Origin of the sequence: Roseateles sp., assembly GCF_039595295.1 — a bacterium.
Classification (GTDB): domain Bacteria; phylum Pseudomonadota; class Gammaproteobacteria; order Burkholderiales; family Burkholderiaceae_C; genus Roseateles.
The window spans coordinates 1-48,690 of record NZ_JBCNLU010000035.1 but is presented as its reverse complement, the minus strand read 5'-3'; the positions used below and the strand labels follow the sequence as shown (position 1 = coordinate 48,690).

Sequence of the window (48,690 nt, the reverse complement as noted above, 5' to 3'; positions counted from 1 at the left end):
GCCGCATCGGCGCGCGCGATCAGCGGTCGCACCTTCGGTTCCGGATTGATCGCCGCGATGCCCGCCGCCGCCGACAGCGCCTTGGGCTGATCGACGCGGTCCAGGCTGTGGGCGATCTGGCGCTGAAGATTGGTCAGATCGACGCGGTCGTGATCGACCAGCGTGATGCGGCCGACCCCGGCGGTGCCCAGGAACAGCGCGGCCGGTGATCCCAGGCCGCCTGCGCCGATGACCAGCGCATGTGCGGCCAGCAGCCGTTGTTGTCCCTCGACGCCGATGTCGTCCAGCAGGATGTGGCGCGAGTAGCGCAGCAGTTGCTCGTCATCCATAGGAGGGCAAGCATAAAAGAGAAAGGCCCCGAGGACATGGTCCAGGGAGCCTTGCGGGCGAGGGCGAGGGCGCGCTTTACTGCGTCTTGGCCTCGGCCTTGCGCTCCTGCGCGACCTTGGACACCGCCACGGGCTTGCCCTTGAGCTGGTTCAGCGCCTGCTGCAGCGGGAAGTCCTCGGTGCTGCCGAACTCGGGCAGCGGCTTGGGCGGCTCGGCGCGCTTGGCGTAGTCGGCCTCCAGCTTCTGGCGACGTTCCTCACGCAGCTTCTCCAGCTCCTTGGAGCGGGCTTCCTCCGACTTCTCGTCGGCGCTGGTCAGGTGCTTCTCCAGATCGGCCTCGCGCATGCGCAGCTCGGCGAAGACGTTGCCCTCGGCGGTCTCGTCCAGCGGGATGTCGGGGACGATGCCCTTGGCCTGGATCGAACGGCCGCTGGGCGTGTAATAGCGCGCGGTGGTCAGCTTGACCGCCGTGTCCGGGCCGAGTTGGCGCACCGTCTGCACCGAGCCCTTGCCGAAGGTCTGCAGACCCATCACGGTCGCCCGCTTGTGGTCCTGCAGCGCGCCGGCCACGATCTCGCTGGCGGAGGCGGAGCCCTCGTTCACCAGCACGACCAGCGGGACGTTCTTGATCGAGTCCGGCAGACGGCGCAGCGGATCGCCGGAGCCGCGGCGGGCATAGAAGTCGGGGTCGGCGCGGTAGCTGGCCTTGGATTCGGACAGCTGGCCGTTGGTCGAGACGACCTCGACGCCCTTGGGCAGGAAGGCGGCGGAGATCGCCACCGCGCCCTCGAGCAGGCCGCCCGGGTCATTGCGCAGGTCCAGCACCACGCCCTTGATCTTGGGGTCCTGCTTGTACAGGTCGGCCAGCTTCTGGCTGAAGTCCTCGACGGTGCGGTCCTGGAACTGGCTCACGCGGACCCAGGCGTAGCCGGGCTCGACCATCTTGGCGCGCACCGACTGGACCTTGATTTCCTCGCGATTGATGGTCACGGGGAAGGTGCGGCTCTCCGACTTGCGATAGATGGACAGCGTCACCTTCGTGTTGGGTTCGCCGCGCATCTTCTTGACCGCCTGATCCAGGGTCAGGCCGCGCACCGCCGTGTCGTCGATCTTGCTGATCAGGTCGCCGCTCTTGAGGCCGGCGCGGAAGGCGGGGCTGCCTTCGATGGGAGAGACGATCTTGACCAGGCCGTCTTCCATGCCGATCTCGATGCCCACGCCAACGAAGCGGCCGGTGGTGCTCTCGCGGAATTCCTTGAAGCTCTTCTTGTCGAAGAACTGCGAATGGGGGTCCAGGCCGCTGACCATGCCGGAGATGGCGTCGTTGATCAGCTTCTTTTCGTCGACGGGCTCGACGTAATCGGACTTGACGATCCCGAACACGGCGGCGAGCTGTTGCAGCTCTTCCAATGGGAGCGGGGACGTCGTGCTGCTGCGCGCATTGGCCTGCAGCTGCATCGTGGTCAACACGCCGGTCATCGCTCCCAACGCGACCCAGCCCGCGACTTTCAGTTTGGCGCCCATGATGAAAAAAATCCTGAAACGGTACAGCCTGGCTGCTTGGCGCCGCTTGCCCCGATGCGCCGGACAAGGCCGATCGTGACGGAGCAAAGGCGTTCCCAGTATATGTCCGAGGCAAAAATCCGGCCCGGCATGAGACGGTGGTTTACCCCTCATTTACGGCCCCCGCGTGCGGTGGTCCGCATCCCCGACGAAAGCACGGGGTCGGAGCGTGCGCCCCAGCCCCGTCGGTGCCATGATCGACGGATCGTCAGGCCAAGTCGCCAGCCTCAGAGGAGCAGTTCCATGGCCCTCCCGCACGCCGCCCCCGCCCAGCCCGTCGACGTCGCCCCGCTGGGCGCGGCGCTCACGTCGACGCAGTCGTCGGCGCTGTTCAAGTCCCCCGGGCTGGAAGTCATGCGCCTGGTGCTGCCGGCGGGCAAGGTCTTCCCGCCGCACAAGGTCGACGGGGAGATCACCCTGCATTGCCTGGAAGGGGAACTCGAACTGAGCGTCCTGACCGACGGCGCCGAGCAGCGCCAGCGCCTGCGCGCGGGGCAGCTCTGTTATCTCGAGGGGGGCGTCACGCACGCGGTGACGGGCATCTCGGATGCGTCCGCGCTGGTGACCATCGTGCTGGGGCGCTAGGGACCGGGTGGTCCCTCCGACAGGAATCGAACCTGTATTTGCCGCTTAGGAGGCGGCCGTTCTATCCATTGAACTACGGAGAGGATCTGCGGGCCTAGTGGCTGCCGCGGGCGACCCGGCATGCCTGGGCCGCGAGAGGGGCGGATTCTCGCATGCCTACTCCCACTTCCACTGCCAGATCACATCCAGGCCCTGCTGGACTTCGCTGGCCCGCGCCCGCAGCGTGAAGCGCTGGGCCAGCTTGTAGATCAGCTGCCAGGAGCCCGTCGTCGCGTTCAGCCCGCGCTCGTAGGCGACGAAGACGTTGCGGCTGACCTGCTTGCCCAGCCGCACCACGGTGCCGCGCGCGTCGTCGCCCTCGCCGCTGAAGGACAGCTCGTCCAGGCCGATGTTGTGGATCAGCTTGTCGCTGGCGCTCTCGCCGTCGCCGCTGATCAGGGCCATGGCGGCGCGCTGCATCAGTGCGGTGTCGGTGCGGCCCAGGTTGTCCGGCGCGCGGCCCAGCACCAGCCAGGACAGCTTGTTGGTCTCGCTCATGTCCGGGTCGGAGTACAACCGGATGCGCGGGCTGCTGGCCGTGCCGGTCACCGTCACGCCCACCCGCACGGCGTCGTTCTCCAGGTCCGGCCGGATCGCGAGCACGTCCAGCCGCGGGTTGTCCAGCGGTCCGACGAAGCTGAACACGCCTTGCTCCACGACCAGCTTCTGACCGTAGGCGTTGAAGGTGCCGCCTTCGCTGCGCACCTCGCCGGTCATCTGCGGACGCGCCTGGCCGTCCTGCGCCACATGCAGCTGACCGCGCAGTTTCGTGTCGATGCCGTAGCCCTTGAGCTGCAAACGCCGACCCAGGTCCAGGTCCAGATCGAGCTTGAGCCGCATCGGCTTGCCGCTGCCGTCCACCGCCTTGGGCGGGCTGTTGGCGCGCACGACCTGCACATCGCCGTCGAGTTGCGGCGCGTCGCCGCGCGAGAAGTCGAACAGCCCTTCGACGACGACGAACTGGCCCTTCAGATCCAGCAGCTGCGCGCTGGCCTTGAGTTGCGCGCCGCCGGTGGCGACCACGCGCCGGTCCACGCGCTGGAGCAGGGCGAAGGTCTCGGCCTTGAGCGAGAGCTCGGCATGCGGATCCGCGCCGAAGTGCAGGTTGCCGTCCAGGCTGACGCTGCCGTTGCCGGCCTTGGCGGTGAACTTCTCCAGCTTGGCCTCGCGGCCGCTCATGGTCAGCGCGAGCTCGCCCTGCTGCATGTCCACGCCCATCAGCGCGTTGCGCAGCGACAGCTTCTGACCGCCGGCTTGGCCGCGGATCTCCGGCGCGCCCAGCGTGCCGCCCAGTTGCAGCGTCGCGTAGAGGCTGCCGCCCAGACGCCAGCCCGCCGGCACCCACGGACCCCAGTTGCCGAGGTTGTCGACCTTGGCCTCGATGCCGCCTTCCAGCCGCGCGTCGGTCGTGGGCAGCGCATGCGGATTGGCGCTGCGGAAGGTCACCGCGCCGCCGACCGCGCCCATGTTCTCGCCCGCCACGCCCTGCACCAGGTGCCACACGCCCTGGTCGGCCAGCACGCCCAGCCGCAGATCGGTCAGCGCCAGCCGTTGCGTGCTGACTTCGTCGGTGACGGTCAGGTCGCCGCGGGTGCGCTCCAGCATGAAGTCCAGGGTCAGCCCGCGCGCGTCGCTGCGCGTCTTGAGCCGGCCCTCGATCAGCAGATCGCCGCCCCAGCCGAAGTCCGGCTGCAGCTTGGACAGCACCGGCGCCGCGGCCAGCGGCTCCAGCACGGCCTGCACATCCCAGTCGCGCGGCGACTGCCAGTTCATGCGGTCCCAGCGCACGCCGGCGCCCAGCACTTCCATCCGGCCCGGGGCCAGCGTCGCCTGACGCGGATCCAGTCCTGGATCCAGCCGCAGCGAGCCCGACAGTCCCTCGGTCTTGAACAGCGGCAGCGACTGCTGGCCGCCCTCCAACTGCAGGGACAGCGCGCGCGCCTGCCACAGCCCGCCTTGACGCCAGGCCTGCAACGGATCGGCTTCCAGCGCGCCTTCCAGCGACAGCTGCGCGCGCGCGCCCTGCGGATCCAGCGGCACCGGCTGCGCGCCGGTGCCGCTGGCTGCCTGCGCGCGGGCCACGACCTTGGTGGGCGCGGGCTGCGTGAGCACCGGCGGCAGCGGCACCTGGCCGCGCGTGCTCAGCGTGAGCTTGTGCTGCGCCCAGCTGCCGGACAGGTCCAGGCGGACCTCGTCCAGTCGGGTGCTTTGCTGCGGCAGGCGCAGCGTGCGCAGCTCGGTGGTCCAGGAGAGCTTGGCGTCCTTCAGGCTGGACAAGGACCACTGGCCGGTGGCCGTGTCCATCTGCAGCGCCGGACGGCTGCCGGAATTGGCTGGCAGGCCCGGCACGCCGGACAGCGCGAAGCCCTGAACCTGCCACTTGCCGTCGCTGCCGTACTGCGCCTGACGCGCACCCGGTTGAACCAGGAGCACACTGGCTTGCGCCTGCGCACTGCCCACGATCGTCGCCTGGGGGAAGCGAGCGCGCAGCATCGGTTGAAGGTTGGCCAGCTTGGGCGCGTTCAGGTCCAGCGAGAGATCCACCTGCTCCCGCTTGGCGGCGGCGTTGATGCGGCTGCGCGCGCTGAGGGTCGCGTCGGCCAGCCGCAGATCGGCGGCGAGATCGGGCGGAGCCGATCCGCTGCGGCTGTAGCGCACCTGTCCTTGCAGGGGCAGGCCCTGCCACTGGCTGGGTTGCAGGTCGACCTCGGCCTTGCCTTGCGGCCACAAGCTGCCGCGCACCGATTGCAGCGCCGCCTGCACGCGCGCGTTCAGCGCCTGCGGCACGGCGCCGTCAGGCAGCGGCTCCGGGCTGAGACGACGCGGATCCAAGCCCTGTACCGAGGCCTCGACCCGAGCCTTCCAGCCCTCGGCCAGCGACAGTGTCTCGTTCAATCCGAGCTCGCCTTCCGCCTGCAGCGTGGCGGGGCCCGAGCGGGCGCGCAGCCGCTGCAGCACGATCGCCTGGGTGCGCAACTCGGCAGCCAGCGAGACCTCCATCGGCGCCTGCAAGCGGCCTTGGCCCAGCAGACCGGACAGATCGCCCTCGACGTGCAGCGCCTGGTCCGCGCCGGCCTTGTCCAGACTCGCCGTCGTCTTCAGACGCAGCTCGCCGCGGGCCTGGACCAGCGGCCAGCTCAAGTTGATGCGGCGGCTGTCCAGCCCGTCCAGTCGCAGCGTGAGCACGCTGCCGTCCTTGCCGCTGGTCTGACCGGTCGCAAGCAGACGGCCGCCGCCGGCGATCTGGGCGTCCAGCGTAGGCAGGCGCAGCCGCGTCCAGTTGGACGGGTCGAGCAGCAGATCCAGCTTCAGCGTGCTCAGCGGCAACCGATCCTGATCCAGCCGGCCGGCGGCGTCGTTGGCCAGATCCGCCGTCACGGTGAGCGACTTGTCCGCATTCGGCGTCAGCGACAGCTTGCCCGTCAGGCCGGTGCGGGGCACGCCGTCCGTGCCCGGCAGCAGCGCGGCCAGGTCCACGCCCTGGGCTTGCGCTTGCAGCTGCGCGACGGGGAAGGGCGCGAAGGGCTGCAGCCGCGCCTGGAGCTGCAGCTTCTGCCTGGCGGCCTCCAGCGCCCCTTGCAGCGCGAGTTCCTTCAGCGGTCCGTCCAGCCGGAAGGGCGCGGTCCACGGGAGCTCGCCCTGCGGCTGCGCCAGCGTCCATTGGCTGGCGAGCGTCAGATCCTCGCGCGTGGCGATCTCGGCCTTGCCGGCGAGGGTCAGGCCTTGCCAGGCCAGCGACTTCACCTCGACGCGGTGCTTCTCGCCGCCGTCGGCGCCCAGCGCCGCGCTGCCGCGCAGGCCGCGCAAGGGCTGCGTCAGACCGGGCGCGAAGAGCTCGTCGATCTGCAGATCCTTGATCGAGATCGCCACCGGCGACAGCAAGCTGGTCGGCGCCTGGGTCGGCTCGCCCGAGGGGGCCATCTGCACCCGCAGCCGCTGGACCGCGAGCCGGTCGGCCAGCACCTCGCCCCACAGCAGCGGGGAGCGGTTCCAGCCCAGCCGCACGCCGCGCCATTGCAGCTGCTCCAGCACGATGCGGTCCTCGGTGCCGGGCAGGAGGAGCTCGGCGCGGTCGACATCGAAATTGCCCAGCAGGCTGCCACGAGCGTTGTTCAGGCTCAGGCCGGGGACCTTGGCCAGCACGTAGGCGGTGCCGCCTTCGGTCTTCAGCGCCCAGGTCAGGGCCAGCAGCAGCGCGCCGGCGATCAGCGGAATCAGCAGCAGCGCCCACAGCAGGCCGCGCGCGCGGCGGCGGCGCCTCGACGGTGCGGCGGCGGGCGCAGCGGCGGAGGGGACGGGCGTGCCGTCCGTCGGCGGGGTGGGGGCGTCGTCGCGCGGGTCGCTCATGGCATCACGTCACAGGCTGATGGCGAGGCTGAAATGCATGCGCCACTTGTCGACCTGGTTGCCCTTGGCGAAGTCGAAGCGCAGCACGCCCACGGGGCTGCGGTAGCGCAGGCCGGTGCCGTAGGCCCAGGCGGGACGATAGTCGCCCCAGTTCTGCGCGGCATTGCCGGCGTCCAGGAACAGCGCGCCCATCAGCTGCGGGATGCGCGGCGTGAGCGGATGCGAGAACTCCACGCTGCCGTCGAGCAGCACGCGGCCGCCGGTCAGGTTGCCCGCGGAGTCCACCGGCGCCAGCGTCTCGAAAGCGTAGCCGCGGATGGTGTCGTCGCCGCCGGTGCGGAAGCGCAGCGCCTCGGGCAGGCCGACGTTTGTCTTGGCCAGGATCTGGCCGGCCTCGACCCGGGTCGAGAACAGCCACTTGCCGGGCAGCGGGTGATACCAGTAGGCCTTGCCGATCGCCCGCGCGAACGGCCCCTTGGATTGCGTCGTGCTGTCGGCCCAGCCGCCGCCGACGGTGGCCGTGGCGCTCCAGCCCTTGGTCGGCAGCACGCGCGAGTCCAGCCGGCGCCAGGTCATCTGCTGGTTCAGCGAGACGGCGCCCGCGACCGTGGTCTGCACGTCCTGCTTGTGCTCCCAGGAGCGCAGCAGCTCGACGTAGGTCAGCCGGTCCTCGGGCTCGGTCTCCTTGGCGTAACCCAGCCGGGTGCTCAGGTTGGTGTTGACCTGGTTGTTGTCGTCGATGCGCTCCAGCCGCACCGAGGCCAGGCTGCGCTGCATGTTGGGCTGCGGATGCGAGCTGACTTCGGTTTCCAGCACCTGGCGCGTCTTGGCCAGTTCGAGCTTGGTGCGCTCGCGGATGTTCAGGCCGAAGGGCTTGCGGTGCGTGTACTCGACGCTGGCGCTGGGGCCGTCGACGGTCTGATAGCCCAGACCCAGCGTGACTTGCTGGCGGGCGGCCTCGCGGACCTTCACCGTCACCGGCACCTCGACCGATTCCGCGCCGGGCGGCGGCGTCACGCTCTCGGGCTGGATCTCGACGCTGGCGCTGTCGAAAAGCTGCGTGCCGACCAGCCGTTCCTGGAAGTCCAGCAGCAGCTTCTCGTTGTAGGGCTGATGCAGCTGATAACCGGCCAGCCGCCGCACGCTTTCTTCCGGCTGATGCTTCAGGCCCTCGACCGTCAGCTCGCCCAGCGTGAACAGCGGTCCGCTTTCCAGCGTCACCGCGATGTCGACCTGGTTGTCGTCGGCCTGCACCACGGCTTCGCTGTGGGTCATGCGGGCGAGCGGATAGCCCTGCGCGCGGGCCCGCGTCAGCAGCGCGTTCTTCGACGCCGACCAGTCGCCCTGGCTGAAGCCGGATTGCACAGGGAGCTGCCAGCTTTGCATCAGCGTGCGCTCCAGCGCGGTGGCCAGCTTGTCGCCGCGCTCGGCCGCGGTCTTGAGCGGGCCCTCGATGCGCAGGTCCATCTGCCGCACCAGGGCGCGCGGGCCGGTGTCCACGACCAGACGCAGATTGCGCACGCCGTCGGACAGGTCGCCGATCTCCTCGGTCTTGACCTTGGCGTTGAAGTAGCCGGCGGTCTCCAGCAGCTTGGTCGCCTGCTCCGGCGCGACGGCGGCCAGACGGCGCAACTCGGCCGCGGTCAGGCGCATGTCGTCCGGCGTGTCGCGGAAGCGCGCCAGGTCCAGGTGTTCCATCAGCAGCGCGCGCAGCTCGGGCGGGGCCTCGATGGTCAGCTCGTAGGCCGAGATGCGGCGCGTGGTGACGTTGGGGTTGTCGGTGTCGGCCTCGGCCGGCTGGGCGACCTTGAGCTGCGTGGTCTTGGTGTTGGCGGGCAGCAGCGAGCAGCCGCTCAAACCCGCGCCGCCGGCGCCGACCATCAGGATCAGCAGCCAGCCGCGCAGCAGTCGACCGAGCAGAGCGTCCGCGCGCGTCGCCGTCATCGGTTGAGCACGCGCATCGCCTGCTCGAGGCCGCTCATGGTGAGCGGCATCATGCGCTGCTGCATCAACTGCTGGATCAGCGCGATGCTCTGGCGGTACTGCCAGACGCCCGCGGGCTCGGGGTTGATCCAGACGTGTTTGGTGAAGTGGCTGGTCAGACGTTGCAGCCATTCGGCGCCGGCTTCCTCGTTGTTGTATTCCACGCTGCCGCCGGGCTGCAGGATCTCGTAGGGACTCATCGTGGCGTCGCCGACGAAGATCAGCTTGTAGTCGCGGTTGTACTTGTGGATCAGGTCCCAGGTCGAGGTCTTCTCGCTGAAGCGGCGCTGGTTCTGCTTCCACACGAAGTCGTAGACGCAATTGTGGAAGTAATAGAACTCCATGTGCTTGAACTCGCTCTTCACCGCGGAGAAGAGCTCCTCGACACGGTGCACGTGCTCGTCCATCGTGCCGCCGACATCCATCAGCAGCAGCAGCTTCACCTTGTTGTGCCGCTCGGGGACCATGCGGATGTCCAGCATGCCGGCGTTGGCCGCCGTCTTGTGGATGGTGTCGTCCAGGTCGAGCTCCAGCTCCGAGCCCTCGCGCGCGAAGCGGCGCAGCCGTCGCAGGGCGACCTTGATGTTGCGGGTGCCCAGTTCGATGCCGTCGTCGTAGTCGCGGTACGAGCGCTGATCCCAGACCTTGACCGCGCTGCGCTGGCCGCCGGGGCCGCCGATGCGCACGCCGCGCGGGTTCTGCCCGCCGTTGCCGAAGGGGCTGGTGCCGCCGGTGCCGATCCAGCGGCTCCCGCCCTCGTGACGTTCCTTCTGTTCTTCCAGCCGTTGGCGCAGGGTGTCCATGAGCTCGTCCCAATCGAGCGCCTTGAGTTGCGCCAGCTGCTCGGGCGTGAGCTCACGTTCGAGCTGCTTGGTGAGCCAGTCCTGCGGGAGCGCCTTGAAGAGCTCGCCGGTCAACTCAACCCCCTTGAAGTAGGCCCCGAACGCGCGGTCGAACTTGTCGAACAGCGCCTCGTCCTTGACCAGCGCGGTGCGGGCCAGCGCGTAGAACTTGTCGAGGGTCGGGCCGCCATCGTCGTCCAGGACGCCGGATTTCATGGCGTCGAGCAGCGTCAGGTACTCCTTCACGGAGACCGGGAGCTTGGCGGCGCGGAGCGTGTAGAAGAACTGGATCAGCATGGGCATCCCCCCTGAACCGCAGGGCGTCGGGGCATTATCCACGGCGGACAAGGGCGTAGCATCGGCTCCACGCCGGTGCACGCGTGGCGCGTAGCCTGGCGATCGACAACAGTTGGGATCGGGCGGCGCATGGACGGCTACAAGGGCGACGGGCAAGGCGTGGACCTGGCGGTCAACGTCGAGGTCGAGGCGATGCTTCAGGCGCTTTACGGCGCCATCACCGAGGAGCGCGGTCGCTGGGTCGCGCAGCACGGGAGCCACCGGCTCACGAGCGCCTTCCAACCCATCTACAGCTTCCCCCACCGGCGACCCGTCGGCTACGAGGCGCTGGTGCGGGTCGAGGACGAGCGCGGCCGGCCCATCCCGCCGGTGGCGGCGTTCGAGGGCGTGGGCAATTTCGACGAACAGGTCTGGCTGGACCGGCTGTGCCGGCTGCTGCACGTGCACAACTTCGTGTCGCAGCGGCAGACCGATTGCTGGCTGTTCCTGAACATCCATCCGGCGGTCTTCGTCCATGCGGCGATGCAGGTGCGGATGCTGGCGCGCGCGGTGGAGGTGGTCCACGACCTGGGCCTGCCCACGCACCGCCTGGTCTTCGAGGTCACTGAGGACGTGATGGCCCGCGACGACAGCTTCGAGGACGCGGTCGAGGCGGCCCGGGCCACGGGCTGCCTGCTGGCGCTGGACGACTTCGGCGTGGGGCATTCCAACTTCGACCGCATCTGGCGCATCCGGCCGGAGGTCGTGAAGCTGGACCGCTCGCTGCTCAAGCGCACCCGGGGCTCGCGCAAGATGGCGAGGGTGCTGGCGCAGATGGTGGCGCTGCTGCACGAGTGCGGCGCGCTGGTGCTGCTCGAGGGGATCGAGACGCCCGAGGACGCGCAGATGGCGATGGACGCCGACGTGGACCTGGTACAGGGCTTCGCCTTCGGCCACCCGGCGCCGCAGCTGCGCGACGAGCAGGGCGTGTCGCCGGAGCTCGAGGGCGTATGGAGCCTGTTCAACGACCGCCAGGCCCAGTTGCGCCGCGACCACCTGGACCGGCTGACGCCGTTCCGCACCGCGATCGCGCTGGCGCTGCAGCCGCTGCAGCAGGGCCGGCCGTTGGCCGAGGCCTGCGCGGTGTTTCTCAAGCTGGCGGGCGCGCAGATGTGCGTGCTGCTGGACGAGGACGGCCGCGAGATCGGCCCGCGCGCGGTCCCGGCGGACACGCCGCTGGACCTGGATCCGCGCTTCCTGCCCATGGAGCGCGCCGGCGATGCGCGCTGGGCGCGCCGGCCGTACTTCCGCCGCGCGGTGGAGGCGGTGGGCGAGGTGCAGGTCACGCGTCCGTATCTGAGCCTGCACGGGGCCAGGATGTGCGTGACGGTCTCTGTCGCCTATTGGCAGGACGGCCGGCTGCGCGTGTTGTGCGGCGACCTGGACTGGGACGAGACCTGACCCCCACGGGGCCGCCGGTGGCGGTGCTGCGACCGCCGCCGCTGCACCCGTTGCCGCCGCGCGTGGACGCGCCGCCCGCGGCATGGGCCGCGCGGATCAGGCGCCGCGGGGCGGCTTCGCGCTCGTCTTGACGGCCGTCTTGGCCTTGGCCTTCGCCTTGGCGCCCGCCGTGTCGTAACGCTTGAGCCAATCGAAGAACTCGCGGTACCAGAGCTTGCTGTTGCGCGGCTTCAGGATCCAGTGGTTCTCGTCCGGGAACCACACGAGCTTGGCGTCCACGTTCTGCGCCTTGAGCGTGTTGTAGTAGGCCAGGCCCTGCGCGTCGGGCACGCGGTAGTCGAGTTGTCCGTGGATGACCAGCGTCGGGGTGTTGAAGTGCTGCGCGTAGGCGATCGGGCTTTGCGCCGCGACGCGCGCGGGGTCGTCCCAGTACCAGGCGGCCAGCTCCTTCGCGTGCCAGTGGTACGCGTCGTTGGCGAACATGGCCTGCCAGTCGAAGCAGCCCGCATGGCAGACGTAGGCCTGGTAGCGGCCCTGGGCCAGATGGCCGTTCATCCACGCGACCATGTAGCCGCCGTAGCTGCCGCCGGTGGCGAACAGCCGCTTGGGATCGGCCCAGGGCTGCTTGAGCAGCAGATCGGTGGCGATCTCGATGTCCTCGCACTCCAGCGTGCCCCAGCGGCCGGTGATGGCGTCGGCGAAGCGGTTGCCGAAGCTGGACGAGCCGTGATAGTTCACGCAGGCCACGACGAAGCCCTCGGCCGCCATCAGCTGATGGTTCCAGCGCCAGTGCCAGCTGTCGCCCATGGCCGTGTGCGGGCCGCCGTGGATGAGCTGCATCAGCGGCGCCTTGGTCTTCTTCTTGGGATCGAAGCCGGGCGGGTAGTAGAGCCACATCTGCACCAGCTCGCCCAGCGCGCCCTCGTACCAGAGTTCCTCGACCGCGCCCATGCGGCGCGTGCCCAGCACCTCGTCGTTGAAGGACTCCAGGCGGCGCAGCACCTGCTCGTCGGCTTCGCCTTCGCGCTCGACCAGCGAGAGCCGCGGCGGGAACGAGGCGCTGTCATGCAGGACCACCAGCGTCCCGGCCGACAGCGCGAACGAGCCGATGTGGCCCCCCTCGCAGAGCGCGAAGGGGTGCAGGGTCTTGACGTCGAAGCGGTAGAGGTGGCGACGGCCGCGGTCCTCGGCGCAGAAGATGACGCCCAGGTCGTCTTCGTCCCAGCGCAGCGGCGCGGCGACGTCATGGTCCCACTCCTCCGACAGCACCGCCCAGTGGCCGTGGGTGTCCAGCACCGCGAGCTGCGCGGGCATCGTGTGCTTCAGCCCCTGATGGCTGGCGATGAAGGCGATGTGCTGACCCGCATGGCTGTAGACCGGCGCGCTGAAGTCCCAGTCGGGATCGACCAGCAGCGGCTGCGCGCGGCCGGAGCGCACGTCGATCTCGGCCAGGCCGTTGCGGTACTCCAGCACCTTCTTCTCGGCCGGGTCGAAGCTGAAGACGATGCGGCGGCCGTCGGGCGAGATGTCGAAGGTGTCGGCGTCGGGCTCTGCGCGGCTGAGCTCATAGGGCGTGCCCTCGAAGAGGTCGCGGACCTCTCCGGTCTCGATGTCGACGACATGCAGGTGAGGGACGCGGCCCATGGGCAGCGAGTGGTCCCAGAAGCGGTAGAAGCCCTCTTCGGTGACGTAGGCGGTCTCCTTGCGATCCTTCTCGGCCTGACGGGCCTTGGCCTGCGCGTCCTGGCCCTTGAGCGTCGGATCGACCCAGGAGACGAAGGCCAGCCGGCGACCGTCCGGGAACCACTTGAAGGCGTCGACGCCGAAGGGGGCGCGGGTGACGCGGCGGGCCTCGCCGCCGTCGGGCGGGATCACGTAGAGCTGCGGCGCCTCGTCCTTGTGGCCTTCCTGCTCGCGCCGGGCGACGAAGGCGACCAGGCCGCCTTCGGGGCTCCAGCGCGGCTGGCCGTCCTTCTCGCCGGCCTGCGTCAGCGCGCGCGGCGCGCCGCCCAGCGTCGACAGCAGCCACAGCGTGGTGCGACCCTGGTTCTTCTCCATGTCGAAGCGCGTCACCGGCAGCACGGCCTGCGCGCCGTCGGGCGACAGCGTCGGCGCGCCCAGGCGGTCCATCGCCCAGAGCGCATCGACGTCCATCACGGCGGCGTCGGACCTATTGACCGGCTTGCTCTTGCCGCTCTTGTCGCCCTTGCTGCTCTTGTCGCTCTTGTTCTTCGCTGCGGCCATCAGGCGCTCCGGGGTTTGTCCAGCTGCCACTGGAGATGATTCTGGATGGTTGGCCACTCGGCCGAGGTGATGCTGTAGACGCAGGTGTCGCGCAGCGTGCCGTCGGGCATGCGCTGGTGCGAGCGCAGCACCCCGTCCAGTTGCGCGCCCAGGCGCTCGATGGCCTTGCGGCTCTGCTGGTTCAGGCGGTGGGTGCGGAACTCGACGGCGATGCAGCCCAGCGACTCAAACGCGTGGCGCAGCAACAGCAGCTTGCACTGCGTGTTGAGCGCGCTGCGCTGACACGAAGCGCGGGTCCAGGTCGAGCCGATCTCGACACGGCGATTGGCCGCGTCGATGTTCATGTAGGTCGTCATGCCGGCCGCGCGGCCCGCGGCGTCGAAGACGGTGAAGGGGTTCATCGTCCCGGCCTCGCGCAGCGCCAGGCGCCGGTCGATCTCGGCGGCCAGCCGGTCCGGCGCCGGCACGGCCGTGTACCAGAGCTTCCACAGCTCGCCGTCCTTGACGGCCTCCAGCAACGGGTCGTGGTGCGCGCGGGACAGCGGCTCCAGCCGGGCATGCGGGCCGGTCAGCGTGACCGGGGCGGCGAGCGACAGCGAGGCGGCGTTCAACGGTTGCGGCTCTGCATGTAGACGAGCTTCTCGAACAGGGTCAGGTCTTGCTCGTTCTTGAGCAGCGCCCCCACCAGCGGCGGGATGGCGACCTTCTCGTCCTGGGTCTGCAGCGCTTCCAGCGGGATGTCCTCGGCCAGCAGCAGCTTGAGCCAGTCGATCAGCTCCGAGGTGGAGGGCTTCTTCTTGAGTCCGGGGAGCTTGCGCACGTCGTAGAAGGTCTTGAGCGCCGCGGCCAGCAGCTCCTTCTTCAGGCCGGGGAAGTGCACGTCCACGATGGCCTGCATGGTGTCGGCCTCGGGGAACTTGATGTAGTGGAAGAAGCAGCGGCGCAGGAAGGCGTCGGGCAGCTCCTTCTCGTTGTTGGAGGTGATGAACACCAACGGGCGGTGCTTGGCCCGGACCCATTCGCGCGTCTCGTAGACGTAGAACTCCATGCGGTCGAGCTCGCGCAGCAGGTCGTTGGGGAACTCGATGTCGGCCTTGTCGATCTCGTCGATCAGCAGCGCCACCGGGGTCTCCGACGCGAAGGCCTGCCACAGCGTGCCCTGGACGATGTAGTTCTTGATGTCCCGGACCTTGTCGTCCCCGAGCTGGCTGTCGCGCAGGCGGGAGACGGCGTCGTACTCGTACAGCCCCTGCTGGGCCTTGGTCGTGCTCTTGACGTGCCATTGCAGCAGCGGCAGGTCCAGCGCCTTGGCGACTTCCTCGGCCAGCAGCGTCTTGCCGGTGCCGGGTTCGCCCTTGACCAGCAGCGGCCGCTTGAGCGTGATGGCGGCGTTGACGGCCAGCATCAGGTCGGGGGTGGCGACGTAGTCTTGCGTGCCTTGGAATTTCATGAGCGGTTTCTCTAGCGCAGCGGTGAAAACCAGTATATAGGGCCCCCCCTATAATCGCGCCGCCCCAAATCCTTGATGATCGGGACCATGAGAAGACAACTGCAGATCTCCCTCGCGTTGATGCTGGCTGGTAGTGCTTTTGTTGTATCGGCTCAGTCCAACGCATCCTCCCAACCGGCGCCGGGACAAGCGCCGGCGGCAACCCCGGCAAGTCCTGGCACCGCGTCGCCCGGTGCCCAGGCGCCCGTGCAGGCCAAGGTGGCCATGTGCATCGGCTGCCATGGCATTCCCGGATATCAGGCGACCTTCCCGGAAGTGCACAAGGTCCCGATGATCGCGGGCCAGAACGCCAAGTACATCGCGGCGGCGCTGGCGGCCTATGCCAAGGGCGACCGCAAGCACCCGACCATGCGCGGCATCGCCGTGCCGCTCAAGGACGAGGACATCGCCCAGATCTCCGAGTACTACGCCACCCAGGCCAAGGTCGAGCCGGTGCCCGCGACCGTCGAGCCGCCCGCCGACGTGCGCAAGCTGCTGGACAAGGGCGCCTGCGCGAGCTGCCATGGTGCCAACTTCAGCAAGCCCATCGACGGCACGTATCCCAAGATCGCCGGCCAGCACGCCGACTATCTGTACGTGGCGCTGAAGTCCTACCAGACCGAGGGCAAGAACTACGTCGGCCGCACCAACGCGGTGATGGCGGGTCAGGTCAAGCAGTTCACGCATGCGGAACTCAAGACCTTGTCCCAATATTTGGCGAGTCTCCCGTCGGAACTCCGTACAGTCCCGCAATCGCGATTCCGCTGACTCGTGGCAGGCTACCGGCGTAGCCTGGATCGCAGCAAAGCCGCCCGGTCCCGGGCGGCTCTTGTTTTTTGCGTGGACGACTGTGCGGGCGCCGAGGAGGGCGCCATACTGTGTCGTCCTGGAGGAGAGCGCCGGTCATGCTGAAGAAGATTGCCACCTCGCAAGTTCGGTTGGGCATGTACCTGCATGGGATGGAGGGCTCGTGGCTCTCGCATCCGTTCTGGAAGACCAAGTTCGTCCTGACCGATCCGGCCGATCTCCGCGCGCTGCAGGCGAGCGGCGTCCCGTTCTGCTGGATCGATTCGTCGCTGGGCCTGGACGTGGACGGGGCGAAGCCCGCCGCGTCGGCGCCGGCATCGGCTTCGGCTCAGCCGGAGGCGGTCGTCGCCGTCGTGCCCGAGGCGCCGGCCGTCGTGGCCGGGCGGCCGCGGCCCGACTTGAGCACCACGCCCGCGTCGATGGGCGAGGAGCTCGAGCGCGCCACGCAAGTGATGCAGCGCTCCAAGCGCGCGGTGATGACGCTGTTCGGCGAGGCGCGTCTGGGCAAGGCGGTCGACGCCGAGCAATGCCTGCCCCTGGTGGCGGAGGTGGCGAGCTCCGTGGTGCGCAACCCCTCGGCGCTGATCAGCCTGGCGAGGCTCAAGACCAAGGACGACTACACCTACATGCACTCGGTGGCGGTGTGCGCGCTGATGGTGTCGCTGGCCCGGCAGATGGGCCTGGACGAGGCGCAGACCCTCGACGCCGGCCTGGCCGGGCTGCTGCACGACATCGGCAAGATGGCGATGCCGCTGGACGTGCTCAACAAGCCGGGCTCGCTGACCGACGACGAGTTCGCCATCATGCGCGACCACCCCACCCGCGGCTTCGAGATGCTGAAGGAAGGGGCGGCGGTGTCGGAGGGGGCGCTGGACGTGGCGCTGCGGCATCACGAGAAGATGGACGGCACGGGCTATCCGGGCAAGCTCAAGGGCGAGGAGATCAGCCTGCTGGCGCGCATGGGCGCGGTGTGCGACGTCTACGACGCGATCACCTCGAACCGGCCCTACAAGACCGCCTGGGATCCGGCGGCCTCGCTGGCGCGAATGGCGCAGTGGGCGGGGCATTTCGATCCGCGGGTGTTCCAGGCCTTCGTGAAGTGCGTGGGCATCTACCCGGTGGGGACGCTGGTGAAGCTGCAGTCGGGCAAGCTGGCGGTGGTGCTGGAACAGAACGCCACGGCGTTGACCGCGCCGCGGGTGCGGGCCTTCTACTCGACGAAGTCGCAGATGCCGATCCCGACGCAGGTGCTGGACCTGTCCTCGCCGGGCGCGTCGGACCGCATCATCGGCCGCGAGGATCCGGCCACCTGGGGCTTCCAGAAGCTCGACGAGCTGTGGCAGGCGCCGGCGGGCTGAGGCTGTCTCACTTGCTTCGGTAGTCTGCCATCGCACGAGTCGGTAGGCCTGCCCGATGTTCAGGGCAACTCTCTCCTAGTTCAGGCAATGGCGCGTGGGAACCTCACGCCGGAAGATGCGGGCTTCGCGTCGATGTCTGGCGCAGGAGGATTTCCGATGGCAGTACTTTGGAAAGAGGCGGCTCGGCCTGAGCGCGTGGCAGACGATGCGGCGGAAACGGAGCCGCTCGAGGCGCCCTTCGACGTGATCACCTACGCGGGGCCGATCACCATGGCCGGCTACGAGCGCTTGAGCGAGCTACTCGAAACGCGCAAGACCCACGCGAGGGCGCTGGTCGTGCTGGAGACGCCCGGCGGCGATCCGCACGCGGCGTTCAGGATCGCGCGAGCGATTGGCTGTCATTACGAGGAGTTCCACGCGCTCGTGCCGCGCTACTGCAAGAGCGCGGGCACGCTCATCGTCGTCGGGGCGGCGGTGCTCCACATGGATGACCGGGCGGAGTTGGGGCCGTTGGACATGCAGGTGCCGCGGCCGGATGTGATCAACGGCCGTAGCTCGGCGCTGGAATTCTGCGGCGTGTTGGACTCGCTACGTCCGCATCAGCTGGGCGCATTCGTCGAATCGCTGCAGGACCTCGCAGACGAAGGGCTGACTGCCGAGGGCGCCTTCAGCGCCGTCGCGAAACTGGTGGGCGGCTTGTATCGACCGATCGCAGAGCAGATTGATCCGCACCGCTTGGTCGAGATGGAGCGAGCCATGGCCATTGCGATGGCCTACGGAGCTCGACTCGCGGCAACGGGAGAGAACATCGACCACCTCGGCCTGAGACGGCTCGCGACCGAGTACCCATCGCACGCCTTCGTGATCGATCGTCGCGAAGCTCGCAGCTCGTTCCAGGACGTCCGAGCGCCAGAAGGCGAGGTGTCCGCCATCGCCCGGTCGCTGCCCTTCTGGATGAAGGACGCGATGTCCCTGGGCGTGCCCGTCATTGATCTTCAACCCTATCCCATCACCAACCATGAGGTGTGCCATGCGAAAGACTGTTCCGAAGTTCGACCCCATTCGGGAGGGCAAGCGGATCGCTTACGAGAACGTGCTGAAACGCTATCCCGGTCTCTTCGACCTGGATCGAAAGCCGACCAGGGATTGGCCGGTCATGGACGAGCCACCCCAGAGGCGGCACCCCTCTCGGAATCCCAGTCCACCCCACCCGACGTCCATTGACACGGACTGACCCCGCCCCGGCAATCCCCGCACCGTCCGTAAAGACCCCGAGCATCCGCTCGGGTCCGGCTCCCTAAACTCGTCGCCACGACATGGGACGTCGGGAGATCGGGATGACACGGATGCTCATGCTGCTGGCGCTGTGCGCCGGCGCGGTCGCCGGGGGACCGGACGAGCTGCTCTCGGCTCAGGCGCAAACCCTGCGCTGGGCCAGCCAGGGGGATCCGCAGACCATGGACCCCCACTCGCAGAACGAGAGCCAGACCAACGGGATGAATTCGCAGGTCTACGAGCGGCTCACCTCTCGCGACAAGCAGCTCAACATCGTCCCCGGCCTCGCCACCGAGTGGATGCAGATCAGCCCCACCGTCTGGCGCTTCAAGCTGCGCCCCAACGTCAAGTTCCACGACGGCTCGGCCTTCACCGCCGACGACGTCGTCTTCTCGCTGCAGCGCGCCAAGGCGCCCAGCTCCCAGATCGCGGTTTACGCCAACGCGGTGGGCACCGCGCGCAAGATCGACGATCTCACCGTCGAGATCACCCAGCCGCGCTTCAACCCCATCTTTCTCCAGCACCTGGACCTGCTCTTCATCATGAGCAAATCCTGGTCCGAGCAGCACAAGGTCACCCGGCCGCTCAGCTTCAAGGACAACGAGGAGAGCTTCGCCAGTTTCAACGCGAACGGCACCGGCCCCTTCATGCTGGTGCGGCGCCAGCCCGGCATCCGCACCAGCTACAAGCGCAACCCCAACTGGTGGGGCCGCTTCGAGGGCAATGTGCAGGAAGTCCAGTTCACGCCCATCGCCAACGACGCGACGCGGCTCGCGGCGCTGATCTCCGGCGAGGTCGACCTGCTGCTCGACCCGTCGCCGCGCGACGTGCCGCGACTGCGCTCGACGCCGGGCGTGCAGATCATCGAGGGCGTCGAGAACCGGCTGGTCTTCGTCGGCATGGATCAGGCGCGGGACTCGCTGGTCTACGGCAAGACGTCCAATGGCAAGAATCCGTTCCAGGACCTGCGCGTGCGTCAGGCCATGTACCAGGCCATCGACATCGAGGCCATCCGCAAGCGCCTCATGAACGGCCTGTCCGAGCCGACCGGCGGCCTCACGCCGTCGCCGCTGGGCGCCTACGGGGACCCGGCGCTGGAGACGCGACTGCCCTTGGACCTCGCCGCCGCCCGCAAGCTCATGAGCGACGCCGGCTATGCCGACGGCTTCGAGGTCAGCTTCGACTGCCCCAACAACCGCTACGTCAACGACGAGGGGATCTGCCTGGCGCTGGCCTCGATGTGGGCGCAGATCAAGATCAAGGTGCGGGTCAACGCGATGCCGCGCGTCCTCTACTTCCCCAAGCTGGAGCGCTACGAGACCTCGCTGTATCTGCTGGGCTGGGGCGGCGCGATCACCGATGCCGAAACCATCTTCACCCCCGTCTATCGCAATGAGGACCGGGCCTCGGGTGCGGGCTTCTACAACTACGGGCGCTCGCGCAACGCCAAGTTCGATCAGCTGGCCGCGGCCTCGTCCAGCGAAGCCGATCCCGCCAAGCGCGAGCAGCTGATCAAGGCCGCGCTCGTCGAGTACCGGACGCAGCTGAACGTGCTGCCGCTGCACCGGCAAGTGATCCCGTGGGCGACGCGGCAAGGCGTGAAGGTCGTGCATCGCGCCGACAACTGGCTGGAGTACGCCTGGATCACGCTGCCCAAGTGACGCTGGGCGAAAGCGGAATCGGCAGCCGCGATCGGTCGGGTGGCGAGCTCAGGGGCGCGGAGCCTCTAACATCCGCGGCCATGAGCGAATCGCCCCCGTCGTCCGTCGAAAAGTCCGTCGAGAAACACTGGCTCGCGCGCCTGCGCGCCGACTACCGGCGCGAGGGCGCGCGCTGCGTGGTGCGCCACGATCATGAGGGCCCGCTGCGCCTGCTCAAGAGTCTCTATCCCGAGGGCGATGCGATCTGCCACAGCGTGCTGGTGCATCCGCCCAGCGGCCTGGTCGGCGGCGACACGCTGGACATCGGGATCACGCTGGATGAGTGCGCTCACGCGCTGATCACCACGCCCGGCGCGACGCGCTTCTATCGCAGCCCAACCGGCGCGTTGGCCGCTCAGCGATTGCATGCGCGGCTGGGCGAGGGCGCCCGGCTCGAGTGGCTGCCGCTGGAGGCCATCGCCTATCCCGGCTGCGAGGCGCTGAATGAAGTCCGCTTCGAGCTCGCGCCCGGCGCGGAGCTGCTCGCCTGGGACATCACCGCGCTGGGCCTGCCCGGCGCCGACCAGCCCTACGCGACCGGCCGCTTCCAGCAGCATCTGGAGATTCCCGGCGTGTGGCTGGAGCGCGGTCTGCTTGACGCGACCGATGCCTTGCTGATGGACGGCGACCTGGGCCTGGCGGGGCATCGCTGCCTCGGGACGCTGGTCTTCGCCAGCGGCGCCGCGATCCTGCGCGAGCGCCGCGAGCAGGCGCTCGACGCGGTGCGCGCGCTCATCGAGGCCGACCCGCTGCGTGCCACCGCCGGCGCGACGGCGGCCCAGGACGGCGTGCTGGTCGTGCGCGCGCTGGGGCCGGTGGTCGAGCCGGTGTCCCTGCTGCTGCGTCGCTGCTGGGCGGCCTGGCGTCGGGTGTTGTGGGGACTCGACGGCACGACGCCGCGGCTCTGGGCGCTCTGAGCGCCCCGCGTTTGCGGGGGAAGCCTCCCTTTTCCGAAGGATGTCTCACGGGCAAGGATGTGTCGCCCGTGTAGCCAAGGCCTCCGACGCCGCATAGCATCGGTGCTCCATGCACGATCTCCAGGGAGGTGTCGATGGCTTCACGAACAGCGTCCTGCGCTTGCGGTCAGTTGAGGATCGTCGTGCAGGGGGAGCCGCTGGGGACCGGCCTCTGCCACTGCCTGGCCTGCCAGCGCCGCACCGGCAGCGTCTTCGCCGCGCTGGCCGCGTTCCGGGAACCCTATGAGGTGGTCGGCGTCGCGAATGAATTCGTGCGCACGGGCGACCAGGGGGCGCGCTTTCGCTTCCGCTTCTGCCCGGCCTGCGGCAGCAATCTCTTCCACACCGAGGAGGGCGTCGAGGGCACGGTCGGCGTCGCCGTCGGCGGCTTCGGCGATCCGGATTTCCCGGCCCCGCGGGACTCGGTCTACACCTGCCGCATGCATGCATGGGTGCAACTGCCAGAGGGCGTCACGCGCCACGTCCGCGATCCGGTTTGAGCGGCCAAGCAGCCACGAGGCCGCCCCGAAGCGAGGGCCGGAAAGACCGACGCCGGGCGCCGGAGAGACCGCCATGACTCGGTCTGTCCAACGCCCGGCGCGGCGCTCGGGATCGTGATGAGGGAGGACGATCAGGCGGCCAGGCGGAGTTCCTGTTGGCCGGCGGCCTGCCGATGCGGCTGGGCCAGACGGACCAGGTGGGCCGGCTCGCTCAGGAAGCGCATGCGCTCTGCATTGGTCAGCGCTTCCAGCGCGCCGGGCTGAGCGGCCAGCTCGACGAGGCGACGATCGCGAACCCGCGCCCGCACGCCGTGGCCGATCTCGCGGCGGCCCATCGCCTCGGCCGCCAGCGCGGTCAGGCGACGGCTGGCCACCAGCTCCGTCCAGCCGGGAAGGTGGCGCTCCTGGCGGCCATAGGCCCAGGCGTTGCTCAGCACGGTCGGGGTGCGGCTCTCTTCCGGAATCACCATCAGGCCGGCGGCGCGCAGACGCTCGCCCAGTCGGGCGCGGCTGGACAGCACGGTGATGGGCGCGGCCAGCAGCAGCGGCAGCGCGATCGGGGCCATCCACATCAGCGTCGACGGGCTCATCCATCCCACCACCGCGGCGAACACCGCGGTGGCGGCGCTCACGCGGCCGAAGGCGGCGAAGGCCTCGCGCCAGGACACGTCCTCGGCGGCCCGCGGGGGCGACTTCCATTCCAGCGAAATGCCGGTCAGCGCCACCACGCAGAAGATCGAGTGCGCCACCATGCGCAGCGGTGCCTGCAGCAGCGACATCAGCGCTTCCATCGCGCTGCTGGCCAGCAGCTTGAGCGCGCCGCCGTACTGGCCGTGCTCGCCGCGCAGGATGACCGCGGCCACCGACAGCAGGCGCGGCAGCGTCAGCATGCCGATGGTGCCCAGCCACAGCCCGGCCACGCCGGGGGCGAGCGAGCCGTCGCTCATGAAGGGACGGAAGCTCTCGCTGCCGCCGACGTTCCAGAGCAGCACGCCCAGGCCCACGTACAGCAGCCACAGCGGGGCCGCGAGATAGGACAGCGCGCCGGTGACCAGCATCGCGCGGTGCACGCCGTGCAGGCCGGGCTCGGCGATCAGGCCGGCGTTCTGGATGTTGCCCTGGCACCAGCGGCGGTCGCGCTGCAGCTCGGCCAGCAGGTGCGGGGGCTGCTGCTCGTAGGAGCCCGGCAGGTCCGCCACCAGCCACACCTGGTAGCCGGCGCGGCGCATCAGCGCGGCCTCGACGAAGTCATGCGACATGATCTCCTTGCCGTTCAGCGGGGCCAGGGCGCAATGCTTCATGAAGGGCTCGACGCGAATGATCGCGTTGTGGCCCCAGTAATGGGCCTCGCCCAGCTGCCAGAACTGCATGCCGGCGGCGAAGAGTCGACCGGTCACGCGGCTCGCGAACTGCTGCGCGCGGGCGTGCGGCGTGTCGTGGCCGCAGACCTGGTTGGCGGCCTGCAGGATGCCGGCGCGCGGATGCTTCTCCATCAGACGGACCAGGCCCAGCAGGCAGTCGCCGCTCATGACGCTGTCGGCGTCCAGCACCACCATGTAGCGGTAGTTGCGGCCCCAGCGGCGGCAGAAGTCGGCCACGTTGCCGGCCTTCTTTTTCACGCGGCGCTGGCGCCAGCGGTAATGGATGCGGCCGCGGCCGGCGAACTGGGCGCGCAGCTCGGCCCAGGCGGCCAGCTCCTGCGTGCGGCATTCCGGGTCGCTGGAGTCGGACAGGATGTAGACGTCGAACAGCCGCAGCGCGCCGGCGGCGGCCAGCGATTCGCAGCTGGCGCGCAGGCCGGCGAAGACGGTGGTGACGTCCTCGTTGCAGATGGGCATGACCAGCGCGGTACGGGCGTCGGCGCCCAGCGCGTCGTGGCCGGCGTCCTTGATGGAGATGGCGTGGCGGTCGCCGCGCAGCATCACCCAGAAGCCCATCACCGCCGTCACGCAGCCCGCGCTGACCCAGGCGAACAGCAGCGCGAACAGCGCCAGATGCACGCACTGCAGCGCGAAGGCCCAGGGGTTGTCGGCCCAGCCGTTGTGGGTGGTCCAGAGCACGCCGGTGGCCAGCGCGGTGGCGCCGGCGATGGCCAGCTTCAGCGCGTTGCGGCGATGTCGGGCGGCGGTCTCCCAGGCCTGCGGCGGCTCGGCGCCGGGCAGCGCCTCCACCGGCGGGGTGCGCAGGCCCCAGGGGCGCGGCACCATCGAGCCGCGCTTCATCGGCGGGGCGCTCGGGCCGACCGGGCCGGGAGCGGCGGCGGCCTGCAGGGGCGCGCCGGCGTGGGCGGGTTGACGGAAGGATTCGGTCATGTCGTGCTCCTTCACTGGGGAGGAAGAATCAGGCTCCAGGTCTCGGTCAGCACTTGCTGCTTGGACTGGAGGAATGCGCGCAGCTCGGTCGACTGCCCGGGCTTGATCTGCTTGACGCGGACGGCCATGCGCCAGCCGCCGGTGACGGGGTTGGGATAGGCGTTGACCTCGGTCACCTGGCCGTTGGCGTTGGTGCTGGCGACGGCCTTGACCTCGGCGCCGGCGGGCAGCGCGGCGAGGGACGGGCCCTCGAAATCGACGATGAACTGCTGCTCGTTCTGATCGAGCTTGGCGTAGCTGTAGCCGGTGCGGGTCTGCACCGCCCAGGCGCCCGGCGGACGCTGCTGCTGCTCGCCCTGCAGGTGCAGGCGATACGCGTAGTCCAGCGGCTGGCCCGGGGCCGGCGCCTTGGCCGGCACCCAGTAGGCGACGATGTTGTCGTGGGTCTCGTCGGGCGTGTGCAGCGCCATCAGCTCCACGCGGCCGGGGCCCCAGTCACTGGTGGGCTCGACCCAGGCGGAGGGCCGCATCTCATAGCGCGCCTCCACGTCCTCGTAGCTCGAGAAGCGGCGATCGCGTTGCATCAGGCCGAAGCCCTTCACCCCGGGCAGCGTGAACGAGGTGGTTAGCGTGCCATTCGGATTGATCAGCGGACGCCAGATCCATTCGCCGCTCGCGCTCGCGACCATCAGGCCGTCGCTGTCGTGGACCTCGGGCCGGAAGTCGCCCTTCTGCGGCTGGTTCTCGCCGAACAGATACATGCTGGTCAGCGGCGCCAAGGCCAGCGTCGCCACCGGCGCGCGCATGAACAGCCGCACGCGGGTCTCGACCACGGTCTCGCTGCCGGGCTTGACCACGAAGGTGTAGGCGCCGCTGGCGCGCGCCGAATCGAGCAGCGCATGGATGGTCAGGGTCTTGGCGTCGGGCGCGGGGCGCTCGATCCAGAACTCGCTGAAGCGGGGGAATTCCTCGCCCTTGCCGCCGACCGTGTCCAGGGCCAGGCCGCGGGCCGACAGGCCGTAATGCTGGTTGGCGCCGAGCACGCGGAAGTAGCTCGCGCCCAGGAAGACGGCCAGCTCGTCCTTGTACTTGTCGTTGTTGAGCGCGTAATGCGCGCGGAAGCCCGCGTAGCCCACATCGCCCCACTTCTGCGGCGAGAGCTGGCTGTTCTTCCCGTAATCGAAGTCCTCGCGCTTGAAGGGGACAGGTCTTGCCTGGCCGCCGACGATCTCGTTGATGCGCACGGCCTGGGTCTGGTAATGGCCCAGGTGGAAGAACATCAGCTCGAAGGGCAGCTTCTCTTCACGCCACAGCGCGCGCGCCGGCTTGAACCGGATGTCGCGCATCTGGTCGTAGTTCAGCTGCTTGAGCTCGGCGGGCAGCGTGTCCGGCGGCGCGACGTAGGGCTTGGCCGCGAGCGCCTTGGCGCGCTCGGCCACCTCGTCGAAGCCGAAGGCATGAGCCGCGGAGCCGGCCGCCAGCAGAGCCGCGCCGACGGCCACGGCCATGAACGATCCGATCCACCGACGCTGGTCGGCCAGGAGGCGAACGCTGGTCGCCTGGATGCGGGTCCGAGAGGAGGGGGTGTGAATAGTTCGCATGTGACGGGTCTAGCGCAAGACCCGTGCCACACACGATTTCTCTTTCAGATCAAGGACTTACGGCATTTGTGCGGTGCCGCACCCTGGGATTCCTGTCGCCGGACGGCGACGCGGGGGAGGGGTGAAAATTCAAGTCCTTGATTTCAAAGGACTTTTCTTGTCGCTATTCGGCGACAGGCCCGTCCGCCCGGAACATCGAGGGCTCCAGCCCGTTGCGCTGCAGCAAGCGGTAGAACTCGGTCCGGTTGCGATCGGGCAAGCGCAACGCGGGCTGCTGCGCTCAGTGCGGTGCAGTCAGCGGTGAAGGCGTGAACTCCCGTGGCGGCAGATGGAGGCTGTCTTGCCCAGACGGGAGTTTCGTCGCCGGGCTGCCTGCGATCAGCTCGGAGAGCATCGCGGCTTTCAGGGTGAATGAGGCGCTGCCTACCGCAGGGGTTGACTGTCCGATTTCGAAGCGCTTGACGCGGACCTGTTCACTCTCCTCGGCGCCGAAGCCACCCGTCCATCGTACCGGCGTGCCCTCGCGAAGCTGTTCCCACATCATCTCCAACAGCCGACCGTTGCGGAGGGGACCCACACGCAGCGATCCGTCCTTGTCGGGCAGTCTGAGCAGCAGGGCCAGGTCTGCCGGCGAGCCCTCGCCATATGCCGTCGGGGCATCGGGATCGAAGAACTTGTCCAGCCGCTGTTCGTCCCACCCGTCGGCGCTGCGCACCACCAAGTCCCCGCCGTCCCGGGTGAGCGTCATGCCGCGACCGGGCAGGGTCAGCAGCGGCGCGACGAGCTGTCTGTCCGCAGAAGGCAGCGTCGGCGCCACGCCGCCGAACTCGATGTGCAGTCGGGGATCGGGGATCAAAGCGTGACCCGACGCCGCGTCCCCGACGGACATCGCGTCACGGACCCGGACCACCACCGGCGCGGCGAGGTTGGACCGGCCATCGAAGATCAGCAGATCCAGTCCGTCATAGGCGAATGTGGGCGTCCATCCGGCCTCGAACTTCAGGTGACGCTCCACCAGATCGGCTTCGGGCAGGATCACGACTTCCTCCAGGTCGGCACCCACCAGCAGGCTTGCCGGGTCGAGGGGACGCGCGTTGCCCTGGATCTGGACGCGACGGATCGGTGTCGAGAAGATGGCTTCCCGCAGCAGCGGCTGGTCCAGCATCTTGAAGGTCGGGGGGGGCTCTCCGGAGGCGGATGCGCCATTCAGGACGATGCTCAGGATCGTGTCGCTCACCTCGAACCGATCGCCGCTCTCGGCGACGACGCTGAAGCCCTCTCGATCCAGGGCCAGCGACCGATATGGGGTGACGCCGACGGCCTGCCGCCAGTGGGGGGCCGGATCCTTCTCGCTATCGAACCGCAGCGAGGCGGTTCTCGTGAAGGTGAAGGCATCGAGCCCGAGGGGAACCTGACTCGGGCCGGAGAGATCGAGACCCTGTGTGACCTCGCTGGCCGACATGGCAGCCAGCAATTGATCGGAACGCCAGTCGCCGGCGGTCGACAGCCAATGACGCACCCATGCGTCGCCGCGCTCGGTCAGCGCCAACGGTGCACGCTCGAATCGACGAGAGGACCAATCCCAAGTGAATCGAACGGACTCGACATGGGTGTTGCCCGGCAGCGTGAGCACCGGGTCGCCGGCTGCGTTCATCGTGAGTGCGCCGGCGGGAATGGTGTGCTGGATCCATGGCGTGTTTCCGGCCTCTGCGTTGCTCGGCGACGTGCCGCGCAGCCACAGTTCCCGATCACGGCGGAGCACCACGCGACCCTGGGCGAGATCCATGTGGCCCGACAAGGAGGCGCCGCTGTCGGTCGACGACCGGGCCTGGATCAGGACGAAGCCACCCGCCTCGGGGCTCTGGATCGCGGCGGCGAGGCTGCCGGGGGCGGGCTTGACGAACAACTGGCCGATGAGGCGCCGTGCGTTCGACAGCGGGTCGATCGCATCGACCGCGGAGCCGATGTCGACAGACAGGCTGGCGGTGCGGCGGGCCGGATCCAGCAGGACGGCAAGCTTGGGCTGCGAAGGGTCGATGACGGCGATGAGGAGGGGAGATCCCGCCGGCGGGACCTTGCATCGGATCTGCTGGCCATTGAGTTCGAAGGCGACCATGCCGTGCTCCGGCGGGTCGAGGAATCGCAGCGGCTTCCCCCCCGACCCCAGCGCGCCGTCCAGGCTGATCGTCCAGCTCTCGCCAGGCTTTCCGGAGGGCTCGATGAGGACGGTGCCGCGCCTGGTCCCGTCGGCGGGCAACGCGAGCGAACAGTGCCCGCCGCCGCCGACGAGCCGATAGTCGACGAGCGACTGGTCCATGGGTCGGATCTCGCGGTTGCGCTCGCCGTCATGGTTGACGAAGGTGAAGGAGGCCGACTCCAGGTCATTGCGGCCCGGGAGCGCCAGCATCCGCGTCTGGTGGTCCAGGACCACGCTGAAGGTGGTCGGCCGGTAGGCATATCGCCAGACGTCGGCCGACTTGGCCATGCTGGATGAGCTGACGTAGTCGCCAACGAAGTCGAGGTTGCTGTTGCGCTCGATGCGATCAAGCAACGGGTCGTTCAGCAGGGACAGGTCGCCGCCGGCTCGACTGTTGGAGTAGGCCTCGAAGTCGATGTCCAGCGCCGGGCTGGTGGAGAGGATCAGGATCCTGTCGGCAGATCGCTGCTCCGCGGTCAGGGCGAGCGTGGGCGTCGTCGCTCGTCCGGCTACGTGCAGCATGTCCCACAGATCCAGGTTCTTGCCCGTGAACGAGACCGTGCGCTGATGATCGGATCCGTCCAGGATGTGCCAATCGTGGAGGTTGCCATACATCCTGGTCAGCCCGGAGCGATGCACGGAGGACTCGCCGATCGTCGACCTGGCGAAGCCGAGCTCGCCCGCGACGAAGTCGATGCGGTCGACGCTGGCCCAGGGGGACACGGAGAGGTAGCTGGGGGCGGGGCCTGTCGGCACTGGCAAGTCGTGCTCGTCGAAGGCCAGTGGCTGCGGGAAGCGCTTCTTGCCGATGGACATCGGCAAGCGCTCCTGGTCGGAAGGCCAGAGGATTTCGGCGGTCTGCACCGGACCGTGGGGCACCTCGCCCGTGGCGATATGCAACGGCGAGTCAAGCGCCTTATCGATCTCGTGCAGCGGCTTGAGGTTGTATTCCAGACGGTGGATCTCGCTCACGATGGCGCCGGCCAGTCCGGTCACGCCGACCGCGAGACCGGCCAGGAGGACGAGTGGTCCTCCCACCACGGGCGCCCAGGTCGGCGCCGCCAGGAACGCGACATTCATGGCCAGCAAGGCGGCGTCGAACCCCAGCGTCATGCCCGCCAGGGCGACGTCATGCGAATCGCCGGACTCAAGGGCACCGACAAGGTTCTTGATGTCCAGGCCCACCATGCCCAGTTGAATCAGCGTGCCGATGACCGGCAGCGCCTTGGTCAGCACGCCGGAGGCGGCGGCCACGCCGGACACGACGGAGGACTCGGTGCTTTGCATCGCCGCGCGCAGGGCCTGCACCGTCGCGAACACGTCGCCGGCGAGGAACACGGCGCCCTGGCTGACGCCCAACCACATCGAAGCCGCCTGGTAGGGCGACATGGTCGCCCCGCGGCTCAAGTGCGTCAGGGCAAGGGCGAGCAGCCCGATGTTGAGGAAGTCCGGCGCGTGGGCGTCCGTCGGCGTCGTGGAGAGCGTGCGGATCGTGTTCGGGCTGCTGGAATCCAAGAGCTCGCCCAGCACATGGAAGTAGCTCTCGACAGCCCGCCGGTCCGACGGCTGGGTGATGTCGACGGATGTGGTGCTGTTGCTGCGCTCATCGTGGAACCACAGCTTCGGATTGCCGTCGTCGGTCGGCGGCCAGTGGGGTACCAGCACCGCGTCGGCGGACGGGCGCAGCCGGTCGATCACGGCGCCGCCATGGGACAAGGTGTCCAGTCTCTCCGTCAGGTCGGCGCGCGCTGTCGCTCTCTCGGTGGCAGATGTCGATGCGACGTCGGCGGAGTCTCGCATTGGATACTTGTCGCGAACGAGTACCTCGCCGGTGTGCTTGTCCTTGCTGAAGACGAGCGTGGTGTCAGGCTCATGGCGCAGGGGCATCCCGTGTCGGGTGCGCAGGATTTGCCGCCCCTGCCCGTCCTGCGGAATGTGGACGAAACCCGCGTAGGCAGTGACCTCGCCAGACGGTGCCAACACGTTGCGCGAGATCGCGATGTCCAGGAAGTCCTTCGAGAAGCTGCCGAGGACGGCTCTCGTTTCGAGCATGCAACTCACGAGCACGATCCGTGAGGCGGCCTGGCGGATTCCCGCGATGTCCAGGATCAGACGCAGGCGGTCGGCTAACGCGAGGGGAGTCAACTGTTCCAGGAGGACCCGGGGTGGATCGCCCGGCTGGACGTTGCCGTGGCCGACGATGCTGAGCTTGACGGGGGTGTTGGCGGCGAGGGACGCGAGCAACGAGTCACCTTGCACGATCCGGCTCTTGATCGCGGCATCCACCTGGATCCATACGCTCCGAGACGGGTCCTTGTGGAACAGCGCCGCCGCGGCGTCATGGCCGATGCGTTCCCCGGCGAGTTGAATGACCACGTGGACGCGCTCGGGTTCGGCTGCCTCGAGGACAAGGTCCGTGTGGTGCGGCATCGGCCATTTGTCGAGCGGAGGATACGTGCGCCCGCCTTGCGTGGTGGAGTCGATGGCTTCCTGAATCGCAAGGGCATCGAAACGCCAGGACTTGCCGGAGCGATGCGCCACTGGCAACTTCCCGATGAAGACCACGCCGTTCCGGAGATGGACGCCGTCGGGCATTGTCAGGAGTCCGTTGAAGTGGGCGAAGCAGAACTCCTCCAGCAGACGTATCTCCCGATCCTGTGTTGCTCGCATCAGGTCGTCATGGACCTCCGGAAGGGCCTTGAACCTGACGATCGTCCGGCGGACGGGTCGGCCCGGCCATGGCTCGTACTCCAGTTGGAGTGTTCCGGCCATGCGATCGAGTTGCTGGCGTCCATTGACGATCGTCCATGGGCGGCGATCGTCGATCGACGGGGGCGAAGCCTTGCTGGTCGACCCCATTGAGGTGGACCACAGATCCTCGTCACTCCAACGCCATGAGCTGTCGGGCTCCTTGTGCCAACTGGCCTCGATATCTGAGCCCGAATCCGTGACGAAGACCGGACCGGGCAGCGCAGCGTTGTCCGCCAGTCCCCGCAGTACCGCATAGACATTGGAGAGCTGGGTGGAGAACGCCTGGTGTTCAGATGCCGTCGATCGACCGAGTTCCGCGGGACGTTCGACATCTACGAGGAATGGCCTGCCCGTGACCGCGCTTTCCATCGCCTCGCCCCTCAACCGGGCGAGCAAGCCAGTGGCACGCCAAGTCGGATCCAGGCCTGCATGTTTCAAGATGGCCGAGCTTGTCGCTGCCAGAGATTCGAGAAACAAGGCATCGGCCCGCGTCACTATCGTCGAGGGGAAATAGCGCGAGCTCATCGACACCGGCATGTCCCTCACCACGCCGACCGGATAGCTGGGGAGCCGAATGGTTTCGGCACGGCGGGCACCGAGCACGCCGTTGAGCAACCAGTGAACATCCGCGAGCGCATTTGGGTCGCGGCCTGTCAAACCCGATAGCAGTCCCCGCGAAATCCGGTGGATGGTCTCAGGCGCGGGTTTGGGAAGCCCGAGTTGGTCAAGCGACCGTTCAAGCCATTGTCGAACGGTCTCCGTCAATGGTTCTGGCGGCGGCGGGTGATTTTTCGGGGATTGGGTAGAGGCGTCCCGCAGACGGAGAGCAAGCAGCCGTATGAAGCCATCGCGGTTCCACAACTTTCCATCCAGCAGGGGTTCCCGGTCTGTATATCTGCGGGGAGACGTATCGGGAAACAGGTGGGAAAGCTTTAATGGCGTTGTTTCGTCGGAAGGTTCGGTGAGATGGGGGCCAGGCATGACGACTCCGGTAACGAGTCGATCTGAGTAGTCGGATCTGGCTCCGCGTCTCTGCCGTCTGCATGTCCGCGTTGTCCCGCCGCGCGATGGCGTTGCCGTGTTCGAGCACGAGGAACTCGTCGGCCAGGTCCGCTGCGGAGTCGTCGGTTCGACTAATCAGCGACAGGCCCGTCCGCCCGGAACATCGATGGCTCCAGCCCGTTGCGCTGCAGCAAGCGGTAGAACTCCGTCCGGTTGCGATCGGCCAGGCGCGCGGCGTCGGCCACGTTGCCATCGGTGAGCTTGAGCAGACCGACCAGATACTCGCGCTCGAAGCGCTGTCGCGCCTCGGCGTAAGGCAGGACTTCGATGCTGGGCGAGCGCAGCGCGCGCTGCACCAGCGCCAGCGGAATCAGGGGCGAGGTCGCCAGCGCGCTGACCTGTTCGACCACGTTGTGAAGCTGTCGCACATTGCCCGGCCAGGCGGCCATGGTCAGCGCCTTGAGCGCGTCCGGCGCGAAGCCGTTCAGGCGCTTGTCGTACTTGAGGGCCAGCCGTTGCAGGAAGTGCTGGGCCAGCAGCGGGATGTCCTCGCGGCGCTGGTCCAGGCCGGGCAGGGTCAGGCTGACGACGTTGAGCCGGTAATAGAGGTCCTCGCGAAACTGGCCCTCGGCCAGCGCGGCCTCCAGGTCGCGATGGGTGGCCGACAGGATGCGCACGTCGACGGGGACGGACTGGCTGGAGCCGACCGGGCGCACCTGGTGTTCCTGCAGCACGCGCAGCAGCTTGACCTGCAGCGCCAGCGGCATGTCGCCGATCTCGTCGAGCAGCAGGGTCCCGCCGTCAGCCGCCTGGAACAGGCCGCGGTGATTCGCCAGCGCCCCGGTGAAGGCGCCCTTGACGTGGCCGAACAGCTCCGACTCCAGCAGCGGCTCCGGGATCGCGCCGCAGTTGACGGCGATGAAGGGCCGGCCGGCCCGCGGGCTGGCCGCGTGGATTGCTCGGGCCAGCAGTTCCTTGCCGGTGCCGCTCTCGCCGCGGATCAGCACGGGCGCCTGCGAGGCCGCGACCAGGCGCGCCTCCGCCAGCACCTCGGCCATCACATTGGAGCGGCTGACGATGGATTCGCGCCAGGCGCCGTCGCTGTCGTCGTCGTGACGGACGGCGGTGAGGGTCAGGGCTTGCGCGATGGTGTCCAGCAGCGCCCGGCCGTCGAAGGGCTTGGTCAGGTAGGTGTAGACGCCTTGCGCGGTCGCCGCGACGGCGTCGGGAATCGTGCCGTGCGCGGTGAGCAGGATCACGGGCAGGGCGGGGTGGCGCTCGCGGATCAGGTTGAACAGCGCCAGGCCGTCCATGCCGGGGAGCTGCACGTCGCTGAGCACCAGCGCGGGGCGCTGCACTTCCAGCTGCGCGAGCGCGGCCTCGGCGCTGCCGACGGCAGTGACCTCATAGCCGGCCGCGTCCAGCCGCATCGACAGCAGCTTCAGCAGATCGGCGTCGTCATCGACGATGAGCAGCCGCGCGCCCTTGGGGCCGGTGGAGCCGGTCGTTCCCTTCGTTCCGCTCATGGCTTGTCCAGCGCCGATCGCGGCCCGCCCAGGCTGCGCTCGATGGCTTTGAGCGCCTCGATCTTGCGGTTGGCCTCGTCCAGGCGGCGCTGCAGGTCGTCGCGGGCCTGGCGGGTCTTGTCGAGCTCCGTCTCCATGCGGCGCTGCTCGGCGACGCGGTCGGCGAGGAACTGGGCCACGGGGCGCCAGTCGTTGGCCTCGGGCCGGGTGTCGCGCAGCACCTGGTCGAGCAGGGTCTGGGCGCGGAAGGTCTCGCCGTTGCTGTGGCTGACCATCAGCGCCAGCGCCAACTGGACCGCGTGGCCGGGCGCGAGCGCACCGTCGTCGCGCGGCGCGACTTCCTGGGCCAGCTCCAAAGGGCTGAGCTGGCGCAGTCGGTCATTGGCGTTGAGCACGATGCGGGCGGCGTTGTCGGTCGGGGCGACGACGGGCACTTGCACCGGGACTTCGACGCGCACCTCCTTGACCACGGTCCTGGGCGGCTGCTGGGCGCAGCCGGCGGCGAGCAGCGCGAGCGCGCTCAGGCCCAGCGCGGCGCGCGCGCGTGCGGGCGCGGACGCTCGCGGGCTCAAGCTTGGGAGGACTTCAGGGACCGGGGCGTGTGGGCGCATGGCAGCGTGATTCTGAAATGGGCCCCCGTGGCGGAGGGCAGCAGATCGATGTGGCCGCCGTGGGCGGCGATGTATTCCTGGACGATGGACAGGCCGATGCCGGTGCCCTTGAGGGCGTCCTCGGGCTGTCGCTCGCCGCGATAGAAGGGCTCGAAGATGCGGGCCTGGTCCGCCGGCGCGACGCCCGGGCCGTCGTCGCGCAAATCAATGGTGAGCTGACCGTCCTGGCGCGCCAGGACGATGTCCACGTGGCCGTCGGGCGGGGCGAAGCGTATCGCATTGGAGAGCAGGTTGCCGACCGCGGCGCTGAACTTGGCCGGGTCGACGTCCGCCTCCAGCGGACCGCCAGAGACGGTGACGTGCAATCCGCGTGCCTGCCATTGCAGGCGTTGATCGGTGACCGTGCCCTGGATGAGGGACATCAGCTCGGTGCGCTGCGGCTTGAGGTCGCGCGCTTCGAAGGCCGCCGCGTTGAAGCGCAGCAGATCCTCGATCTGGCGCTGCAGCACGGCGGTGTTGTCGCGCAGGATGCGGGCGACTTCCTTCTGCTTGTCGTTGAGCGGCCCGGCCACTTCGTCCTCCAGCAGCGCCGTGCCCTCGCGCAGCGCGGCCAGCGGGGTCTTGAGTTCGTGTGAGACGTGCCGCAGGAAACGCGCCTTGTCGGCATCGAGTTCCGCCAGCCGCAGCCGCAGCCAGTCCAGGCGCTGGCCGATGGAGCGCAGGTCGGAGGGGCCGGGGATCTCGATGCGGTCGTCCAGACGGTTCTCGCCCAGGCCGGCGATGGCACGCTCCAGCCGCTTGAGCGGCCGTGTCAGGACGATGCCGAAGACCAGGGACAGCAGCGCCGCGATCGCGATCGCGCCCAGCACCTGCTGGCCCAGCAGCACGCGGCCGTTCTCGAGCTTGTCCTGCAGCATGCGGTTGTTGACCTCGGCGTGGCGGCGCACGTCCTCGGAGAGCCCCGCGGTCAGGCTGCCCAGATCGCGGAACTTGGCGGTGAGGTCGAGCTCGCGCTTGCGGGGCGGGGCGGCGCGCGGGCCGGCGTCGAGCAGGGCGCGGATCTCGCCCAGCCGCGCGGCCCAGGCGTCCAGCGGTGCCGGGGTCAGGCCTTGCGTGCGCAGCAGCTGCAGCAGGTGCTCGGCGTCGGCGGCGTCGTCCTCGAAGCGCTGACGCAGGGCGCGGTCCTCCAGCACCATGAACTGGCGCGCGGCGCGTTCCATGCTGACGCTGCGATCGCCCAGCTGCTGGACCTCGCCGCTCATGCGCGCGCCGCGCAGCACGGCCTCGCGGCTCTGCATGGTCAGGCGCTCCAGCGTGAGCAGGCCGCCCAGCGACGCGCCCGCGAGCAGGCCGGCGATCGACAGGAAGCCGATCAGCAGCATCTGGCGGAAGGAGATTCGGTTCAGCATCGGAGGCGGATGTTACCCAGCGCCCTTCGCGCGCGGCCGTTGAACGGGCGCTGTGGATACGGATGGATACTGCGCCAACCATGAACCTGCACCGCGTCGATCTCGTCTCGCTGTCCCTGTTCAGCCTGGTGGCGCGCACCGGCAGCATCAGCAAGGGCGCCGAGCTGGCCGCGCTGGCCGTCGGCGCCGCGAGCAAGCGCCTGAGCGATCTGGAGCGCTCGCTGGGCACGCCGCTGCTGGAGCGGCATTCGCGCGGCGTGACGCTGACCGAGGCCGGTCTGGCGCTGCAGAAGCATGCGCAGCGCATCCTCAGCGACGTCGACCAGATGACGGCGGATCTGTCGGACTACGCCTCGGGGCTGACGGGGGTGGTGCGTCTGTGGGCCAATACCTCGGCGGTGACGCAGTTCCTGCCGGCGCAGATCTCCGGGTTCGTGCAGGAGAACCCGCGCATCCGGATCGAGCTCGAGGAGGCCGACAGCCACGAGATCGTGGTCGCGGTGCTCGACGGCCGCGCGGATCTGGGGATCTTTGCGGACCGGACGCCGGCGTTGGGCCTGCACGTGTTGACTTACCGTCACGACCGGCTCGCGCTGGTGGTGCCGGCGGGGCACCGGCTGGCGCGGCGCAAGGCGGTCCGCTGGGAGGACGCGGTGGAGGACGACTTCGTGACCCTGGCGAAGGCGACCTCGCTGGCCAAGCGGCTGGAGATGGAGACCGAGAAGCTGGGGCGCCGGCTCAAGAACCGGATCCAGGTGCGCAGCTTCGACGCGATGTGCCGGATGGTGGCGGCGGGCATGGGCATCGCGGTGCTGCCGGACGAGGCGGTGGAGCCGCTGCTCAAGCCGCTGAACCTGCGCCGCATCGCGCTCGACGAGCCCTGGGCGGATCGGACGCTGCTGATCGGGGTGCGTGATCTGGATGCGCTGCCCAGACATGTGAGGGCGTTCATCGACCATCTGTGCGACTGACGCGTCCAATCCCATGCTCGCTCGAGGCCCCTCGCCCGCTTGCGGGAGAGGGGTTGGGGTGAGGGCCGCCGCACACCAGAGCCTCCCCATCCGGGTCAACCCGCCCCCGCTTTCGCCATCCGTGAAAGCAGGCGCCGCCACTCGGTCATTCCGCTGATCCGCCGTCCTTCCCAGAATCCGCTCCCACGACAGGAGACAACGGAGACACCGTCATGGAAGGACTGCAGGCCCTGCACGGGCTGCGCGTGGTCGAGATGGGCCAGCTCATCGCCGGGCCCTTCGCCGGCAAGACGCTGGGCGACTTCGGCGCCGACGTGGTGAAGATCGAGGCGCCTGGCGCCGGCGATCCGCTGCGCAACTGGCGCCTCATCCAGGACGGCACCTCCGTCTGGTGGCAGGTCCAATCCCGCAACAAGCGCTCCATCGCGCTGGACCTGCGCCAGCCCGACGGCCAGGACATCGCCCGAAAGCTGATCGCCGAGGCCGACGTCCTGATCGAAAACTTCCGCCCCGGCACGCTCGAGGGCTGGGGCATGTCTTATGAAGCGCTGGCTGCCGCCAACCCCGGCCTGATCATGCTGCGCATCAGCGGCTACGGTCAGAGCGGCCCGTATCGCGATCTGCCCGGCTTCGGCGTGATCGGCGAGGCCATGGGCGGACTGCGCCATCTGACCGGCGAGCCCGAACGCGTGCCCGTGCGCTGCGGCATCTCCATCGGCGACACGCTCGCGGCGCTGCACGGCACCATCGGCGTGCTGACCGCGCTCTATCACCGCAAGGTCAACGGCGGCCGCGGTCAGGTCATCGACGTGGCGCTCAGCGAGGCGGTGCTCAATGTGATGGAGAGCCTCATCCCCGAGTACAGCGCCTTCGGCGCCGTACGCGGCCCGGCCGGCTCCGCGCTGCCGGGCATCGCGCCCTCCAATGCCTATCGCTGCATCGACGGCGTGGTGCTGGTGGCGGGCAACGGCGACTCCATCTTCAAGCGGCTGATGCAGGTCATCGGCCGCGACGACCTCGCCGACGATCCGACCCTGGCCAACAACGCCGGCCGCGTGGTCCGGGTCGAGGAGATCGACGCGGCCATCGGGGCCTGGACCGCTTCGCGCAGCGTGGACGAGGTGCTCGCGCAACTGGCTCCGGCCAGCGTGCCGGCCGGCCGCGTGTATACGGCCAAGGACATCGTCGAGGACCCGCATTTCCGCGCCCGCGACATGATCCTGCGCCAGCAAACCCGTGACGGCCACGAGCTCGACGTGCCGGGCATCGTGCCCAAGCTGCTGGGCACGCCCGGCGCCGTGCGCCGCAGCGCGCCGCGACTGGGCGACGACACCGACGCCGTGCTGCGCGAGATCGGCCTGAGCGCCGAGCAGATCGCCGCGCTGCGCGACCGCAAGATCGTTTCCTGAGGACGCCGCGATGACCGCTTCCATCGATCCCACCGCTTCCGGCGCCTCCAACGCTTCCGCTGCCCCTGCCCGTCGGCCTTCCGAGGGCTGGACCGGCGCGGGCCGTCGCCTCTTCATGCAGGACGTCGGCACCCGCGACGGCCTGCAGGCCGAGACCGTGTTCGTCCCCACCGAGGCCAAGATCGCGTTGGTCGACGCGCTGTCCGAGGCCGGGCTGGCCAAGATCGAAGTCACCGCCTTCGTCTCGCCCAAGGCGATCCCGGTGCTGGCCGATGCGTCCGAGGTGATGCACGGCATCCGCCGCCGGCCCGGCGTGATCTACACCGTGCTGGTGCCCAACGTGCGCGGCGCCGAACGGGCCATCGACGCGCGCGCCGACGAGCTCAACCTGGTCATGTCCGCCAGCGAGAGCCACAACCTGTCCAACCTGCGCATGACGCGCGCCCAATCCTTCGCCGGCCTGTCCGAGGTCGCCGCGATGGCGCACGGCGCGGGCACGGCGGTGAACGTGTCGCTGTCATGCGCCTTCGGCTGCCCGATGGAGGGCGAGGTGCCGACCGCGACCGTGCTCGCGTGGTGCGGCCGCTTCGTCGACGAGCTGGGTGCGCGCGGCGTGACGCTGTGCGACACCACCGGCATGGCCTATCCGACGCAGGTCGTCGCGCTGGTGCGCGCCTTCCGCGAGCGGTGGCCCGGGTCCGAGCTGACGCTGCACTTCCACAACACGCGCGGCATGGGCCTGGCCAACGTGATCGCGGCGATCGACGCGGGTGCCGATCGCTTCGACGCCTCGCTGGGCGGATTGGGCGGCTGTCCGTACGCGCCCGGTGCGACGGGCAACGTCTGCACCGAGGAGATCGTCCACGCGCTGCAATGCATGGGCTTCGACACCGGCGTGGACCTGGAGCGCCTGATCGCCGCCGCGCGTCGTCTGCCCGATCTGATCGGCCATGCGGTGCCGAGTCAGATCCTCAGCGCCGGGCGCCGCCTGGACCTGCATCCCAAGCCGCGCGACTTCGACGCGATCCGCGAGCGCGCCTTGGCGCGCGCCGCCTGAGGTCCGAGCGGCACGGCCGAGCACGCCGACCGCGACGTGCAGGCCGACCGCGCCGATCGCCCCGACCCTTCACGACAACAACGCCGCCATGAGCGGCACCTTTTGGAGACACGCATGAACCCCATCCGCCGCCGCCTTGCCGGCGCCGCAGCGTTGACGCTGCTCGCCACCACCGCCGCGTCCGTCGGCACATCCGCCTTCGCGCAGGGCGGCTATCCCGACAAGCCGATCACGATGCTGGTGGGCGCCGCGCCGGGCGGCACGACCGACATCGCGGCGCGCATGCTCGCGGAGCCGCTGGGCAAGGCACTCGGCCAGACCGTGGTGGTGGACAACCGTGCGGGCGCCAGCGGCGCGTTGGCTGCGATCGCGGTCAAGCGCGCGGAGGCGGACGGCTACACCATCCTGATGCAGTACTCCGGCTATCACGTGATCACGCCGCACATCCAGAAGGCGCAATGGGAACTGAAGGACCTGCGCCCGGTGGCCAACGTGCTGACCGCGCCGCAGCTGATCGTGGTGCGCGAGGGCGTGCCCATCAAGTCCACCGCCGAGCTGATCGCCTATGCGAAGAAGAACCCCGGCAAGCTGTCCTTCGCGTCCTCGGGCAACGGCTCGCTGCAGCACGTCACCGGCGTGATGCTGGAGCAGCAGACCGGCATCCAGATGATCCACGTGCCCTACAAGGGGACCGGTCCCGCGCTGCAGGATCTGTTGGGCGGGCAGGTGGATCTGACCTTCGGGACGCCGCCGCCGTTCATGCCCTTCATCGCGTCGGGCAAGCTGCGCGCGGTCGCGGTGACGGGCAAGGAGCGCCTGCCGTCGTTGCCCGAGGTGCCGACCGCGGCGCAGGCCGGACTGCCGAATCTGGACGCGGGCTCGTGGTTCGCGGTGTTCGCGCCGGCGAGGACGCCGCAGGCGGTCGTTGATCGGCTGACCACGACCATCGCCAAGATCATGGCCACGCCCGAGTTCAAGAAGAAGGCCGCCGAGCTCGGCGCGGTTGCGGACTACATGAATCCGCAGCAGTTGCAGGCGCACAGCGACGCCGAGTTCCAGCGCTGGGGCAAGGTGATCTCGGCGGCGAAGATTCAGGCGGATTGAGACCCCGAAGACCCTCTCCCCAGCCCTCTCCCGCAAGCGGGCGAGGGGGTGATCCGCGCCAAGGCACTCGGTGCCTCTGGCTCCCTCTCCCGCAAGCGGGCGAGGGAGAACGCCGAACTGGCCGGGGTGACTTCCGATACGCCTCTTGATCGCCGATGTCGGCCTCCCCATTCGGTGTGTGCGCCGACCGCTCCCGTTGCTCCCATAATCCGCCGCACCGCGCGGCGGGTCCCCCTCGGGACCGGCGTGGATCAGGGAGCTGAAGAGATGCGTATCGCCGCCGTCGTGCTGGCCATCGGAGGCCTGGCCTCGTTCTGCAACGCCACCGCGATCGCCGCGGCCCGCGAAGTGCCCGTCGCGCCGGCGGGGACGCCGGCCTCCGGCGCCGCTTCCGCTCCCGCCGAAGAACAAGTCCTGCCCGCCCCCTCCGGCAACATCGACAAGCCCAACGTCGTCGCGGTGATGGCGGCGGTGGGCGACCGTCTGTCGATGAGCCGTCAGCAGATGTCGACCGGCACCCACATCGATCCGACGCGCCGCAAGACCATCCGCGTGCCGGATCAGATCCTGAACGCGTCGGTGCTGCGTGGCCTGGACCGCGGCATCAGCCAGGAGTACCCCGACGCCGCGCGCGTGCTGCTGGCCTGGACGCCGCCCGAGGCGCTGCAGCAGCAGCTCGACGACATCAAGGGCCTGGACCGCGACAAGCTGCTGCTGGACGCGGTGATCGAGCACCTGCGCGCCGTGCCCTTGCGGGCGCAATGGGACCGCATCGAGCTCATCATCCCCAAGTACCGCCGCTTCGAGGCCAACGGCATGGGCAACAAGCTGCAGGGCATCGGCGTCTTCGTCCAGCCGCTGGCCAGCAACAAGGACCTGCTGGACGAGTCCATGCCGCCCGGCGACTCCGACGGCGACCAGCGCGTGGTCAATCCCAACACCGGCGAGGTGGTGCGCAAGTCGACGTTTGTGGCGCCCTACATGTTCTTCGAGCGCGTCACGCTGGATCCGCGCACGCTGGCGGTGGTCAAGCGTCAGGCGCAGTACGAGGCGACCAAGTACCACGATCCGATGTCGGAGAGCATCGACGTGGCCGGCCATCTGCCGCCGTCGTTGCTGGCCCAGAAGATCGACGAGCTGGCCGAGCGCGCGGCCTACCAGTCCATCCGCGGCAAGTCCTCGGTGGAGGTGAGTGCGCCCAAGGCGGTCTCGGGCATGCCGCCCGCGCAGCCGGCGAGCGGCGCGTCGCGCTGAGCGGCGAAGGCGCGCTGGATGAAGGGCCGGCGAGCGATCGTCAAATCGCCACCAGCCCCCGGATCTCCGCCCGCTGCATGTCCGCGTTGTCCCCGCGCGCGATGACGCTGCCGCGTTCCAGCACGAGAAATTCGTCCGCCAGCTCGGCGGCGAAGTCGTAGTACTGCTCGCACAGCAGGATGGCGACCGGGTGGCCGTCCAACCCCTCATCGGCCAGACGCCGGATCACGCGGCCGATGTCTTTGATGATGCTGGGCTGGATGCCCTCGGTGGGTTCGTCCAGGATCAGCAGCCGCGGGGACGCCGCGAGCGCCCGTGCGATCGCGAGCTGCTGCTGCTGACCGCCGGAGAGGTCGCCGCCGCGGCGCTTGAGCATCTGCTTCAGCACCGGGAAGAGCTCGTAGAGAGACTCCGGCACCGGCGTGCCGCCGGGCTTGCTCGCCAGGCCCATGTGCAGGTTCTCCTCGACGGTGAGGCGCGCGAAGATTTCGCGTCCCTGCGGCACGTAGCCGATGCCGGCGCGCGCGCGTTGATACGGCGTCGCGCGGGTGATGTCCTTGCCCGCCAGCGTGACGCTGCCCGCGCGGATCGGCACCAGGCCCATCAGGCTCTTGAGCAGACTGGTCTTGCCCACGCCGTTGCGGCCCAGCAGCACGGTGACGCGGCCGGGCGCGGCGCTCACCGACACGTCCCGCAGGATGTGCGAGCCGCCGTAGTACTGATGAATGCCGACGGCTTCCAGCATCGGCAGGGCCACGGGGACCGTGGAGGTCCGGTCCTGAAGTTCAACGTCCAAGGTACACCTCGATCACGCGTTCATCGGCTTGCACCTGCGCCAGCGTTCCCTCGGCCAGCACCGAGCCCTCCGCCAGCACGGTGACCTTCTCCGCGATGCGGTCGACGAAGCCCATGTCGTGCTCCACGACGATGATGCTGTGCCGGCCCTTGAGCGTCAGGATCAGCTCGGCGGTGCGCTCGGTCTCCTGGTCGGTCATGCCGGCGACCGGCTCGTCCAGCAGCAGCAGCTTGGGGTCCTGCACCAGCAGCATGCCGATCTCCAGCCACTGCTTCTGGCCGTGGCTCAGCAGACCCGCCGGGCGCGTCATGCGGTCCTGCAGGCGGATCAGCGTCAGCACCTCGGCCAGCCGGTCCTTCTGCGCGCCGCTCAGCACGCCCCACAGCGAGGCCCGCAGCGCGCGCGAGCCCTGCAGCGCCAGCTCCAGGTTCTCGTAGACGCTGAGCGCCTCGAAGACGGTGGGCCGCTGGAACTTGCGGCCGATGCCCAGCTGCGCGATCTCCGCCTCGCTGTGGCGCAGCAGATCGATGGTTCCGCCGAAGAAGACCGTGCCGCTCTGGGGCCGGGTCTTGCCCGTGATGATGTCCATCATCGTGGTCTTGCCCGCGCCGTTGGGACCGATGATGCAGCGCAGCTCGCCGGGCGCGATGTCGATGGACAGCTGGTTGATCGCGCGGAAGCCGTCGAAGCTGACGCTGACGTCCTCCAGATACAGGATGCGGCCGTGCGCCAGATCCAGCTGGCCCGGCAGCACGACCCGGCCGTAGCCGGGGCCGCTGGCCACGCGCAGGCGCTCGGCACCTAGCTCCATCAGGTCGGGGCTCATGGCGTGACCTCCGCTTCATGCTCCGGGGATGAGGCCTTGCGACCGAGCTTGCGCTTGACCAGTCCCGCGATCCCGTCGGGCATGAACAGCGTGACCGCGACGAACAGTCCGCCCAGCAGATACAGCCAGTACTCCGGCGCGACCTGCGTCAGCCAGCTCTTCGCGCCGTTGACCGCGAAGGCGCCGGCGATCGGACCGATCAGCGTGCCGCGGCCGCCGACCGCAGCCCAGACCGCGATCTCGATGGAGTTGGCGACGCTCATCTCGCCGGGATTGATGATGCCGACCTGCGGCACGTAGAGCGCGCCCGCCAGCCCGCAGATCAGCGCCGACAGCACCCAGGCCGCGAGCTTGTAGGGCAGCGGCGAGTAGCCGCAGAACATCAGCCGCGATTCGGCATCGCGCACCGCGCTCAGCACGCGGCCGAACTTGGCGCGCGTCAGCCAGCGCAGGCCCAGATAGCAGCCGATCAGGGCGACGGCGCTCAGCATGAACAGCGCCATGCGCATGCCGGCGGTGGTGATGGGCAGGCCCAGCAGGCGCTTGAAATCGGTGAAGCCGTTGTTGCCGCCGAAGCCGGTCTCATTGCGAAAAAACAGCAGCATGGCGGCGTAGGTCATCGCCTGCGTGATGATCGAGAAGTACACGCCCTTGATGCGGGAGCGGAAGGCGAAGAAGCCGAAGACGAAGGCGATGCCACCCGGCACCAGCAACACCAGCAGCGCGGTGGCCAGGAAGCTGTCGCTCAGGGTCCAGTGCCAGGGCAGCTCCTTCCAGTCGAGAAAGACCATGAAGTCCGGCAGCGCGCTGCGGTACTGGCCGTCGGTGCCGATCTGGCGCATCAGGTACATGCCCATCGCATAGCCGCCCAGCGCGAAGTACAGGCCGTGACCCAGCGACAGGATGCCGGCGAAGCCCCAGATCAGGTCCATCGCCAGCGCGCACATCGCGTAGCAGCAGAACTTGCCCAGCAGGCTGATCCAGTAGCCGTCCAGGTGCAGCGGGCTGTCGGCCGGGACCAGCAGGTTGAGCGCAGGGATGGCCACACACGAGACCGCCAGCGCGATGAGCACCGCGACCCAGCCGGCGCGGGTCAGCAGCGCGGGACGCTGGGGCAGCAGCAGGGCCGCGGCAGGGGCAGTGGGGGCGGCGAGGGAGGAACGGGCGGTCATGGGGTCAGGTCTCCTGGGCGCGGCCCTTGACCGCGAAGAGGCCTTGGGGCCGTTTCTGGATGAAGACGATGATGAAGAGCAGCACGGCGATCTTGGCCAGCACCGCGCCGACCACGCCCTCCAAGGCCTTGTTGGCCAACCCCAGCCCCAGGGCCGCCAGCACCGTGCCCGCCAACTGGCCGACGCCGCCCAGCACAACCACCATGAAGGCGTCGACGATGTAGCCCTGGCCGAGGTCGGGGCCGACGTTGCCGACCTGGCTGAGCGCGCAGCCGGCCAGACCGGCAAGTCCTGACCCCAGGGCGAAGGCGTAGGTGTCGACGCGGGCGGTCGGCACGCCCATGCAGGAGGCGATGGGGCGGTTCTGCGTCACGGCGCGGACGAACAGGCCCAGGCGGGTGCGCGCGATCAGCAGCGCCATGCCGCCGAGCACCGCCAGCGCGAAGACGATGATCACGAGGCGGTTGGTCGGCAGCGCCAGGCCGGGCAGCAAGGCGAGCGCGCCGCCCATCCAGGAGGGGCTCTCGACGGCGACGTTCTGCGCGCCGAAGAGCGAGCGCACCGCCTGCATCAGCGCCAGGCTCAGGCCCCAGGTGGCGAGCAGGGTCTCCAGCGGGCGGCCGTAGAGCCAGCGGATCACGCTGCGCTCCAGGGCCGCGCCGACCAGGGCCGAGGCGAGGAAGGACACGGGGACCGCGACGACCAGGTAGAAATCGAAGCCGGCGGGCAGCCACTGGCGGAAGGCGACCTGGACCAGGTAGGTGGCGTAGGCGCCGATCATCATCAGCTCGCCGTGGGCCATGTTGATGACGCCCATCAGGCCGTAGGTGATGGCCAGGCCCAGGGCGACCAGCAGCAGGATGCTGCCCAGGCTCACGCCGGTGAAGACCGCGCCCAGGCGCTCGCCCCAGGCCAGCGTGTCCTCGACGGCGCGCAGCGAGTGCTGCAGCGCGCGTTTGACGTCGGGGTCCTGTTCTTCGGCGAGGCGTTGGTTGAGCAGCAGGCGGGTCTCGGGGCTGTGGGAGTCGCCGAGTTGCTCGGCCGCGGCGAGGCGCTTGGCGGTATCGGGACTGGCGGCAAGGGCGGCGGCGCGGGCCAGCTTGAGCGCGGCGAGGACGGCGGCGTCCTTCTCCTTGGCGATCGCGCTGTCGATGAGGGCGACGCGGGCGTCGTCGCCGCCGGCGTCGAGCAGGGACTTGGCGGCGGCGAGGCGCTCGGACTTGTCGGGGCTGGAGAGATGCAGGGCGGCGAGCGCGCCGTCGAGCTCGCCGCGCAGGCGGTTGTTGAGCATGACGTCCTCGAGGGAGGACTGGGCGTCAGGCGGCAGCGTCACCGCGGCGCCGGTGGCGGCGTCGAGCAGGGCGGTGTCGGTGGCGATGAGGACGCGGTGGTCCGGGGCGAGCTTGAGGCGCTCGTCGGCCATGGCTTGCAGCAGGGCCGCGGTGCGGTCGTCCGGCGCGGCGACGAGTTTGCCGAGCGCGGCGATGCGATCGTCGGTCTCGCCCTGCGCCACGGACAGCGCCTGCGGCTGCGTGAGCGCGTGAGCCGTCGGCGCGAGCGCCGACGTGAGCAGCGCGAATCCGAGGAGCAGGGCGGACTTCATCACTTCTTCGCAGGCTCGTCCGGCTTGCCCTCATTGCCCGCGATATACGGGCTCCAGGGCTTGGCCTTGACCGGCGCCGGCGTCTTCCAAACCACGTTGAACTGCCCGTCCGCCCGGATCTCCCCGATGAACACGGACTTGTGCAGGTGATGGTTCTTCTCGTCCATCTTGGACGTGATGCCCGACGGCGCGCTGAAGGTCTGGCCGGCCATCGCCGCGATCACCTTGTCGACGTCCGTCGACTTGGCCTTCTCCACCGCCTGCTTCCACATGTTGATGCCGATGTAGGTCGCCTCCATCGGATCGTTGGTCAGCGGCTTGTCCTTGTGGCCCGGAATGTTCTTGGCCTTGGCATACGCGCTCCACTTCTTGATGAACGCGTCGTTGGTCGGGTTCTTGATGGACATGAAGTAATTCCACGCCGCCAGATGGCCGACCAGCGGCTTGGTGTCGACGCCGCGCAGCTCCTCCTCGCCGACCGAGAAGGCCACCACCGGCACGTCCTTGGCCTTCAGGCCGGCATTGCCCAGTTCCTTGTAGAAGGGCACGTTGGAGTCGCCGTTGATCGTCGACACCACCGCCGTCTTGCCGCCGGCCGAGAACTTCTTGATGTCGGCGACGATGGTCTGGTAATCGCTGTGGCCGAAGGGGGTGTACTTCTCGTCGATGTCGCTGTCCTTCACGCCCTTGCTCTTCAGGTAGGCGCGCAGGATCTTGTTGGTGGTGCGGGGGTAGACGTAGTCCGTGCCCAGCAGGACCCAGCGCTTGGCGCCGCCGCCGTCCTTGGACATCAGGTAGTCGACCGCCGGAATCGCCTGCTGGTTGGGCGCGGCGCCGGTGTAGAAGACGTTCTTGCTGAGCTCCTCGCCCTCGTACTGCACGGGGTAGAAGAGCAGGCCGTTGAGCTCCTCGACCACGGGCAGCACCGACTTGCGCGACACCGAGGTCCAGCAGCCGAAGATCACGGCGACCTTGTCCTGGGTCAGCAGCTGACGGGTCTTCTCGGCGAAGAGCGGCCAGTTGGAGGCCGGGTCGACGACGACGGGCTCGAGCTTCTTGCCGAGCACGCCGCCCTTGGCGTTGATCTCGTCGATGGCCATCAGGACGGTGTCCTTGAGCACGGTCTCGGAGATGGCCATGGTGCCCGACAGGCTGTGCAGCACGCCGACCTTGATGGTGTCGGCGGCGAAGGCGGGCAGGGCGGCGAGGTTCAGGCCGGCCAGGGCGCTGGCGACGGCCAGGGTCTTGAGCGTGCGGCGGCGGGGGGCGTTCGAGGACATGGGGTCGGCTCCGGTGGGGGTGGGTCTCGACGGGGTCGAGCGGATCGGGGACTCCGCCTGGGACTTCGGGCAGTGAGGGGATGCTAGGAATCCGCCCTCCCGGCGGATATACGGCACATGGCGTATGCGATTCGGGCGTGACCTGTCGTAACACCTGCCGCCCGGCGTGGTGCACCGGAGCCGAGCACGCGGCGTTGAGGCTACATTCGCCCCCTTCCGCGCGGCTCCAGGGGCCCGCGGGGCGATAGCGACAGACCAACAACATCGACGTACCAGGAGGCCCGAATGTCCTCGATGACTCTTTCCCTGCCGACCCCCGACCGGAGCACGGCGCTGCGCACGGCGGTGCGCTGGCTGCTGGCGGCGCTGGCGTTGCTGAGCGCGCTGATGGCGGGCTCGTCCGCCTGGGCGCGCGACGACGGCGACTGGCAGATCCTGCAGGCGCGCTACGGCACCTCGTCGCGCAACATCGACGTCACCGAGCGGCTGCGCGAGGTGGCCCGATCGGACCGCCGGGTGCGCGTGACCAACGAGCTCTTCGGCAACGACCCCGCGCCGCGCGACATGAAGACGCTGCGCATCTATGCCCGCAGCCGCGGCGGCGAGACCCGCACCTTCGAGTTCCGCGAGGGCAGCACCATCGACGGCGACGATTTCACCGGCTGGGGCCGCGGGGACTGGGGCCACGGTGGCTGGAACGGCGGCTGGGACGGCGGCTGGGACGGCGATCGCGGCAACGACCGGCATGACGACGGTGCGTATCAGATCCTGGGCGCGCGCTACGGCCTCCCGGGCGCCAACATCGACGTCACCGACCGGCTGAAGCAGTTGGCGCGCCGCGACCTGAAGGTGCAGATCACCAACGACCTGTTCCGCGACGATCCTGCACCGCGTCGCCTGAAGACGCTGCGCATCTACGCGCGCGGCCGCGACGGCGACGTGCGGACCTTCGAGTACCGCGAGGGCTCGTGGATCGACGGCGGTCAGTTCACCGGCTGGGGGCGCGGCGACTGGGGCGACCGCAACTGGAACGGCAACTGGGAAGGGCGCCCGGGCGGCTCGGGCGGGATGGGCGGCGCCTTCCAGGGCGCGTTCAATCCGGACGGCATGGGACCGGGCGTGGACGGCCGCGTCTACATCGTGCGCGCGACCTATGGCGCCAATGGTCGCGACATCGACGTCACGGATAGGCTGCGCAACATCAGCCGCGGCGGTCCGGTGGACCTGCGGGTGGACAACGACCTCTTCGACCGTGATCCGGCGGAAGGCCGCCGCAAGACGCTGCGCGTGGTCTACGCGGTGGGCCGCGGTCAGGAGCAGGTCGCCGAAGCCCGCGAGGGAAGCCGGCTGAGCTTCCCGTGATCGGCCGGCGCCGAGGCGCCGATCACTGCGACCTGCTTTGAGCATTGAAGGCCCCGTGAGGGGCCTTCGGCGTTTCAAGGGCAGATGTTTGCAGGTGGTGTGGCAATATGCAGCAATCTGCATACAGATTGCCTCATTGGAGGCGACTAGCTTTGGAGCCCCGTCATGTCTTCCAATTCAGTCCGAATCAGCAATGAACTCTTCCGTGACGCCCAGTCGACCGGCGAGATCGTGTCGAGGTCGGCGGCGCAGCAGGTGGAGTACTGGGCGCGGTTGGGTAAGGCGCTGGAAGAGGCCGGTCTATCGATGCCGGAGATCATCGAGGTACTTCGTGTTGGAGTCGGGGGGCAAGCAATGAAGACACTTCCCAGCATTTCGGCGGTATCCGCAGAGTTTGCGGATGCAAAGCAGATGTGGTCCGAGAAACGGGCCAAGCAAGCGAAGGACATACAGAACGTCAAGGATGGCAAGGCCAGCTCAAGCTCGATGGGATGGTTCTCCGCCAAGCGCATCAAACAGATCAAGCTGATCGATTCGCCGTATTGAGACCATGACGCCCACTGCACCCAAGCTGAAAGAGGACGAAGCTCCGTTGGATGGGCGCTCGATTGATCGAGTGTTCTCCGCACTTGGTGAGAACTTCGTTTTGGTCGGAGGGCAGGCGCTGGCGTTCTGGATGCGCTGGTTCGGGG

Annotated in this window: 34 protein-coding genes and 1 tRNA gene; 15 read left to right on the top strand and 20 right to left on the bottom strand. The window is 68.9% G+C overall.

The window, feature by feature from the left end:
* Both ABDW59_RS19975 and ABDW59_RS19970 read right to left on the bottom strand, forming a co-directional pair.
* Positions 1–329: ThiF family adenylyltransferase (locus ABDW59_RS19975; RefSeq protein WP_343632360.1), on the bottom strand; the 329-nt coding region annotated here is incomplete at its 3' end.
* A gap of 76 nt (positions 330–405) precedes the next feature.
* Entirely contained in the window at positions 406–1,854 is a 1,449-nt protein-coding gene (locus ABDW59_RS19970) for a S41 family peptidase (RefSeq protein WP_343632358.1), read from the bottom strand.
* Positions 1,855–2,136: 282 nt separating this feature from the next.
* On the opposite strand from ABDW59_RS19970, the gene ABDW59_RS19965 reads away from it, so the two are divergent.
* Entirely contained in the window at positions 2,137–2,478 is a 342-nt protein-coding gene (locus ABDW59_RS19965) for a cupin domain-containing protein (RefSeq protein WP_343632356.1), read from the top strand.
* An 8-nt stretch (positions 2,479–2,486) separates the two neighbouring features.
* Here the strand turns inward: ABDW59_RS19965 and ABDW59_RS19960 are convergent.
* The 4 genes from ABDW59_RS19960 to ABDW59_RS19945 form a co-directional block, all read right to left on the bottom strand.
* Positions 2,487–2,561 (bottom strand) — tRNA-Arg (locus ABDW59_RS19960).
* 73 nt (positions 2,562–2,634) lie between these two features.
* A complete protein-coding gene (locus tag ABDW59_RS19955; RefSeq protein WP_343632353.1) occupies positions 2,635–6,864 on the bottom strand; it encodes a translocation/assembly module TamB domain-containing protein in 4,230 nt (1,409 codons plus the stop codon).
* Between the two features lie 9 nt (positions 6,865–6,873).
* Complete coding sequence (locus tag ABDW59_RS19950) at positions 6,874–8,808, bottom strand: BamA/TamA family outer membrane protein (protein WP_343632351.1); 1,935 nt, start codon at positions 8,806–8,808, stop codon at positions 6,874–6,876.
* Positions 8,805–9,986, bottom strand: coding sequence for a VWA domain-containing protein (locus ABDW59_RS19945; RefSeq protein WP_343632349.1), 1,182 nt, complete (start codon positions 9,984–9,986; stop codon positions 8,805–8,807). Before ABDW59_RS19945 ends, ABDW59_RS19950 begins: the two co-directional genes overlap by 4 nt.
* 129 nt (positions 9,987–10,115) lie before the next feature.
* Here ABDW59_RS19945 and ABDW59_RS19940 point away from each other — a divergent pair, with 129 nt between their 5' ends.
* Complete coding sequence (locus ABDW59_RS19940) at positions 10,116–11,426, top strand: EAL domain-containing protein (protein ID WP_343632347.1); 1,311 nt, start codon at positions 10,116–10,118, stop codon at positions 11,424–11,426.
* A gap of 96 nt (positions 11,427–11,522) precedes the next feature.
* Here the strand turns inward: ABDW59_RS19940 and ABDW59_RS19935 are convergent, their stop codons facing one another.
* Genes ABDW59_RS19935 through ABDW59_RS19925 form a run of 3 tightly spaced genes read right to left on the bottom strand, consistent with a single transcriptional unit; the run spans position 11,523 to position 15,120 of the window.
* Positions 11,523–13,670: a S9 family peptidase gene (locus tag ABDW59_RS19935; protein ID WP_343632345.1), complete on the bottom strand. Its 2,148-nt coding sequence runs from the start codon at positions 13,668–13,670 to the stop codon at positions 11,523–11,525.
* Positions 13,670–14,266 carry a GNAT family protein gene (locus tag ABDW59_RS19930; RefSeq protein ID WP_343632366.1) on the bottom strand — a complete coding sequence of 199 codons (597 nt, stop codon included), beginning with the start codon at positions 14,264–14,266 and terminating at the stop codon, positions 13,670–13,672. The genes ABDW59_RS19935 and ABDW59_RS19930 overlap by 1 nt, the downstream gene beginning before the upstream one ends.
* 11 nt (positions 14,267–14,277) lie before the next feature.
* Positions 14,278–15,120: a MoxR family ATPase gene (locus ABDW59_RS19925; RefSeq protein ID WP_343632343.1), complete on the bottom strand. Its 843-nt coding sequence runs from the start codon at positions 15,118–15,120 to the stop codon at positions 14,278–14,280.
* Between the two features lie 87 nt (positions 15,121–15,207).
* On the opposite strand from ABDW59_RS19925, the gene ABDW59_RS19920 reads away from it, so the two are divergent.
* The 6 genes from ABDW59_RS19920 to ABDW59_RS19895 all read left to right on the top strand — a co-directional run bounded on the left by ABDW59_RS19920 (position 15,208) and on the right by ABDW59_RS19895 (position 21,755).
* Complete coding sequence (locus ABDW59_RS19920) at positions 15,208–15,927, top strand: c-type cytochrome (RefSeq protein WP_343632341.1); 720 nt, start codon at positions 15,208–15,210, stop codon at positions 15,925–15,927.
* Positions 15,928–16,064: 137 nt separating this feature from the next.
* Positions 16,065–17,324, top strand: coding sequence for an HD-GYP domain-containing protein (locus ABDW59_RS19915; protein ID WP_343632339.1), 1,260 nt, complete (start codon positions 16,065–16,067; stop codon positions 17,322–17,324).
* Positions 17,325–17,480: 156 nt separating this feature from the next.
* Positions 17,481–18,548 (top strand): hypothetical protein, encoded by a 1,068-nt coding sequence (locus ABDW59_RS19910; protein ID WP_343632337.1) that lies wholly within the window; start codon positions 17,481–17,483, stop codon positions 18,546–18,548.
* A 113-nt stretch (positions 18,549–18,661) separates the two neighbouring features.
* Positions 18,662–20,260, top strand: a complete 1,599-nt coding sequence (locus ABDW59_RS19905; RefSeq protein ID WP_343632335.1) for an ABC transporter substrate-binding protein — start codon at positions 18,662–18,664, stop codon at positions 20,258–20,260.
* 80 nt (positions 20,261–20,340) lie between these two features.
* Complete coding sequence (locus ABDW59_RS19900; RefSeq protein WP_343632333.1) at positions 20,341–21,216, top strand: urease accessory protein UreD; 876 nt, start codon at positions 20,341–20,343, stop codon at positions 21,214–21,216.
* A 134-nt stretch (positions 21,217–21,350) separates the two neighbouring features.
* Positions 21,351–21,755 (top strand): GFA family protein, encoded by a 405-nt coding sequence (locus tag ABDW59_RS19895; protein ID WP_343632331.1) that lies wholly within the window; start codon positions 21,351–21,353, stop codon positions 21,753–21,755.
* Between the two features lie 131 nt (positions 21,756–21,886).
* Here ABDW59_RS19895 and mdoH read toward each other — a convergent pair whose 3' ends face one another.
* From mdoH to ABDW59_RS19865, 6 genes are all read right to left on the bottom strand, one after another.
* The gene (gene mdoH, locus ABDW59_RS19890) at positions 21,887–24,067 is read right to left on the bottom strand and encodes a glucans biosynthesis glucosyltransferase MdoH (RefSeq protein WP_343632329.1); all 2,181 of its coding nucleotides are present in this window, start codon (positions 24,065–24,067) and stop codon (positions 21,887–21,889) included.
* An 11-nt stretch (positions 24,068–24,078) separates the two neighbouring features.
* Positions 24,079–25,575: a glucan biosynthesis protein G gene (locus ABDW59_RS19885; protein ID WP_343632327.1), complete on the bottom strand. Its 1,497-nt coding sequence runs from the start codon at positions 25,573–25,575 to the stop codon at positions 24,079–24,081.
* A 373-nt stretch (positions 25,576–25,948) separates the two neighbouring features.
* On the bottom strand, positions 25,949–31,597 hold the full coding sequence (locus ABDW59_RS19880) for a C80 family cysteine peptidase (RefSeq protein WP_343632325.1): 5,649 nt from the start codon (positions 31,595–31,597) through the stop codon (positions 25,949–25,951).
* A 152-nt stretch (positions 31,598–31,749) separates the two neighbouring features.
* Positions 31,750–33,144 (bottom strand): sigma 54-interacting transcriptional regulator, encoded by a 1,395-nt coding sequence (locus ABDW59_RS19875; RefSeq protein ID WP_343632323.1) that lies wholly within the window; start codon positions 33,142–33,144, stop codon positions 31,750–31,752.
* Positions 33,141–33,716 (bottom strand): hypothetical protein, encoded by a 576-nt coding sequence (locus ABDW59_RS19870; protein WP_343632321.1) that lies wholly within the window; start codon positions 33,714–33,716, stop codon positions 33,141–33,143. The genes ABDW59_RS19875 and ABDW59_RS19870 overlap by 4 nt, the downstream gene beginning before the upstream one ends.
* Positions 33,713–35,164 carry an ATP-binding protein gene (locus ABDW59_RS19865; RefSeq protein WP_343632319.1) on the bottom strand — a complete coding sequence of 484 codons (1,452 nt, stop codon included), beginning with the start codon at positions 35,162–35,164 and terminating at the stop codon, positions 33,713–33,715. The genes ABDW59_RS19870 and ABDW59_RS19865 overlap by 4 nt, the downstream gene beginning before the upstream one ends.
* An 80-nt stretch (positions 35,165–35,244) precedes the next feature.
* Between ABDW59_RS19865 and ABDW59_RS19860 the strand changes: the two genes are divergently transcribed.
* The 5 genes from ABDW59_RS19860 (at position 35,245) to ABDW59_RS19840 (ending at position 40,959) form a co-directional block, all read left to right on the top strand.
* Positions 35,245–36,135: a LysR substrate-binding domain-containing protein gene (locus tag ABDW59_RS19860; protein ID WP_343632317.1), complete on the top strand. Its 891-nt coding sequence runs from the start codon at positions 35,245–35,247 to the stop codon at positions 36,133–36,135.
* A 212-nt stretch (positions 36,136–36,347) separates the two neighbouring features.
* Entirely contained in the window at positions 36,348–37,544 is a 1,197-nt protein-coding gene (locus tag ABDW59_RS19855) for a CaiB/BaiF CoA-transferase family protein (RefSeq protein WP_343632315.1), read from the top strand.
* Between the two features lie 115 nt (positions 37,545–37,659).
* The gene (locus ABDW59_RS19850; protein ID WP_343632364.1) at positions 37,660–38,601 is read left to right on the top strand and encodes a hydroxymethylglutaryl-CoA lyase; all 942 of its coding nucleotides are present in this window, start codon (positions 37,660–37,662) and stop codon (positions 38,599–38,601) included.
* Positions 38,602–38,715: 114 nt separating this feature from the next.
* Positions 38,716–39,705: a tripartite tricarboxylate transporter substrate binding protein gene (locus tag ABDW59_RS19845; RefSeq protein ID WP_343632313.1), complete on the top strand. Its 990-nt coding sequence runs from the start codon at positions 38,716–38,718 to the stop codon at positions 39,703–39,705.
* Positions 39,706–39,972: 267 nt separating this feature from the next.
* Complete coding sequence (locus ABDW59_RS19840) at positions 39,973–40,959, top strand: hypothetical protein (protein WP_343632311.1); 987 nt, start codon at positions 39,973–39,975, stop codon at positions 40,957–40,959.
* A 40-nt stretch (positions 40,960–40,999) separates the two neighbouring features.
* Here ABDW59_RS19840 and urtE read toward each other — a convergent pair whose 3' ends face one another.
* Genes urtE through urtA form a run of 5 tightly spaced genes read right to left on the bottom strand, consistent with a single transcriptional unit; the run spans position 41,000 to position 46,636 of the window.
* Complete coding sequence (urtE, locus tag ABDW59_RS19835) at positions 41,000–41,704, bottom strand: urea ABC transporter ATP-binding subunit UrtE (RefSeq protein WP_343632362.1); 705 nt, start codon at positions 41,702–41,704, stop codon at positions 41,000–41,002.
* A gap of 40 nt (positions 41,705–41,744) precedes the next feature.
* Complete coding sequence (urtD, locus tag ABDW59_RS19830; RefSeq protein ID WP_343632309.1) at positions 41,745–42,581, bottom strand: urea ABC transporter ATP-binding protein UrtD; 837 nt, start codon at positions 42,579–42,581, stop codon at positions 41,745–41,747.
* Positions 42,578–43,753, bottom strand: coding sequence for an urea ABC transporter permease subunit UrtC (gene urtC, locus ABDW59_RS19825; protein ID WP_343632307.1), 1,176 nt, complete (start codon positions 43,751–43,753; stop codon positions 42,578–42,580). The genes urtD and urtC overlap by 4 nt, the downstream gene beginning before the upstream one ends.
* 4 nt (positions 43,754–43,757) lie before the next feature.
* On the bottom strand, positions 43,758–45,356 hold the full coding sequence (gene urtB / locus ABDW59_RS19820) for an urea ABC transporter permease subunit UrtB (protein WP_343632305.1): 1,599 nt from the start codon (positions 45,354–45,356) through the stop codon (positions 43,758–43,760).
* Positions 45,356–46,636 carry an urea ABC transporter substrate-binding protein gene (gene urtA / locus ABDW59_RS19815; RefSeq protein WP_343632303.1) on the bottom strand — a complete coding sequence of 427 codons (1,281 nt, stop codon included), beginning with the start codon at positions 46,634–46,636 and terminating at the stop codon, positions 45,356–45,358. Before urtA ends, urtB begins: the two co-directional genes overlap by 1 nt.
* 285 nt (positions 46,637–46,921) lie before the next feature.
* Between urtA and ABDW59_RS19810 the strand changes: the two genes are divergently transcribed.
* Positions 46,922–47,998 carry a hypothetical protein gene (locus tag ABDW59_RS19810; protein WP_343632301.1) on the top strand — a complete coding sequence of 359 codons (1,077 nt, stop codon included), beginning with the start codon at positions 46,922–46,924 and terminating at the stop codon, positions 47,996–47,998.
* A gap of 165 nt (positions 47,999–48,163) precedes the next feature.
* Positions 48,164–48,544, top strand: a complete 381-nt coding sequence (locus tag ABDW59_RS19805) for a hypothetical protein (protein WP_343632299.1) — start codon at positions 48,164–48,166, stop codon at positions 48,542–48,544.
* The last annotated feature ends 146 nt before the right edge of the window (positions 48,545–48,690 follow it).

Bases quoted from the DNA above. Each gene is read 5' to 3' on its own strand.
- ABDW59_RS19970 (WP_343632358.1), bottom strand. From the start codon at position 1,854: ATGGGCGCCAAACTGAAAGTCGCGGGCTGGGTCGCGTTGGGAGCGATG.
- ABDW59_RS19965 (WP_343632356.1), top strand. From the start codon at position 2,137: ATGGCCCTCCCGCACGCCGCCCCCGCCCAGCCCGTCGACGTCGCCCCG.
- ABDW59_RS19955 (WP_343632353.1), bottom strand. From the start codon at position 6,864: ATGAGCGACCCGCGCGACGACGCCCCCACCCCGCCGACGGACGGCACG.
- ABDW59_RS19950 (WP_343632351.1), bottom strand. From the start codon at position 8,808: ATGACGGCGACGCGCGCGGACGCTCTGCTCGGTCGACTGCTGCGCGGC.
- ABDW59_RS19945 (WP_343632349.1), bottom strand. From the start codon at position 9,986: ATGCTGATCCAGTTCTTCTACACGCTCCGCGCCGCCAAGCTCCCGGTC.
- ABDW59_RS19940 (WP_343632347.1), top strand. From the start codon at position 10,116: ATGGACGGCTACAAGGGCGACGGGCAAGGCGTGGACCTGGCGGTCAAC.
- ABDW59_RS19935 (WP_343632345.1), bottom strand. From the start codon at position 13,670: ATGGCCGCAGCGAAGAACAAGAGCGACAAGAGCAGCAAGGGCGACAAG.
- ABDW59_RS19925 (WP_343632343.1), bottom strand. From the start codon at position 15,120: ATGAAATTCCAAGGCACGCAAGACTACGTCGCCACCCCCGACCTGATG.
- ABDW59_RS19920 (WP_343632341.1), top strand. From the start codon at position 15,208: ATGAGAAGACAACTGCAGATCTCCCTCGCGTTGATGCTGGCTGGTAGT.
- ABDW59_RS19915 (WP_343632339.1), top strand. From the start codon at position 16,065: ATGCTGAAGAAGATTGCCACCTCGCAAGTTCGGTTGGGCATGTACCTG.
- ABDW59_RS19910 (WP_343632337.1), top strand. From the start codon at position 17,481: ATGGCAGTACTTTGGAAAGAGGCGGCTCGGCCTGAGCGCGTGGCAGAC.
- ABDW59_RS19905 (WP_343632335.1), top strand. From the start codon at position 18,662: ATGACACGGATGCTCATGCTGCTGGCGCTGTGCGCCGGCGCGGTCGCC.
- ABDW59_RS19900 (WP_343632333.1), top strand. From the start codon at position 20,341: ATGAGCGAATCGCCCCCGTCGTCCGTCGAAAAGTCCGTCGAGAAACAC.
- ABDW59_RS19895 (WP_343632331.1), top strand. From the start codon at position 21,351: ATGGCTTCACGAACAGCGTCCTGCGCTTGCGGTCAGTTGAGGATCGTC.
- mdoH (WP_343632329.1), bottom strand. From the start codon at position 24,067: ATGACCGAATCCTTCCGTCAACCCGCCCACGCCGGCGCGCCCCTGCAG.
- ABDW59_RS19885 (WP_343632327.1), bottom strand. From the start codon at position 25,575: ATGGCCGTGGCCGTCGGCGCGGCTCTGCTGGCGGCCGGCTCCGCGGCT.
- ABDW59_RS19880 (WP_343632325.1), bottom strand. From the start codon at position 31,597: ATGCCTGGCCCCCATCTCACCGAACCTTCCGACGAAACAACGCCATTA.
- ABDW59_RS19875 (WP_343632323.1), bottom strand. From the start codon at position 33,144: ATGAGCGGAACGAAGGGAACGACCGGCTCCACCGGCCCCAAGGGCGCG.
- ABDW59_RS19865 (WP_343632319.1), bottom strand. From the start codon at position 35,164: ATGCTGAACCGAATCTCCTTCCGCCAGATGCTGCTGATCGGCTTCCTG.
- ABDW59_RS19860 (WP_343632317.1), top strand. From the start codon at position 35,245: ATGAACCTGCACCGCGTCGATCTCGTCTCGCTGTCCCTGTTCAGCCTG.
- ABDW59_RS19855 (WP_343632315.1), top strand. From the start codon at position 36,348: ATGGAAGGACTGCAGGCCCTGCACGGGCTGCGCGTGGTCGAGATGGGC.
- ABDW59_RS19850 (WP_343632364.1), top strand. From the start codon at position 37,660: ATGCAGGACGTCGGCACCCGCGACGGCCTGCAGGCCGAGACCGTGTTC.
- ABDW59_RS19845 (WP_343632313.1), top strand. From the start codon at position 38,716: ATGAACCCCATCCGCCGCCGCCTTGCCGGCGCCGCAGCGTTGACGCTG.
- ABDW59_RS19840 (WP_343632311.1), top strand. From the start codon at position 39,973: ATGCGTATCGCCGCCGTCGTGCTGGCCATCGGAGGCCTGGCCTCGTTC.
- urtE (WP_343632362.1), bottom strand. From the start codon at position 41,704: ATGCTGGAAGCCGTCGGCATTCATCAGTACTACGGCGGCTCGCACATC.
- urtD (WP_343632309.1), bottom strand. From the start codon at position 42,581: ATGAGCCCCGACCTGATGGAGCTAGGTGCCGAGCGCCTGCGCGTGGCC.
- urtC (WP_343632307.1), bottom strand. From the start codon at position 43,753: ATGACCGCCCGTTCCTCCCTCGCCGCCCCCACTGCCCCTGCCGCGGCC.
- urtB (WP_343632305.1), bottom strand. From the start codon at position 45,356: ATGAAGTCCGCCCTGCTCCTCGGATTCGCGCTGCTCACGTCGGCGCTC.
- urtA (WP_343632303.1), bottom strand. From the start codon at position 46,636: ATGTCCTCGAACGCCCCCCGCCGCCGCACGCTCAAGACCCTGGCCGTC.
- ABDW59_RS19810 (WP_343632301.1), top strand. From the start codon at position 46,922: ATGTCCTCGATGACTCTTTCCCTGCCGACCCCCGACCGGAGCACGGCG.
- ABDW59_RS19805 (WP_343632299.1), top strand. From the start codon at position 48,164: ATGTCTTCCAATTCAGTCCGAATCAGCAATGAACTCTTCCGTGACGCC.